This is a genomic window from Flavicella sediminum, from assembly GCF_006381105.1.
Taxonomy (GTDB): Bacteria; Bacteroidota; Bacteroidia; order Flavobacteriales; family Flavobacteriaceae; genus Flavicella; species Flavicella sediminum.
The window spans coordinates 461,372-519,042 of sequence record NZ_VDET01000007.1; the positions used below are offsets into that span (position 1 = coordinate 461,372).

39 protein-coding genes (1 of these 39 cut by a window edge) are annotated in these 57,671 nt (G+C 32.4%); 16 read left to right on the top strand and 23 right to left on the bottom strand.

Annotation, left to right across the window (positions count from 1 at the left end; all coding sequences use genetic code 11):
- Positions 1–89 precede the first annotated feature (89 nt).
- The 12 genes from FGM02_RS09975 to FGM02_RS10025 form a co-directional block, all read right to left on the bottom strand.
- On the bottom strand, positions 90–3,059 hold the full coding sequence (locus FGM02_RS09975; protein ID WP_139958219.1) for a type I restriction endonuclease subunit R: 2,970 nt from the start codon (positions 3,057–3,059) through the stop codon (positions 90–92).
- Positions 3,060–3,161: 102 nt separating this feature from the next.
- Positions 3,162–7,226 (bottom strand): sacsin N-terminal ATP-binding-like domain-containing protein, encoded by a 4,065-nt coding sequence (locus tag FGM02_RS09980; RefSeq protein WP_139958220.1) that lies wholly within the window; start codon positions 7,224–7,226, stop codon positions 3,162–3,164.
- A 300-nt stretch (positions 7,227–7,526) separates the two neighbouring features.
- A complete protein-coding gene (locus tag FGM02_RS09985) occupies positions 7,527–8,429 on the bottom strand; it encodes an HNH endonuclease family protein (RefSeq protein WP_139958221.1) in 903 nt (300 codons plus the stop codon).
- Positions 8,426–10,138 carry an AAA family ATPase gene (locus FGM02_RS09990; RefSeq protein WP_139958222.1) on the bottom strand — a complete coding sequence of 571 codons (1,713 nt, stop codon included), beginning with the start codon at positions 10,136–10,138 and terminating at the stop codon, positions 8,426–8,428. The genes FGM02_RS09985 and FGM02_RS09990 overlap by 4 nt, the downstream gene beginning before the upstream one ends.
- A gap of 21 nt (positions 10,139–10,159) precedes the next feature.
- Positions 10,160–10,522: a hypothetical protein gene (locus FGM02_RS09995; protein WP_139958223.1), complete on the bottom strand. Its 363-nt coding sequence runs from the start codon at positions 10,520–10,522 to the stop codon at positions 10,160–10,162.
- Between the two features lie 9 nt (positions 10,523–10,531).
- A complete protein-coding gene (locus FGM02_RS10000) occupies positions 10,532–11,794 on the bottom strand; it encodes a restriction endonuclease subunit S (protein WP_139958224.1) in 1,263 nt (420 codons plus the stop codon).
- Entirely contained in the window at positions 11,787–13,250 is a 1,464-nt protein-coding gene (locus FGM02_RS10005) for a type I restriction-modification system subunit M (RefSeq protein WP_139958225.1), read from the bottom strand. Before FGM02_RS10005 ends, FGM02_RS10000 begins: the two co-directional genes overlap by 8 nt.
- A complete protein-coding gene (locus tag FGM02_RS10010) occupies positions 13,250–14,731 on the bottom strand; it encodes a type I restriction-modification system subunit M (protein ID WP_166461158.1) in 1,482 nt (493 codons plus the stop codon). The genes FGM02_RS10005 and FGM02_RS10010 overlap by 1 nt, the downstream gene beginning before the upstream one ends.
- A gap of 30 nt (positions 14,732–14,761) precedes the next feature.
- Entirely contained in the window at positions 14,762–14,953 is a 192-nt protein-coding gene (locus FGM02_RS18195; protein ID WP_208021498.1) for a hypothetical protein, read from the bottom strand.
- Between the two features lie 413 nt (positions 14,954–15,366).
- Complete coding sequence (locus FGM02_RS10015) at positions 15,367–16,188, bottom strand: hypothetical protein (protein ID WP_139958226.1); 822 nt, start codon at positions 16,186–16,188, stop codon at positions 15,367–15,369.
- A complete protein-coding gene (locus tag FGM02_RS10020) occupies positions 16,181–19,489 on the bottom strand; it encodes an AAA domain-containing protein (RefSeq protein WP_139958227.1) in 3,309 nt (1,102 codons plus the stop codon). The genes FGM02_RS10015 and FGM02_RS10020 overlap by 8 nt, the downstream gene beginning before the upstream one ends.
- 170 nt (positions 19,490–19,659) lie before the next feature.
- Complete coding sequence (locus FGM02_RS10025) at positions 19,660–19,878, bottom strand: hypothetical protein (protein ID WP_208021499.1); 219 nt, start codon at positions 19,876–19,878, stop codon at positions 19,660–19,662.
- A gap of 603 nt (positions 19,879–20,481) precedes the next feature.
- On the opposite strand from FGM02_RS10025, the gene FGM02_RS10030 reads away from it, so the two are divergent.
- Positions 20,482–21,453, top strand: a complete 972-nt coding sequence (locus FGM02_RS10030) for an HNH endonuclease (protein ID WP_139958229.1) — start codon at positions 20,482–20,484, stop codon at positions 21,451–21,453.
- A 66-nt stretch (positions 21,454–21,519) separates the two neighbouring features.
- On the opposite strand, the gene FGM02_RS10035 is transcribed toward FGM02_RS10030, so the two are convergent.
- Positions 21,520–22,464: a TRM11 family SAM-dependent methyltransferase gene (locus tag FGM02_RS10035; protein WP_139958230.1), complete on the bottom strand. Its 945-nt coding sequence runs from the start codon at positions 22,462–22,464 to the stop codon at positions 21,520–21,522.
- A 331-nt stretch (positions 22,465–22,795) separates the two neighbouring features.
- Here FGM02_RS10035 and FGM02_RS10040 point away from each other — a divergent pair, with 331 nt between their 5' ends.
- The gene (locus FGM02_RS10040; protein WP_139958231.1) at positions 22,796–23,005 is read left to right on the top strand and encodes a CDGSH iron-sulfur domain-containing protein; all 210 of its coding nucleotides are present in this window, start codon (positions 22,796–22,798) and stop codon (positions 23,003–23,005) included.
- A gap of 273 nt (positions 23,006–23,278) precedes the next feature.
- Here FGM02_RS10040 and FGM02_RS10045 read toward each other — a convergent pair whose 3' ends face one another.
- The 4 genes from FGM02_RS10045 to FGM02_RS10060 all read right to left on the bottom strand — a co-directional run bounded on the left by FGM02_RS10045 (position 23,279) and on the right by FGM02_RS10060 (position 35,821).
- Positions 23,279–30,196 (bottom strand): FG-GAP-like repeat-containing protein, encoded by a 6,918-nt coding sequence (locus FGM02_RS10045; RefSeq protein WP_139958232.1) that lies wholly within the window; start codon positions 30,194–30,196, stop codon positions 23,279–23,281.
- 506 nt (positions 30,197–30,702) lie between these two features.
- On the bottom strand, positions 30,703–31,908 hold the full coding sequence (locus FGM02_RS10050; protein WP_139958233.1) for a helix-turn-helix domain-containing protein: 1,206 nt from the start codon (positions 31,906–31,908) through the stop codon (positions 30,703–30,705).
- Positions 31,909–32,333: 425 nt separating this feature from the next.
- Positions 32,334–33,008 (bottom strand): class I SAM-dependent methyltransferase, encoded by a 675-nt coding sequence (locus FGM02_RS10055; protein ID WP_139958234.1) that lies wholly within the window; start codon positions 33,006–33,008, stop codon positions 32,334–32,336.
- Positions 33,009–33,220: 212 nt separating this feature from the next.
- Positions 33,221–35,821, bottom strand: a complete 2,601-nt coding sequence (locus FGM02_RS10060; RefSeq protein WP_139958235.1) for a chondroitinase-B domain-containing protein — start codon at positions 35,819–35,821, stop codon at positions 33,221–33,223.
- A gap of 400 nt (positions 35,822–36,221) precedes the next feature.
- Here FGM02_RS10060 and FGM02_RS10065 point away from each other — a divergent pair, with 400 nt between their 5' ends.
- Together FGM02_RS10065 and FGM02_RS10070 are read left to right on the top strand one after the other, a co-directional pair.
- Entirely contained in the window at positions 36,222–37,322 is a 1,101-nt protein-coding gene (locus FGM02_RS10065; RefSeq protein WP_139958236.1) for a glycoside hydrolase family protein, read from the top strand.
- Between the two features lie 40 nt (positions 37,323–37,362).
- Positions 37,363–38,604: a right-handed parallel beta-helix repeat-containing protein gene (locus tag FGM02_RS10070; RefSeq protein ID WP_139958237.1), complete on the top strand. Its 1,242-nt coding sequence runs from the start codon at positions 37,363–37,365 to the stop codon at positions 38,602–38,604.
- 67 nt (positions 38,605–38,671) lie between these two features.
- Here FGM02_RS10070 and FGM02_RS10075 read toward each other — a convergent pair whose 3' ends face one another.
- On the bottom strand, positions 38,672–40,009 hold the full coding sequence (locus tag FGM02_RS10075; protein ID WP_139958238.1) for an aspartate kinase: 1,338 nt from the start codon (positions 40,007–40,009) through the stop codon (positions 38,672–38,674).
- 107 nt (positions 40,010–40,116) lie between these two features.
- Here FGM02_RS10075 and FGM02_RS10080 point away from each other — a divergent pair, with 107 nt between their 5' ends.
- Genes FGM02_RS10080 through FGM02_RS10095 form a run of 4 tightly spaced genes read left to right on the top strand, consistent with a single transcriptional unit; the run spans position 40,117 to position 42,644 of the window.
- Positions 40,117–40,776: a hypothetical protein gene (locus FGM02_RS10080; RefSeq protein WP_139958239.1), complete on the top strand. Its 660-nt coding sequence runs from the start codon at positions 40,117–40,119 to the stop codon at positions 40,774–40,776.
- Positions 40,777–40,780: 4 nt separating this feature from the next.
- Positions 40,781–41,230, top strand: coding sequence for a DUF1569 domain-containing protein (locus FGM02_RS10085; RefSeq protein WP_139958240.1), 450 nt, complete (start codon positions 40,781–40,783; stop codon positions 41,228–41,230).
- Positions 41,231–41,240: 10 nt separating this feature from the next.
- Positions 41,241–42,149, top strand: coding sequence for a tRNA (adenosine(37)-N6)-dimethylallyltransferase MiaA (gene miaA, locus FGM02_RS10090; RefSeq protein WP_139958241.1), 909 nt, complete (start codon positions 41,241–41,243; stop codon positions 42,147–42,149).
- 3 nt (positions 42,150–42,152) lie between these two features.
- Positions 42,153–42,644 carry an acyl-CoA thioesterase gene (locus FGM02_RS10095; RefSeq protein WP_139958242.1) on the top strand — a complete coding sequence of 164 codons (492 nt, stop codon included), beginning with the start codon at positions 42,153–42,155 and terminating at the stop codon, positions 42,642–42,644.
- A gap of 5 nt (positions 42,645–42,649) precedes the next feature.
- On the opposite strand, the gene FGM02_RS10100 is transcribed toward FGM02_RS10095, so the two are convergent.
- Genes FGM02_RS10100 through FGM02_RS10115 form a run of 4 tightly spaced genes read right to left on the bottom strand, consistent with a single transcriptional unit; the run spans position 42,650 to position 45,865 of the window.
- The gene (locus FGM02_RS10100) at positions 42,650–44,179 is read right to left on the bottom strand and encodes an ATP-binding response regulator (RefSeq protein WP_139958243.1); all 1,530 of its coding nucleotides are present in this window, start codon (positions 44,177–44,179) and stop codon (positions 42,650–42,652) included.
- A 5-nt stretch (positions 44,180–44,184) separates the two neighbouring features.
- A complete protein-coding gene (locus FGM02_RS10105) occupies positions 44,185–44,670 on the bottom strand; it encodes a Rab family GTPase (protein WP_139958244.1) in 486 nt (161 codons plus the stop codon).
- Between the two features lie 19 nt (positions 44,671–44,689).
- The gene (locus FGM02_RS10110) at positions 44,690–45,508 is read right to left on the bottom strand and encodes a cell envelope biogenesis protein OmpA (RefSeq protein ID WP_139958245.1); all 819 of its coding nucleotides are present in this window, start codon (positions 45,506–45,508) and stop codon (positions 44,690–44,692) included.
- On the bottom strand, positions 45,509–45,865 hold the full coding sequence (locus FGM02_RS10115) for a magnesium transporter CorA family protein (protein ID WP_139958246.1): 357 nt from the start codon (positions 45,863–45,865) through the stop codon (positions 45,509–45,511). It abuts the gene before it with no gap.
- Positions 45,866–46,128: 263 nt separating this feature from the next.
- On the opposite strand from FGM02_RS10115, the gene FGM02_RS10120 reads away from it, so the two are divergent.
- From FGM02_RS10120 to FGM02_RS10145, 6 genes are all read left to right on the top strand, one after another.
- A complete protein-coding gene (locus FGM02_RS10120) occupies positions 46,129–47,292 on the top strand; it encodes a tetrahydrodipicolinate N-succinyltransferase N-terminal domain-containing protein (RefSeq protein WP_139958247.1) in 1,164 nt (387 codons plus the stop codon).
- 256 nt (positions 47,293–47,548) lie between these two features.
- Positions 47,549–49,312, top strand: a complete 1,764-nt coding sequence (locus FGM02_RS10125) for a hypothetical protein (protein ID WP_139958248.1) — start codon at positions 47,549–47,551, stop codon at positions 49,310–49,312.
- Between the two features lie 101 nt (positions 49,313–49,413).
- Complete coding sequence (locus FGM02_RS10130; protein ID WP_139958249.1) at positions 49,414–50,046, top strand: hypothetical protein; 633 nt, start codon at positions 49,414–49,416, stop codon at positions 50,044–50,046.
- A 65-nt stretch (positions 50,047–50,111) separates the two neighbouring features.
- Positions 50,112–50,567 (top strand): SsrA-binding protein SmpB, encoded by a 456-nt coding sequence (gene smpB / locus FGM02_RS10135; protein WP_208021500.1) that lies wholly within the window; start codon positions 50,112–50,114, stop codon positions 50,565–50,567.
- Between the two features lie 50 nt (positions 50,568–50,617).
- Positions 50,618–51,463, top strand: coding sequence for a geranylgeranylglycerol-phosphate geranylgeranyltransferase (locus tag FGM02_RS10140; protein WP_262711113.1), 846 nt, complete (start codon positions 50,618–50,620; stop codon positions 51,461–51,463).
- Position 51,464: 1 nt separating this feature from the next.
- Complete coding sequence (locus FGM02_RS10145) at positions 51,465–52,049, top strand: Maf-like protein (RefSeq protein ID WP_139958252.1); 585 nt, start codon at positions 51,465–51,467, stop codon at positions 52,047–52,049.
- Here FGM02_RS10145 and FGM02_RS10150 read toward each other — a convergent pair whose 3' ends face one another.
- Positions 52,050–52,919: a helix-turn-helix domain-containing protein gene (locus tag FGM02_RS10150; RefSeq protein WP_139958253.1), complete on the bottom strand. Its 870-nt coding sequence runs from the start codon at positions 52,917–52,919 to the stop codon at positions 52,050–52,052.
- 152 nt (positions 52,920–53,071) lie between these two features.
- Here FGM02_RS10150 and FGM02_RS10155 point away from each other — a divergent pair, with 152 nt between their 5' ends.
- Together FGM02_RS10155 and FGM02_RS10160 are read left to right on the top strand one after the other, a co-directional pair.
- Entirely contained in the window at positions 53,072–56,317 is a 3,246-nt protein-coding gene (locus FGM02_RS10155; RefSeq protein ID WP_139958254.1) for a DUF1553 domain-containing protein, read from the top strand.
- A 25-nt stretch (positions 56,318–56,342) separates the two neighbouring features.
- Positions 56,343–57,671, top strand: the 5' portion of a protein-coding gene (locus FGM02_RS10160; RefSeq protein ID WP_139958255.1) for a DUF1501 domain-containing protein. 189 nt of this gene lie beyond the right edge of the window; the window shows 1,329 of its 1,518 coding nt (coding positions 1–1,329); the start codon lies at positions 56,343–56,345; its stop codon lies beyond the right edge, outside the window.

Genomic DNA, 57,671 nt, shown 5'->3' on the forward strand with positions numbered 1-57,671 from the left:
GCAACAATATTTACAACTACTTGAACTGCATTTGTAAGTATAAAAATATTCGAGGCAGTTTGTAACAGTTACTGTCTAAACATTACAAATCAATAATACTCTTTTATATAAGCATAGGCCCTTTCAAAAAGCATTTGATCTTTATGAAGCTTGTATTTCAGTAATGCTTTTCTCAATGACTTTTGTACTTCTCTTTCTCCAGTACTTGTTGTTTGCCAACCTGGGAAATTGACTATCCTTACGATACCATCAATATCTGTAACTATTCTTTCTACAACTGCTGGCGTTTCCTCTGTCTTTAATTCTAAAAACAATTCTGTTAAAGCCGCTTTAGGGGATTTTTCTTGAAGAGTTTCTTCAGACTCTTTTTCAGCTTCTACAGTCTCCTTAGCTATCTTACATAATTCTTTTACAAACTCAATGGAAGTTATCAAGCCTAGTTCTGCTTTATTTCTTAAAGCTTCTAAACGTTCACTTAGTTTTTTGAATTTTGGATCTCCAGCGTGCTTTTTAAAACGCTTGACCAACACCTTCTGTAATTCTTTTGCTTTTTTAGGATCAGGGTTGTTGAATATATTTTCTATGACATCTGCATCTAAAACAAATTCATTTAGTTTATGTACTTCTCCAACATGAATATTTTCATGTATCAATTTAGTAGTTTGAGCTCCTAATGTAAACCATAATAATTTCCCTAAATTATTTGATGCTGGTTTAACAGATTCAAAAACCTGTGTCAACCATTTGTAGTCTTCATTGTAGTCATCTAAAATAGCATCCGGAGATAAAGATTCCCATAATTTAGAAACATATTTATAATCTTTTGCAAAAGCATCTTTTGCTGCATCATCTTTAATAGCATTTTGAGCGTTTTCTAACCCTTCAAAACCATCTATTTTTCTATCTACACCTTTAAAATGTGATAACGCCTCAGCCATCGCTTCAGGTAGTTTTGATCTTAAATTCGATAAATTTGTAATCACTTGTTTTACACTTTCTTCATCAAATTGCAAAGCTTTAGCAGCATCATCAAAAACACCGTAATAATCTACAATTCTTCCAAATTTCTTTCCTTTGAACAATCTGTTTGTTCTACAAATGGCCTGTAACAATGTATGGTCTTTGATAGATTTATCTAAGTACATTGTTTGCAATACAGGAGCATCAAAACCAGTTAAGAGTTTCGCTGTTACAATGATGAATTTCACATGACTGGATGGATCACAAAAAGTTTCAACGATCTTTTCTTGTTTGCCTTTATCACAGGCCCATTTTTGTTTAAACTCAGGTTTGTCATTTGCCGTAGTCGAAATCACCACCACGCTTTCATTTTCTGAAAAATATTTATCCAGTTGTTCTTTATATTGAACACAAGCATGTCTGTCTGGAGTAACTATCATCGCTTTAAAACCATGAGGTGCTACTTTTTCTTTAAAGTGAATTGCAATATCTTCTGTAATTTTCGCTACTCTCTCAGGAGACTTTAAAAACGCAGCCATTTTAGCTGACTTTTGATTCAATATATTCAATTCTTCTGAAGACAAATCTACTGAGGCTTTAAACTCCTTCATTTTTTTATCAATATTCTCTATATCCACATGTACATCAACCAAACGAGGTTCGAAGTGCAATGGTAATGTTGCTTCATCACGAATAGAGTCATGGAATGTGTAACGAGACATATACCCTCCTTGATCTTCTTCTGCTCCAAAAGCCCAAAATGTATTTTTATCAGCTTTATTTACTGGAGTACCTGTTAGTCCGAATAAAAATGCATTTGGTAAGGCTGCTCTCATTTGTCTACCTAAATCACCCTCCTGGGTTCTATGCGCTTCATCTACCAGAACGATAATATTATCTCTGGTATTCATGTTTGGTGTTGCATCTCTAAATTTAAAGATGGTAGATATAATAATTTTACGTGTATCTCTAGCCAACATTTCTTGTAACTCTGAAATACTGTCAGTCGTTTCTACATTGGCTATATCTGCTGTATTAAAAGTACTGCTTATCTGTGTGTCTAAATCTGTTCTATCAACTAGAACAAGTACTGTAGGACTTTTTAATTCTTGTGCTTTTCTTAATTTCTGTGCAGCAAACACCATTAGTAAAGATTTACCCGATCCTTGAAAATGCCAAATCAATCCTTTTTTTATCTTTCCTTCTTTAACACGAGCAACTATTTTATTAGCCCCTTCATATTGTTGAAAACGAGGAATAATTTTAATGCGTTGCTTTTTAGTATTACTAGAGAACAAAGAAAAGTTTTGTAAAATATCTAAGATCCTTTCAGGCTTTAACAGATCTGATAATTCTTTTCCAATTTCTGACAATCCCAATTGTTTTGCCAACTGATCATCATTATTTTCTAACCTCCAAGGTGCCCAAAATTCCAAAGGACATCGTACTGCTCCATAAAACAATTCTTTTCCTTCTGTAGCAAAGGATAATATATTAGGCACAAATAATTGTGGAATGCTATTCTCGTAAATATCGTGTACTTCATGAGCACCATCTAACCAACTCACAGCAGGACGTATTGGTGTTTTAGCTTCTCCAACAACTACTGGTATTCCATTTATAAAAAATACCACATCTGGTATTTTGGTTTCTCGTTGCTGAAAACGAAATTGATTGGTTGCTATAAACTCATTTTCTTCAAGGTTTTTAAAGTCAATTAACTTTACAGGAACATGTCTGTTGTTTTCTCCAAAAGGCATTGTTTTTTCACCAGTTAACCATTTAAAAAATTCTTCATTGGCTTTTACCAGACCAACTTGATTGACAGCAACAATAATAGCTCTTAATTTATAGATAACCTCATCTGCATAGTTTGGCTGTTTTGCTATCTCTGGATTTAATTTTATCAAAGCAGTTCTTAGATTTTCATATAGAAAAACATCACTAGTTTCTCTTTTTAAATCTTTTGGAGCAACAAAATTCCATTGTAAACCATAAGTATTACTTGGTTCTTTTACAGAATTCTGATTGTTTAGGTTTACCCCAGTTAATTGTTTTATGATATAATGCTCAACACTATTTAATTCGTTAAATCCCATTACAATTCTTTTTCTAGTTTTTTCAATTTTTCTTGCTCTAAAGATAAGCGTTAATATATCTATAGAAGCTACAATATAAAAAATATACACAAGCTATCTAAATTAGAGCAATTTTGATTTAATTAGCTGTATTAATTGATTATAATCTCCAGTTTCTTTTAAAAGTTCTTCACTAGAAATTTTTACTCTAGGATCTGTAATACATGGTATTTCTAGAGGAATTGTACCTTTTTTACTTTCTTTATAAATTGTATTAAACATATTAATTTTGTCAAAATTATCCTTTTTTACAATACCGCTAAGATTGTTTTGAATTGCCAAGTTTGATTTTAAATACTGAATACTTGTTAAACCTTCTTTTTCTCTTTCTAGAGTGCAAACAATGTAGTTAGAAGAATCATTTCTTGATTCTACAATTTGACTTGGAGCAAAACTAAAATCAAAAGTTGATCCATGTTTGTAAGATTTCACTTCTAATTTAAGAATCTTTGTAGGATCATTTTTTTTGTAAAGCTCTATATCATATGCCCCTGCATAAGATTTATCTGGTATAATATCTATATCCTCACTACCTAATGCTTCTCTCAGTAATTCTTCTATGTTTTGACCAATTTTCAACCTATCTTCAAATAGCTCTTTCTTTTCAATAAATTTATCTACTTTATTCAAAAACTCATCTACTGATCCTTGTCCAAGTTTTTCATGCATTTCTTCAAGCTTGTCAATTGTTTGTTCAATTGTTTGGGCAGAGAGTTCTGATTTATGTATTTTTTTTGCCAAATTAAAAGTCTTTTCATCTTTTATTATATCTACTAATTCTTTTGAAAAAGTAATTTGAGAATATAATTTATCTGCTATAGAATCAAGTGTTTTAAAAAACTCACCTGCTTTATTTTTATTATTATCCCGCCATTGCAATAGTTCTAATAAATCTAATTTATAAACAAGTTTTTCTGTATCTGTATCATTTAAAATACTCTCGCTTATAACCTTAACACAAGCATCAATTTCCTTACCTAAATCCACCCACTTTTTTGCAGGAAGAGAATTTAGCTCTATACCATCGTGTAATAATATTTTTTTCCAATTTTCTTTAGGATTAAAAATTGAAAGATTCTTAATAAGTTGAGGTTCTAAGAAATTGACGGCCTTGCCCTCATTGATTTCATAAGACCTGTACATTTTAATCTGATCCTCTGACTTTCCGTGAGCACAAAATTCACCACATTGATTTGGAATAATATTCGCCCAATGAAGTAGTTTATCAAACTCACTAGTCTTAGCCTGTAAATTAAAAAAACTATTAAGCCAAATTATAGAAGCATCATAATTTTTATCCAACTTTAACGCTAATCCATTTACATTAACCGAAGCCTGTATTTCCTGATTGATTAAACGTATGGCGTGTTTGATTACATTTTCTAAATCGAAATCTTGAAAAAATGGAATTACTTTCTTTTCTATCGGACCAAACACATCTTGGATAAAAGCAAATACTTTCCCCTTATTAGTCTCCAAAGATTCACCTTCTTTTTGATAAGACAGCAGTGTTTGAAGAATTTCAACTGCATTATCTCTGTCGTGTAATAATATGTAATCTCCTTTAGACTTCTCTCTTAATAAGAGTTTATTGATAATCGTACTTACATCATCTTTCAATTTTCTTTTTTCGAAAGAAAAATTACTTTTCACTTCACGATGGACTAAATGAGGACGTAGATCCTTTTCCGGGTCTAACTTGAACAAGATTTCAAGCAGCTCTGGTTCAATTTTTGATTTTGGATCTTCACTATACAACTTGTGAGTATCGTCTTTTCCTTTTCGGAAAGTGCCATTTAAATCCGGAAAAACATTGTTGTTATAAATAAATGAATACTCGTAAGTATCACAAAATTCGTAAAATTTATTTAGCCAAATAAAGGCATCTTTTTCTGTTTTCTCATAACCTAAACTTTCTATAAGTGATTTTAAATTTCCTTTTGATTTAATCTCCTTACTCACTAAAATTGTCATTAACTTAACAGTGGTTGCATATGAAAAATCCTGTGAGAAAAATACCTCTTCCGCTAAAATTTCCTGTTGAAATATAACTTCATTTATCGAATATATTGATATGACCTTTTTATCTATAACTTCTGAATTGGTGTCTCGAAATGAAAGCAAGGTTTGTAATATTTCTTTCGCTTTTACAGAATCGCTAAGAAATGGATATTTATTATCCTTTTTATCACCAATTATTTCATTAATTTTATCTGAAATGTGTATTACGGAAATTTCATGTAGATCAATCCCGGATAAATTAATTCCTCTGTGAAGTAAAAATGATTTCCAGTTCTCTTTAGGATCTAATTCTAGTAAAATTTCGAGAAACTGATTTTCTATCTTGGATTTGGGTTTTTCAGTTTTAAGAGTTCCTATGGTAGAATCACCTCTAACCATGAAATTCCCTTCTTGATTTGGAAGAATAGCAAATTCTTTGTACAAATCAAATTCATTTACATCTTTGATGAAGATTATTAGATCATTTATCCAATCAATAGTTTCTGTCTCACTATTAAAGTTTAATTTAATTTGCAAATTTGAAATTGAGGCAGATTTTGATACTTCTTCTACAATATCTTTTATCTTAAGAATTTTAATTTTTTCACTTTCTTTCCAAAGCACATTGTGCCAAGAAGAAAGATTTCTTTCTAATGGAATTCTTGTTCCATATAATTTTCTACAAAATTTGTAAAAATCAGAATTTAACTTGGATCTTTTTTCGGTTTCTCCATTTTTAATACATGGAAAGAATACTTGTGGTTTACCATCATCACCTATTATTGTTTTTCTTTCAGCTTTATCTTCACTTACATCAATAATAGGCGCTGTTAATACAGTATTTCTAAAATTGTCAATTACATGATCTTTAAACCAATCTTTATCAATCCAAGATTCTGATGCTATTTTATTTAAAGAAGTTATATTAAATATTGATTCACCATCAATAGAAACTAATTGAACAAATTCAGCATACAACTCAGTTGCACTTTCAATTAAAGCTCTATTTACTTTATCTAAATCCTCTTCCTTATCTTTTTCTTTGTTGGTGATTTTTTCTGTTGTTAAAGAAATACCATCCCTTGTCTCATTAGGTGTAAAAGAGTTTGAGTGAATCGTAATTGGAAGTTTAATTGTATCACTTCCAATAAGAGGAAATGTGCAATAGAGAATGGGCATATTATCCTCTAAACTATCTTTATATACAGACTTAGCATCTTTAAGAATTAATTTATCATCTTTAAAATTTTCAATAGGCCAACTTAACGTGACTTTATCATTTGACAAAGTAGCTACAGAGTATTTCTCCACCAGAACGCCTTTATTCAATTTTTGAGTAGTATTAACCACTATTCTTTTATATGAAGATACTTCCCCCTTTTTATATGTGAAATTTTTATCATTAAACTTATCTTCAATGGTAACACTAGAGACCTTATCATTTAGTGCAAATACCGTAGGTAATGATTGTTCAATTTCTAAAAAACCTGTGTTTACACGAAATATTGAATCTGGATCATTTAAAAAATACGTGAATTTTGTTATATCAGTTTCTGAATCTGGAGGAGTTCTGTCTCGTTTCATTTTGTCATATTCCTCAAGACTCGAAATAATCCCTGTTATTCGTTGTTTGGCCGAATCTTCAGATTTACTCATGTAATGAGTTCTATCTAATGTCGTTTTAAGTTGTATACGCTCACCTTCATTAGTCAAAAGAACACCTTCTACTTCAATTTGTAATGACAGATTGTGAGTAGATAAAAAACCCGTACCAAATTTACCTACAGTACTTTCATCACTCACACTTTTACCTGAAACAGGTGAAATTAAATTCTCAAAGTCATCTGCATATAAAAGTTCGTCTTTAGTTTCTTTAAAAGGACCACCATTATGACTAAAATGCATTCTAGCCGTTTGTTCTAACTCACATTTTTCTAGAGAAACCCAAATATCTACTTTTCTATTTGGCTCTGAAGAAATTGAATCAATAGCATTTTGAAGTAACTCCCAAAACCATCGTTTTGGTCCAGACGGACTTCTAACGGCTTTGTCTACTTTTTGTAAAATTTCCTTAGCAGCATTTCTAGCTGCTCTTACATTTCCTGCGGAAGCTGATGAGTTTTTCATATTCTAACACTTTTTCATAAAATAATTATTATCCTATTTTTTAAATTTTATTCGTTGCTCAACTAAAACACTTAATTGTAAAGTTATTGGCCCTTTTATATCTAACAAATTTGCACTAATATAATGTGGACCCGGTCTACCTAAACTAACAACAAAATAATTCATAACAATTCTTTTCTATTTATAATAATCTACTTCAACACATAAATTAAATCAATTCCTGAAAAATACTTAAACCAATATTTTTTATTTCTTCTTGTACATCTAATTCATGACTTACATTATTTACAACTATTTTAATCAAATAGCTTTAAAAGCTGCCAACACAACATTTCTAATTTTTTTATTTAAAAACGGCAAAACAATAGCCGAAAAATTCTGATGAGATTTCATTACAAATTTTCTTAATAATGTATGTGTACTCTCTACACTCCCAGCATTAGTTATTAATTGATTAAGTTGAAATAAAATTTGTTGCTCAAATTGAGCTTGATTAAAACTTCCGTTACCCCACATAACAAAAGAACTTTCGATAGCTTGCTTAAATGGATTAATAACATTCTCAACTCTTTCCAATCTTAATTCTTGGCGATTAAGTCGACATATTTCAATTGTTTTTTTTCCTCTATCGTCATTGTCAATTCCTCTAATTCTTATTCCTTCTCCATTAGGATCTAGGAAAAAATCAAAGAAATCTTCAGGGTTATCAATTTCAGGATGTAACAAATATGGGTTCTCAGTAAGCAATGGGTTATTTTGTGCTTTATTGTCTTCTAAGTTTAAATTATTGTCTGGTAAAAAACTTGGATGTGTTACCCTAGTTCCAATTACAGGGAATTTAAAATGTTTAGCTCCCTCTCTATTACATTTAACACAAGCCGGTAAAAGATTAGTCCATTCATAACAAAGCCAATAATAACCTTCATGCATATTATCTTCAGAAACTTTTTTCTTTGGTCTGTAGTGCTCAATATCTGCCTTAGCCAAACGTTCACAATAAGCACACTTGTTATGATAACTCAAGGATAATTGATCTTCAACCCTAGATTTTTTTTCATCATCAGTACTATATGACTCTCTGTAAATTGTATCTTTTATATCGTCTTTAGCAACATCTCTAGCTATAACCAAAAGTTCACTATAAGTTTGTGCAGAAGTTAATTTTGCTGTTTTATGGTTATCTGGTTTAATTACAAATCTCATTTCCTTTTGTTTTCGAACCTTTTAATTAACTCATTTTCCTTCTCACTTGTAAGAAATTCATTTATTTTCTTATCCAATTGATTGGAAAACTCAACTTCTGAATATGTTTCTTCAGTTCTAACTAAGGTGCCTTTATCTCTGTTCTCATTGGATATATTATCCATTCCAAAAATTGGTGAAGTCAAAATAGTATTTGGCAGTAATTCTTCTAAATATATTTTATCATCAACTCTTTCTACAAAAGTCCCTTTCAACCTATCAATTTTCACAACACAAACAACAGCATTTTGGGGAGCCCCCAGTAAAGGTATTGGACTATGTGTTGAAACAATAAATTGAAGTTTAGGAAATGTATCTGACAATTGATTTATTAACTCTAATTGAAGTTTTGGATGTAGATGGATATCTATTTCATCTATTAACACCACACCCGTATAATCTGCTAAATCTGATATATCTGGCTGCTGCTTATTTAAGCGTATTAGAAGATCCATTATTAAAGAAACAAAACTTCGAGTACCTGAAGGCAATTTCTCAAAAGGCATTCCTTTTTTTAAACCTTCAGTATTATGGGATGATTCAAAAAACAATAATTTACCTTTACGGTCTTCTTCTATATTAAAAATGTTTGGTAAGATCAGTAGTAAATTACTAATTAATACGTCCCTATAAAGCTCTTGATACTTAGCCTTAGTATGAAATGGATAATCACCACTCAAGTCTTTAAGAACTCCTATAGGATTAAAAAGACCAAAAGTAGCTTTATCATGATCATCTAGTGAATCATTAATTATTCCAATATCGCTTGCTCCATCTGTAACAATTCTAATAGGGCCATAGCACGCAAAACCTTTCGTTAATATTTTTTTATCAAAGACCTGAGAATTTGGAGTTACTATAACAGGTGACAAATCATTGTTCTCTGTATGAAGTTGAACCCTAATTTCATATTCACCGTAATCATGTCTACTGGCTATAGGTTCATTCTTATCATTGTTTTGACACAACCCAGTTGCAATTGCTTTTAATACAGATGTTTTTCCAGAACCGTTTTCTCCAGTCAAATAAATCCATTTCGTTTTTAATGGAATATTCAGAATAGCAACATTTTTAATAGGTCCAAAATTTTGAATTTCAATATTTTTTAACGAACCAAAATGTTTTAAATTGTCTTTCCTTCTCTTTTGAAATGTTTTTATTTTTTCTAATTGTTTATTAAAATCACCAGGATATATAAATTCCATAGGTTTAGCATACTCTGAAGCTGTATATTTATTATCTGGAGACTTAATATATTTATCTATTATTGGTTTTTCGTTTTTTAAAAACAATTTCAAAGATTCTATGTAATCTTTAGTCTTAAATTTTCTCGAATACCCATAGTAAGATTCCTTTACTTTCACATCTTCCAATAACCTCACGTCAAAGAAATCATTATGTCCTGAAACATCACTATTTCTGAATTCCAAACTAGAATTACCATGCTTATTTATTTCAAAGAAAATTCTTGGCGTTTTACTCTTCCAATCCGTTCCTCTCCAAAATGACACTGCTAGATAATCATCGCCTCCTAAAAACCAATACCCTTTATCTAATTTCTCAGCCCTATTAATTTGTCTAAAAGCAAATAAAAAATTGTCATCCATTTTATGATGCTCCATCAATAAATCAAAAACATCTTGATGAATTTGTGACATTGTCTTTTTCATGATATACTCTCCTTTAAACAATTAATAAACAACCTCCTTCACTACAAACCCACTAAAATCAAAACCAGTACCACCAGATTTTACGTCTTGTAAATATTTGAAGTTTTTATCTGCTGAGATTTCTAAGTCTACTGCGTTTTTATCTTCTCTAATCTTAAAGTTACTTTGCATACTTCCAACAAAACCTTTAGGTAGTTTTACCCAAAGAGCATGACTCTCTGTATTTAATAACAAATGAACCTCATCTTTAAACTTATCTACCCCAATATTAAACCACCAAACTTCTTTGGACTTATTTATTTTAGAATAGCTAGTACTACTGCTTGTTAAACCAATACCTTCTGTATTGTTGATATACTCAATTATCTCTTTTTTCGTTTTCATAGCAGCATTTTAAAAGATTTGATTGATGATACTTTTTTGAATGTTTTTGGAGCTTTCAATTGAATAATCAATCAATTTCCTGTTTTTCTCAACTTCGGTCAAAACTTCAATAACCCTTTCTTGTTCAATTACAGAATCAGGAATTGCCAGTTTAAAACCTCTTTGTGAAGTTATACCTACATAGGCTCTTGTTGATTGAGAACTTAATCTCAATATTTGATTTTGAAAATAGCTTGAATTAAAAACGTAGTACAAAAACTTATGCTTTAACTTACTTTCATTAGTACGATACAATGTAACTTGAGGCGTCAACATTAAATACGGATAATCAATTTTGTCGGGTACAATCGCGACTTCACCTACGGTTCCCTTATGACTTAACAAGACGTCATTTGGATAGGAAAACCCAATTCGTAGTTTGTCCGTAATCGATCGAGGAAGTTTTTTTGATTTGTTGAAATCAATTTCCCCATCAATAAGAGTATTCGCCATAATGAAAGGAATACCTTCATCTACATAATCTGCAGATTTTGGATGAATTTCACCATGGTTTCCATCTTGGACTTTAATTATTGCTTCGTTCCTTATAAGATCTCCAATAGTTGTGATATTCCATCTTTCGGCAACATCACGCTTTAGGTTTTCAGAAAAATTTACTTGATTATTCAGCCCTTCAAGAACTAAATTGCTTTTTGATACTTCGTATTGAACATTTGCAACATTTTTCAATTCAATCTCCTTCTCAATCACTTCATCCATAGACCACAATAATTCTGCTAATTTAACTTGCTGGTCTTTTGGTGGCAAGAGGAATTCGTATTCTGCTAAATCACGCCATTTTACCCTTTTCGACATTGTACCAGCCGCATTAGAGTTCGCATAGTCCCAAAGTGCATTAGAATTCATTAAAAAAGCTAAAAAACCAGGTTCAACTTTATCATGATTTTCTCTTAACACAAAGGCATCTCCAGAACAACAACCATCAAAATCAACTAAAGAAGCTCTTCTTAAATAAGCATTTCTACGAGCAAAAAGAATATCTCCAGCCTGAAAGGCCTTAGCTGATGATGCTAAACCATCCGTAGAATCCCAAAATTTAATTTTAATATCACCAGAAACAAAACTTCTCAAACTAACAAAACGATCATACTCCGATTTACTTGGATTGTCAACACGTTTTAAAATATCAGTAGCTAGATCACCTAATTTTGTAGGAGTCCAATTTGTTTTGTCTAGGTTTAACACTTTATTATCTACTATAGTATTAATCATTTGATAAAGTTTTAAAAAGTGTATTCATAGATTTTTTTAATGTTTTGGAACTTTTTTTCCAATCTGAAAGTAATACATCAAAATCCTCTTCTATAATTGCATCTTCTTTTACAAATAACTGTACGCTTAAACGTATGTTCTTATCTTTTAGGATTTCTTGTTTATCTACAATAGTAGCAAAGTTTTTCTCACCTTCAAAGTTTAAGTAAGCATTATGGATACGTTCTATATGGTGAGGATCTAAGTAACTAATCGTTTTTTCATTTCTCACTTCATCTACAGCCTGAATAAATAAAACTTTATTTTTCCTTTCAGCTGGTTTATTATTATTCGTAATCAATAGACATGAAGTCATGGAAGAGTTATAAAATAAGTTCGGCCCTAGGCTTATAACACACTCTACAACATCTTCTTCAATCATTTTTTCACGCATTTCTGCTTCTTTATCTCTAAACAACACCCCATGAGGCCAAAGAGAAATAGAACGACCATTATCATCATCCAAACTCTTTTGTATATGTTGCTGAAAAGCATAATCTGCACAACCCTGTGGTGGTACTCCCCATAAATTACGTCCAAACGGATCATTTGCAAAAGATTTTTGGTCCCATACTTTAATCGAGTATGGAGGATTGGCCAATATTACATTGAATTTTTTCAATTCATCATCATGTATAAAAGCAGGATCCGCCAAGGTATCACCACGTACAATACTAAATTCTTCTATACCATGCATAAACATATTCATACGAGCAATGGCAGAAGTTATTAAGTTAATTTCTTGTCCATATAACTTAAGCGTACGGTATTCTTTTCCTTCACTTTTTAAATGCAAAGCACAGTTTAATAGTAAACCTCCAGAACCACAAGTAGGATCGTATACAGATTCTCCTGGCTGTGGGTCCATTATTTTAGTCATTAAGGTTACTACAGTCCGGTTGGTGTAAAACTCCGCTGCTGTATGTCCACTATCGTCTGCAAATTCTTTAATTAAGTATTCATAGGCGTTTCCTAATTTATCATCAGGAATATTACTTAAGCTTAATATATGCTTAGAATAATGTTCTACCAAATTGGTCAACGTTTCATCACTCAAACGGTTTTTATTGGTCCAAGCTGCATCTCCAAAGATACCATACAAGGTTTCAGGATTCGCCTGTTCAATGATACGCATGGCATCTTGCAAGGCCAAACCTACATTTGTAGTTGTTTCTCTAACATCATTCCAATGTGCTCCTTCAGGAACCTGAAAATGGTGGTTTTCTGCAAAGGATGCAAACTCTATATCTCCATCAGATTCTTTTAACGCATTTTGATACTCTTCATCGTATACATCACAAATACGCTTAAAGAATAGCAATGGGAAAATATACTGTTTGTAATCTCCTGCATCTATAGTACCACGCAATTGTACAGCGGCACCCCACAGGTATTTTTCTAATTCTTTTTGTGTCATTATAAAAATGTTTTCAAAATAGCTTTAAACTTCTCTTCTGCTTTTAAACTTTCATCCCATGCTGTTTTTAAATCAGACAAGGCTTCTTCTACAGAAGGTAAATTGTCTTCAATAATTTTTTCAACGTACAAAGGAATGTTTAAATTGTAATCGTTTTCTTCTAAATCTTTATGGGAAGCTACTTTTACAAAATTCTCCACATCTTCAAAATTTTGATACCATTCAAATATTTGATCTACATGATTCGATTCTAAATAGTTTTGAGCCCTTCCCACACGTACCTGATCAGAAGCATCTATGAACAATACCTTGTTTTTCTTTGCAGTAGGTTTATTATGTTTAAACACCATGACACAAGCAGCTAACTGAGTACCATAAAAAATATTAGATCCCAAACCAATTACAGCTTCTAACAAATCTTGTTCTAACAAAGCTTTACGAATTTTACCTTCGGCACCTTTACGGAACAAAGCACCATGAGGTAACACTACAGTCATACGCCCATTTTCCTTCATTGAAGAAATCATATGTTGTACCCAAGCCATGTCTCCATTTCCTTTAGGAGGAACACCAGCAATATTTCTACCAAAAGGATCGTTTGCCCAAACATCTGCTCCCCATTCTTTTAATGAAAAAGGTGGATTCGCTATTACACAGTCAAATTTCTGTAAACCATCTGCCTCAAAAAATGCAGGATCTCTTAGTGTATCCCCTCTTTTAATATCAAAGTCTTCTATACCGTGCAAAAACATGTTCATACGGGCAATAGAACTAGAAGTTAAGTTCTTTTCTTGTCCGTATATTTTAAGTGTCCTATAATCTTGACTGTGTTCTTTTAAGTGATCAACACATTCTAGTAGCATTCCTCCAGTACCACAGGCAGGATCATAAATTGTTTCTCCTTCTTTGGGATCTAAAATCTGCCCTAATAAATGTACTACAGAACGAGGTGTATAAAATTCACCCGCTTTTTTATTGGTTAAATCTGCAAAGTGTTTTATCAAATACTCATATGCATTCCCCAACAAATCAGGATCTACATTGCTGTTTGATAAATTGTATTGAGAAAAATGCTCAATCAAATCAATCAACAATCTATCCGAGAGTTTGTTTTTATTGGACCACTGAGCATCACCGAAAATACCATATAAAAACTGCTGATTTGCTTGTTCTATATTTCTAAGTGAACTCTCTATTGCAAGTCCAACATTAGAAGTTGTTTCTCTAATATTATTCCAATGGCATCCATCTGGCACATCAAAACGATGAAACTCGGGTAAAGAAGCGTATTCTGTATCCCCTTCAGATTCCTCTAAAGCTATTTGGTACTCTTCATCGTATACATCAGAGATACGTTTAAAAAAAAGTAATGGGAATATATATACCTTAAAATCAGATGCATCAACCGGACCTTTTAAAATCCATGCTGCTTTTTCTAAATATTTTTCTAATTGAGATAAAGTTATTTTTTCTTTAATCATATTTTGTTAATTCCTGTTTTAGGATATTTTTTAAGAGATAATTTGATAATTACGACTATCTTTCATTTTCATGACACCTTCGTGTTCAAATAATTTACCCACAGCGTGTACTTTGCAAGGTTTAGCATTAAGCTCGCTAGGAAAACAGTCTTTAAAAACTGCTCTGTTGTAAATATTGTTATTCTCTATAGCAGCGTCCCAATATGGTTTCCAACATTTCAAGTGGAATATTTACAATACTAGCTGTACCCTCTTGAATCCTTCAACATTGCTATAATTCTTACATTTATAGGGTGGTATTTCTCTTACAAATTTTAAATTTTTATCAGGTGTTAATTGTAGCTCCGACTTTATGCTTTTTTTCAATAATTCACTTGCTTGATTCCAATTCATACATCTTCTTTTTTTTTCAAAAACAAAAACAGCTACATAAAAACAAATCCCCCCCTTAGAAAGTATATTAAATAGAGTGATATTAAGGAAAATGTATAAATAAAGTATTGTTTTTCATAACGCAAGCAATATACATTTTTTTCTACTAATTTTTAATTCGATGATTGAAATTTGTATTTGCTAAAACAGAATTTACTGAGTAAACAATCTCCTTGTGCAATCATCTCATCCTACAAGAAATCTTATTTAGTTTGATAATATTTCATTGCGTCTAAGGACAGTTTTTTTTCATACACGTTGCCTTTATACGCAATCACACTTTTTTTAATTTGTCTAATTTCAATTTCAATTTGATTTTCTTCATTCTCATATTCTAATTGCAGAAACATAATTGAACGTTTGTGTAGTTGCATACTATTAGCTTCAAAATCGTAAAAGGTACTAGTTCCTTTTTGTTTGTTAAAAAACACCGCAAAATCAGATTGGTTTATTTTACTTAAAATTGGTCTGTTTTTATGAGGTATTTGTACTACCTCATTATTCATTAATTTATGTGTCTGTGTAATCTGATAACCCGAAAATGATTTATTCTTACGGTTATTGTTATCTATTTGATCTTTAGGATTAAAATACTCTTTTGATAAATCATTATAAAAACACTCAAAATCAACTGTTTCTATTTTTTGAATTTTTGCTTTTTTATCATTTAAAAAAGAGATGCCTTGATGTGTTATTTCATACACTATATTTCCTTCCTCATAATGTTCTTCTATTAATTCCTGTTTAAGTAAATAGTGAATTTGCATTGTGGTAAAGTCACTTTCAGTTATGCCCAAAAAATCACAAATTCCCTTATGCGTCTTTATTTTAGAGTGAATTAACTCTAAAATAATTTTACTAAACCGATCTATTTCAACAAAATTTTCAACTACAATTTTTTGTTTACAATACCAAAAAGGAATAAAAACCTCCGTTATATTTTTAAGTTCAAAACCTTCTGTGCTTCTATGATTTTTAAATTTATTATAAACACTCTGGTAATCTCTTTTTTCCTTTTTAAGCATTTATTGCATCTTTTAATGAGTTAAATATCAATTCTTGTTCCTCCAATTCTTTAACAATATTTTGAAGTTTAAATTCTTTAAATTTATCATCCTTAAACAACATTGCTCTTTTTAAAATATAGTCACTATCACCAACAATAATAAGTAAACGCTTGGCTCTAGAAAAAGCAACATTTATTCTACGATAATCTTGTAAGAACCCTATAGTACTTTTTCCACTATCACTTCTTACAACATCATAAATTATAATATCTCGTTCAGCACCCTGAAATTTATCAACAGTGTTTATTTCAATTAATGATTTGGTTTTATCTTTATCAACTATCGTGAAGTTAGAATACTCTGAATATTTTATTTTTTCCTTTAACAAATCTACTTGTCCTCGGTATCCAGCAATTACCCCAATATCAAAAGGAGTTGCTTTTTTACTATTTTCACTATAACGTTCATTTAACTCTTTAAGCACTTCCTTAATCACATCAACATTGCATTGATTTTTCCTTTCAAACTTATTTCCATTGTCATTGTGATTATGTCTATTTGATGTGGTAACAAATAAAACCGAACTTGGGACTTGAATTTTTGAGTCGCTAAACTTGTCCGTTATTTGAACAAAAGGTTTCTTTAATTTTAGGTGATGAAATTTTTTCTGATCATAATCACTTAAACCTTTCAATCTAATATCAGGGTTTTTTAAATGACCGTTATAAAAATGATTTGAAATAATAGTTCCTAATTGTCTAGGCATTCTATATTGAATATCTAACATCTTTATATATGCCTGTAGACTAGGGTTCGCTTCAAAAGAAGTTATAAGTCCTTCGAATAAACTTTCTCCAAACTCTTTTTCAAAATCTAAACCATTATCATCTAATTCGTTCCTAACCTTATTTTTTATAGCTTCTTCTCGTGTTACAACTGGTGGAAGTTGTTTGTGATCTCCAATTAAAATAACATTTCTTGCCATATTAATCGGTACAAGTGTTTCCGCTGGTGAAGCTTTGCTTGCTTCATCCATAATAACATAATCAAATTTTAAATCAAATTTGCTATACTTTGCACTTGCTATATGAATACACGTTGCTCCAAAAACATTCATAGATAAAGCATAGGCCGATGAAAAATCAATTTCATTACTTCCATTATTCAACATAGATTTCCCTTCAGATGTAGCGTTAGAAATAAAAGCAAACCATTCTTTTTTCAGCTGAATTAATTTTCGATAATCTTCCCCTAATTCTTTATCAAAAATTTTCTGAATATCATTTTTAGAAGAAACTCCTCCAAATTGTTTTTTGATATAATTTGGACGAAACTTTAAACTATTATAAAACTCACCCAATAATTTTTTTTCATTCTTTTTTTGCATCCTGCTATATGCCAAATAAAAGTCGATTAGAATATTGTTTTTAGATTTTGATCCAAATCTTTTTTCAAAATACTTATCTGAATTCTCTTTTGTTTTTTCTATCCAATATTTTAATTTGTTTTCAAACAAATGTGCTTTAACATTTTGATTTATATTCTCATTTTCTACAACCTCTCTACTTGCAAGACGCATAGATAAAATTTCTTCTGGTAATCTTTCTAAAACATTATCAACCGCCAAATTTGACTGAGAAGTAATTAAAATTTTACAACTTGAATTTTTATTAACCAGTTGTTGCACCAGCTCCACAATTACAGTCGTCTTTCCTGTACCAGGGGGTCCTTGAATTAGGAAAACAGGTTTTTTATATAAAGCTTCTAACACAGCTTCTTTTTGACTCGCATCATTTTTTAAATACCCTGAAATAATTTCATTTTCAAATGCTTCAAAATCTAAATCAACACGATTAAAAGGAGGTGTTTTTTCTGGAGTGGCAAGAATCCCTGCAATATCAGGATTTGTAATATCCCTTTTTGAAAACTGCTTACAAGCTTCAACTTGCTTTTTAAACTGACTCGTTTCTTGTCTCACATCTTGAACTAACTCTCCTGTTTTTGGAATCTCCTCAAGACTTAAGTTTGAATCTTTTATTATCAAAAAATTACCTGAAGGATTAAAATCTAGAATTTCACCAATTTCAGCATCATCAATACATAAAACAGTTTTCTGACCTTTAAGTTCCTTTACGCCTCCCCAATCTTTAAAATCTTCATTGAGGCTAAATCTAATATTTTGATTATTACTTTTACTTTCTTCTCTTTTTAAATAAGTAGCTTTAAATGCTTTTTCTTCAATAAATTCTTTTTCTTTTTCAGGAAGTGCTTGCCATTTCTTTAAAATGCTTGTTTGCTTCTTATACAAAGAGTCAAGTTTGTTGTTTTTCTCAAATTCTGTTTCAAAAAACGCTACACAATTATATACTGAATTTTCAAAAGAGAAATTAAAAGGAGCTATTGTCCCCTTATTTTTAACCCTATCATTGGCTCCAGTATGATTAGGAAATGGAATAAACATTTGGTTTTGATTCCCTACAAAATAACGGCCTGAGAAATTCTCTGTCGAAAATTGACCTGTAATTTCATTCTTTTGTTCTGATTTTTTGCTCTCAATTGTCCAATAACAAGAAGTATTCATTTCTTGAAGTATTTCTAAAAAATCATTATCTGATACATTTGAAACTACCTTAATGATCTCCTTGGAATGTTTTGAACCTGTTTCTAATTTTTCAATATCAAAAAGTAATTCTGAATATTTTTTATAGCGACCTACTCTATCCTTCGTTAAACACCTATCAAGTATCTCTAAATTGTTTGATAAAAATTCTGAGTATAAAATACCGATCGCAAATACATCATCTTGAAGCCTTGGTTTTTTGTTCTCTAGTAATTGTGGCGATAGAAAATCTTTATCTAATGCTTCATAAAGTTTAAAAATCTCAAACAAACCGATAAACTTAATTAGAATATCATTTTCCCCGTTCTGTATGATTCCCCCCTTATTCAGAATAAAACCATATCTATTATTATTTTTTAACTCATTTAATGTTTCAACTAAGCTTAAGAAGTTTTTTTTATCGAATTCCTTAATAGGATAAAATTGCTCTTGGGTGTTTTCGTAAACAATAAAATGAAAATTATTTTTTTTATCAAATCCCGTTTCTACAATTTGTTGAATACCTTTTATTTCTGATTTAACAAATGGATAAACTTCATTTTTAAGAATTCTATTTATTTGATTTTCGAACTCTTTTTTTGAAACGATTGTTAATGCTTCAAGCTCGACGCCTGAAACATCTTCAACTAGCCACAATGTTAAATTTTCTCCATAAGATTCTATTTCTTCTATAATTTCATAATTCGCAATTTTCTCCATTATAATTATTTCATAGTTTTATTTTTTTCATCAATTGCTCCACAATACTAAAAGCGTTTATTTTGCAAGAATGACAATTAAACGTATAAATAATAGTTTTAGTTTATTTTCCAATTTATTCTAAATATACAAACTCTTTTGACTTAGAAAAACATCAACTAAACAAAATATTAAGACAGCTCAATTAATTCTAAGAACAAGTCTGCTGGCTCCAAATCTTTAGTTATATGCGCTAGCTTAGCTTCTAGTCTATCTATATGCTTAACTACCGCAACACAACTTATTTTTAACTGATTAAGTTGCTGTAAGTGAAATTCAATTGCAACAATATTAAAATACCTACTATGTTGATCTGAATTTAAATGAGGAACCCCTTTTTCAATTTTCATTTTTTTGAAGTGCTGCGTATATTTCATGTTACAAAATTAACACCAAAAACAATGATGTCTTGCCAACTGTTGTAGCAAAACAAATTACTTTTATCTGAGTTTTGTCCCCCTAAATTCAAACAGACAATTCAATAAACTATTTTCATACTAAACCTAACGAATATAATTTTCTTTTTTAAGGTAAATTTACACCCAACAAGATCTACTTTTTTAAGTAAAAATTTTAAGTTATCGAATTTCACCCTGAATAAAAGCATTCAAATTCTTTCATTACAAAATATATTTTACGCCATAATTGATCTTTTGACAAAGAAAAAAGAGTATTAATTGACAAAAAAAGAAGGAAAATTTAGCTGTATTTGGCTAAATAAATCCTTAATTTGGCTAAATAACCGGTGAGCTAACTTAAGTTGTTAACATTCAAAAATCGTTTGCAAATTTCTGTGGAGTTTCCGTTTGGGCTTGTACCTATTTTGTACCTCAAATCTCCTAAGCCTAATAAAATAAGGATTTTCAATTTATGTATTGGTAAGTAAATCAAATAAGGTTTTCTATATAAGAAATAAGTAAAATATTACCTAGCCTATTAATTAATATTTAAATATGGATACTCTTTTATCGAATTACATTCAAAATTTCTCAAAATTAAGAAGAGCATCTCCTAAAAATTTAGGTAAAGCGCCTCATAAACCAATTTTGCTATTATCCATAATTCAGCTAATCAAATCTGGTCGTATAAATTCAAACAGAATATTTATCATACATGAGTTAGTATTAGCCTTTAAATCTAATTGGAAGCTCTTAGTAGAAACAAATCATACAGCTAACTTTGCTCTTCCCTTTTTTCACATGAGAAGTGAACCTTTCTGGAATTTAGTTTGCAAACCAGGAATGCAGCTTTCTATAACAAAATCAAAAAGTATAAAAAGTTTTAAAACTTTAAAAGATGCTATTGCTTTTGCGGAAATTGACAAAGCTTTATTTGAATTATTAAATGACCCTAAATGCAACTTTATACTAGAAGAAATCTTAATAAAAAATTATTTCAATAACTCAAATTTCCAGTTAACAGAAATACCTCAACTTCAATTAGAAATTGAATATCAAATTTTAAATGATGATCGTGAGACTTATTCCTCTAAAATTAAAGATTTACAAGAAAATTTAGATGAATCAAGTTTTCAGGAAGAAATATTTGTAAGAGGTGGTGTCTTTAAAAAAACCATTCCAGAAATATACAATCACCAATGTTGTATCTCTGAAATGAAAATTCAGTCTTCAATTAATGCCCAAATGATTGATGCTTGTCATATCGTTCCTTTTAGCATCTCTCACAATGACACCGTTCAAAATGGCATTAGTTTGTCTCCCAACCTACATAGAGCTTATGACAGAGGTTTAATTACCATAAATAAAGATTATATTGTTAGAGTTTCCCCAACAGTAACTGATAATGATTCTGTGTATTCAATTTCTCAATTTGATGGCAAACAAATAGCTTTACCTAATGACCTAAAAAATTATCCCTCTCCGGAATCCTTAGTATGGCATACAAAAGAAGTTTTTCAATTATAAGTAAACCCTAGCTCAATTAAAGAAGCATTATACATATCAAAGTAATCCTTCTTTAAATTACATGAATTAATTCTTTTCACAAACCCATATTTTTCTAGCAAAATTACCTTTTCCCTTTTTGCTTACGCTGCAAGTATCCAAAATACGGAAACCTATGTTGTTTATCAAGTTGGTAATATCTGTAGTAGATACAATAACAAGTCGATCTGTTATTTTTGCTGTTGATTGAATTATATGTACAATATCAGAATCGGTTGCAGAGGTAAATAAATTATAGGGAAGGTCAATTATTGCAGCCTCATACCTTTTGCAAATGTCTTTTATATCGGAATGGTATATTTTTGCTGTATAGTTGAAATGAGAAATGTTTGCTTGTGCAGACTTACAAATTTTACGGTTAATCTCGCAACCCTCAATCGTATTACCTGCAAAACAAGCTTCTAGTAGTATGGTGCCAACGCCGCAACAGGCATCTAACAATTTTATTTCTTTGCTGCCTTTTGTTGCTATATTAATAAGCGATTTGGCAATATTTACACTTATTGAATTGCTAAATGAATAAGGTTTTTGCTTGTGCTTGTGCCAGTCTAGATTGTTTTTTATCAAAACTCCAAAATACCACACATCTTCATAATAGCTCAGCGCAAATGTTGTTTTGGGTTGGTAATAATCATGAATCCCTTCTATACTGTAACCGATCTCTCTTAATTTTTCAAGCCTATCTGTATATCCAATTGTATCTCCCTTAAAAACTAGGTATTCAACTTTGAATCCTTCAATCTGAATCTTTTTATTTTTAATATCGGTAATTAAAGTCTCATAATTATTGGATGCAGCAAGAATGTCAAGTCTATTTTTTAAAAAGGCACTGCAGGAGGGTGCCACTTTTATGTCCGAAAAAAGCAGTTTATTCTTTTCTTCGGCATTAAAAAGATATCTCGATTCAAGTTTCGACAGCTCTCTTTCATTATTGTCATAATTAATGGAATATATGTATTTGTTTATTTGCATTTTTATTTCCCTAAAAAAGAACTTCGTCCCTATTACACTCAAATATGATCGCTATACAACCTGTTTTATTATTTTTTAAAGATAGGTACTTTCAATAGCGATCAATACTTCCTTTCAAAATAAGTTTTCATTCAATATTTTTCTACATATGAATTCAATAAATACTTATAAAAACCTATTTTTTTAAACTTATACTGTTTTCATTCCGTTACGCTTACTTAGAAAAGACAACACTGAAATTCATAAAAAAGAAAAACCAATCACATTTTTATGCTTTAAATCGTTAGCTAATTTTATTTTTCTATATTTAGCTCGAACTAAAAAATATTTTATGCCTGTAGTAAAATTAGAAGAAGGAAAAAACTATTCGTATTGTACGTGCGGAAATTCTGAAAACAAACCCTTTTGTGATGGTGCTCATAAAGCAAAAGGAGGTGGAACTCCCCTGCGCTTTAAAGGAGAAACTTCTGGAGATGTTGCGTTATGTGGCTGCGGAAAAAGCCAGAACAAACCTTACTGTGACGGATCACACAACGGATAATATAAAAAGCACCTTATAGGTGCTTTTTTTGAAAGAAATCAACCTGTTTTAAAATTGTTTAAGAAGAATCCTTCTTTAAACTAGCACAATTTATTTTTCCTATTCATACAAAAAAACGAAAAGTAAATACATAAATCCGAATTAATTAAAAACAGAGCAAACTTAGACTCGTTTAATACACAAGCACAACGCTACTAATAACTTTTAGAAAGGCAATCACCTTCATTGTCCTTATATCTTTCTAATTTTAATGGGGCTCTATTCATCTAAAAACTATTCAACAATAATTTTAGTTTTTTTCATAACCGTACTTGACATTATTTTCACAAAATAAACACCTGTTTTTAAACCTGGTAAAACTATTGAGTAGCTGCTAGAGCCACTTACTTCTTTTGTAAAAACTTGCTTTCCTAAAACATCAAATATCCGAACATCCAATAGCTCATCAGAAACTTCTCTAATATATAAGTTTTGTTTAAGAGCATATACTTTAAGGAAAGAAAGAAGACTCTCATTTACACTTAAAACACTTTCTTGACTCCTGTAATTTGATTTCCCACCTGTGCTTGAAAAATTGTCGGTTTGTGTAGCATCAAAAATACCGTTTGTATCCGCATAATTATCTGAAACTTCTAAAGTATCGTCTAAACCATTCACCCCAACGACACCATCTGTTTGACCATCAGTGTTTGCATCTGTTAATTCAGAACCCGATTCTGCAATATCATAAAAGCCATCATTATCTGAATCTAAGTCTATATAATCTGGATTGACTATACCATCTGTATTTTCTGGAGTTACACCTCCTAAATAAGCTGAGTTTACACCATTATTTGTTAAATAAAGTGCTGGACTATCTGCATTTGGAGCTATGTAACCAGCAGTGGTTTGTGCCTCTATATTATCTGGAATACCATCGTTGTCTGAATCTAAATCCAACCTGTTTATAATGCCATCTTTGTCATTGTCCATAACGCATACTGATATATCACTTAAAGTATATGGGTTTCCTAAGTCAGATTTAAAGTAAGTATCAATATAGTAATCGGCTGCCGAAGCAGCAATAGCACTGGTATAAAAAACGACATCATTTTTTAAGTATGTTATAACAGTTCCTGTTTTTTGAATACTATAAACTGCACCTGCAGTTTGTTGACCAATGAAATCACCAATAAGGCTATTGTTTTCAGTAATCCTAACAGTAGTTGAAGAAAGAAAAATAGCATAATCTATATCCGAAAAATTAGCTGAAGTATTGTCACCACTTTGGTTTACACCTATATACACAGTCTTACTAGTAGCTTGATCTAAGGTGAAATTAAATTTAAAATCGGCTGTAATACCTACTGTAGATAAATCTGTAGAGTACATAGATTCAACGGTACGTCGTCCTGTCGTACCATTTACCGAAATGGAATTCTCAGAAACAGAGGCTGTCGAACCTGTATTTCTGGCATCTATAATCCAATTGGTTATTGGTACGCAATCATTTTCTAGAGCATCTAAAATACCATCGTTATCATCATCTAAATCAATCACATCTAAAACACCATCATTATCTGTATCAAAAAGTGTTGTAAAATTGGCAACTACAGACCAATCACTTTTTTCGCTACCACTACAGTTTGTTCTTACATAAGCGTTATACTTTGTACCAGGGGGTAATCCAGAAAGTGTAGTTGCAAGAACTCCTGTGCCTACTGTACCTGCAGTTTTAGCTGTTGTGGCATCTGGGACATCCCCCTCAGCCATAACAACCCATTCGTAACCATTGGCTGCTGTGATTGAACTATCCCAAGAAAGAGTAGCCATAGTCTCTAAAATGTTAGTAACAGATACATTTACTGGCTTCACACAAGTAACTTCTTCTACTTTTATATTATCGATGCTTAAATCATCAATTGATCGGTTTCCGCCTTTTCTATCAAACCTCAATTTAAAGTCGGCACTCAATCCCGAAGTAATAATATATTCTTTGTTCGTAGTCCAATTCTGAGGAATAAAAATAGGGTTTAAGTCTTCAAGATTTTGCCAAGCAGTCCCATTCCAATAATCAATACCCAGCAGTTCACCATCTTCAGAAATATCATTACACCCATTTGAAATATCAAAACTCACTGCTAAGAAGTTAACACCACTTGCATCAATAACATTAGTTACTACCGAATGAGAACTACCACTGATCTGTAAGAAGTTGGTCAAATTAGTACCACAATTTGATTGTATATTGGCCTCTTGATAAGAACTTTTAATCCAACATCCATCTATTTTATTACCGCTTTCAAAATCTTCAAGGTATGGAAGGCTTTCAGGGCTACAAGGTGTTGTAAAACTTTTTACAGTAGACCACAGACCTTTTCCATCTCCATCAAAATCTGTTCTCATATAAACGTCATAGATTGAATTATCTGGCAAGCTAGAAACCGTCTTTGTAACCACACCTGTTGCTACAGTACCTGTAGCTATAGCTGTTGTGGTATCTGGTTTAACACCCGTAGGCATTATGACCCATTCATAACCATTGTTTACCGCAGTCTCAGCATCCCAAGAAAGAACGACCGATGTAGCTAAAACGTTATCTATTATTACATTAGTTACAGGTTGTAGCCCACACAGTACACTTGCCTCCCAACCGCGTTTATTGTGACTATCACTACCATCCTGTATAAATACAACCGCCAATGCACCTTCTGGATGTGTTGATACAACTCTTCCTGGGGAAATGTATTTAAAAGTACCTATTAAAGGTGCATTCTGATCTGGGCCATCATAAATCTTAAAGATATCATCTGGTTTTAAGTCAAAAACTGAAAAATTAAGTTCAACTGCCTCACCTGAATTATTTGGAGTGATTACAGTTATTTCGTCAAAAGTAGAAAGATACGTATAAGGGTTATCTGGTCCTCCATTGTCATAAAAATTAGCTCCACATAGATTGACACTTGTGTAAAAAAATGAAGTTTCGCCATAAGGCTCCCCATAACTAATCCCTAAAGCATTGATAGCATAGGTATTAATATGATATTTAGTACCTTCTATTAAACCGGTTATAGATGCTGTAAAAACTCCTGTTCCAGTTCCGTTTGCTTCTTTGGTAGCTCCTTCTGCAATGGTTGGTGATATGTCTGATGTAGAATAAACAAATCCTCTTTCTGTAACCGTTAGCCCACCATCATCAGTTACATTTCCTCCCAATGTTGCAGAAAATCTTGTTATAGAGCTTGCAGCAGTTGTAGTAACAGTTGGTGCTGTATGAACCTTACTTTTAACAGTAAAACTATAGGCTGCTTCGATGCAATCATCATTATTAATGGTTATTTTAGCTTCTTTTTCCCCGCCTGAGGCCGATTCAAATGTAAGTGTAAAAGTACTGTTTGCACCTGCTGCAATGCTGGCTGGTAAAGTAATACCACCTACAACAAAATCTGTAGCATTGGTACCACTACTAACAATACTATTTACGCTAAGTGGTGATGTACCTGTATTTTGAATGGTATAGGTTTTAATGATAGCTGTGTTTATCGTTGCGTTACCAAAATCTGTAGCATTGGTTGTGCTTGTTGTAGTGGCACCTGCAACTATAGCTGCTGAGTTACCTTGCAAGTTAATTGCTGCCCGAATTCCAAATTGAATAAAACCAGCTGTTATAAGATCTTGCAAACCATCTTGATTAAAATCGCCAACAGTAATGGTTTGTGGATTGTTACCCACTGCTAACTCTGTACTTCCTGAAAAACCACCTAGTCCGTCACCTAAACGAACAGAAACGTTATTTGTAGTCCTATTCGCAGCTGCAATATCTTGGTTCCCATCTCCATTAAAATCGGCTATGGTTACATCCCAAGGACCTGTTCCAACAGTTACAGAAGTTGCTGCTGAAAAGGTTCCGTTTCCATTCCCTAAAACAATGGAAACTGTATTTTCAGTATAATTTGAGCTTGCAAAATCTTGTCTATTATCATTATTAAAATCGCTAATAGCAATACCTACAGGATTTGTACCTACTGCTATATCTGTCTTCAACCCAAAGGTAGCATCTCCATTTCCTAAATTAATAGAAACTGTATTGTCATTAGGATTTGTTGTTGCCAAATCTTGATGAGCATCACCATTAAAATCGCCTATAACCACATCTTTACTATTTAAACCAACAATAACGGGTGTACCAACCGTAAAGGCTCCTAAACCATCTCCTATGAGTATAGAAACAGAGCCTCCATTACCATAATTTTGATTTGCTACGGCAATATCTTGTTTGCCATCTTCGTTAAAATCGCCTATGGAAATAGATTGTGGTCCAGTACCTACAGAAATACTTTGTTGTCCATTGGTAAAAGTTCCATCTCCAATCCCTAAAAAAATGGCTACTTTACGAGTAGCATAATGTGTTGTTGCAACATCTTGATTACCATCTCCATTAAAATCTCCAATAGTAAGATCAGAAATACTTGTTCTTGTTGTTGTTGTGTTGATAGCTCCACCAAATCCGCCAACTCCGTTACCGAAGTTTACGGAGAACTGATCTGTAGCCGTACCACTGACGATATCTTGATATCCATCATTATTAATATCTCCAACAACGGGATCACCACCTATTGTTGAACCTGCAGCTGCATCTACCATAAAATTACCTTGACTGCAATGGGCATTTCCTACCGTTAAAATAAAAGGAGGTCGTGTACCTACCGTTACGGAATAGGTACCAGCTGGATGTGCATTGGTAATATGTACCACACCCGTAACTTGATTTACAGAAAATTCACCCTTAAAATGGGTATCTGTATAAGCCATAATTCCTGTACTACCTGAAGGCGCTTCATATGGCGTAACAACGCTACTACCACCTGCAAAAGGAATTGTTACATTTGGATATGGATTGGCTGTTGTAAAATTTAAACTTGTTGCATTAGATATTCCTGCAAAACTATTTCCAGCGGTATCATCAATAGCCGTTGCTGCTATTTGAATTGCATATACATTTGCGCTTGACAAAGACAAAGTTGGATTGATGTATAATTTACCTTCCAAAATACCCAAAGCTCCTGAAGCTGGTGAACTTGTTGCAGTAGCTGTAGAACTATCAAACACTTCAAAATTTGCATTTCCTGTAACGTCTCTAAGGACAATAGTTCCAGTTCCTGCTACAATGTTTTCATCAAAACCGATAATAATAGCTGTGCTAATGGCTATTCCTGTCGAATTATCAGCTGGAGTAGCACTGGTAAATGTTGGATTTATATCATCTTTGGTTGAAAAATTAAACCTTGTTTCGTCAATAATTCCTGCAAAACTATTATTTGATATATCCCGAATTGCGGTAGTAGCTATTTGTACTGCATATGCATTATTTATTGCCAATATATTTGTTGGGTTGATATAAAGTTTGTCGTTTAAAATACCCAAAGCTCCTGCAGACGGTGAACTTGTTGCGGTAGCAGTAGCGCTATCAAATACTTCAAAGTCTGAAGCAGCTGTAACATCTCGAAGAATAATAGTTCCTGATCCTGCAACAATGTTTTCATCAAAATCCACTACAATAGTAGTAGCAGTTGCTATTTCTGTAGCGTTATCAATTGGAGTAGACCCAATACTATTAAATGTTGGAGGAATATTATCTGTTGTTCTAAAATTGAATGTTGTTTCATCAGTAATTCCTGCAAAACTATTATTCGAAGTATCATCTATTGCTGTAGCCGCTATTTGTACTGCATATATAGTTCCCCCTACTGCCAAGCTATTTGTTGGATTGATATATAATTTATCATTTAAGATCCCCAAAGTTCCTGCAAGGGGTGAACTTGTTGCCGTGGCTGTTGCCATGTCAAATACTTCAAAATTTGAAGCTGCTAATACATTTCTCAGAATGATACTACCTGTTCCTTTTTTAATGTTTTCATCAAAATCCACAATAATATTTGCTGTTGCTGCAACTTCTATTTCATTATCCTTCGGAATAGAACCAACACTCCTAAATAGTGGATCTAAATCGTCTGTTGTTGTAAAATTAAACGTTGTAGTGTTCGTGATTCCTGCAAAACTATTATTTGAAGTATCGTCAATTGCCGTAGCAGCTATTTTTACAGCGTATACATTCGTTGCTGAAAGTACATTTGTTGGGTTGATGTATAATTTATCATTTAAGATACCCAAAGCTCCTGCAAGGGGTGAACTTGTTGCCGTGGCGGTACTTACATCAAATACTTGAAAGTTTTTAGCACCCGTAACATCTCTAAGAATAATAGTACCTGTTCCTTTTTTTATGTTTTCGTTAAAACCGATACTAATAGTAGCCGCGGTTGCGATTCCTGTCGCATTATCAATTGGTGTGGACCCTACATTATTAAAGGTTGGAGGAATATTATCTAGTGTTGAAAAAGTAGTAACGGCACTATAACCTACACCTGCTGAACTAATAGCATAAGCCTTAAATGCGTATTTAGTATCAGACATCAAACCGGTCAGAGCGCTATTAAAAGAACCTATTCCTGAACCTTTCATTGCTTTTAAAACTCCTGTACCGGCAATCAAAGGATTTGAGTTTGTCGTTTTAATAGCATATACAAAGCCTCTTTCTGTTATCGCAGCGCCATAGTCTGCTTCGGCTTCCCCAAAAACACTTGCATCTGTAAAATCAATTAAGTAAGCACCTTGTGACTTTACTAAGGGTGCAGCTATAAGAGTAATATCTTTAAATTCAATATTATTTGTTGTATTGCTAAAACCATCTAAATCTACAGTTATAAGCATCTCCGTTACCCCTGTAACAGGACTAGATTCTCCAAAAATAGTTTTTGCAGTAGTATCTCCATCTAAAGCAGCTGCTGAAAGTGTCCAAGTAACATCTGGCAACGCACCTCTTTTAAAAACAATTTGGGTACCTGCTGCTAATACTCGAGCTGTCTCCCTATAATTCCTCCAAGTCATGTCGTAAAAAGTGAATGAGCTTGCATAAGTAGGGTTTGTTTTTATGGTAAATGTAAAAGCGTCTTCAGTTATCGCTGTTTGATAAAACACATGATCAACAAAATCAAGGGTATTAGATATCAAAATTTCAGGTCCTGAAGGACTCATTCCAATGGATCTAAATCCACCGCTATTGCCACTTAGATGATTAAAACTATATTTAGTTTGACTATTTCCAATTCCAAAAGCGAGTACAACAAATAGTATAAAGAGTAATTTTGTTTTCATAGCGTTCACAGTTTTTAATGATTTTAAAGCTTTTCAATTCTCTATTATTCTAAAACCCTGTTTTCTTAGATGTGAAATTTTATAAAACAAAAATGCTATCACTACAACAGTATTTATAGCTCGTTTCTCTAAAATTTCTATACAAAGTATTAAACCACAAAAAACACCTATTTACGCTACAGTAAGGGCCTTAATACCTTCAAATGTTTTCCATTTTTAAAAATGTAAAACATTTTTGTTTTTTTAATCAATAGTAAAAAGGTCAAAAACAAACACCTACATAACTTATTTTAAACCAATTAAGACTTATAACAAAAACAACAAACTCTGTTTTCAATTCTTCTACCTAAAAAGAGTACAATGAGAATACGGATGACAGCAAGCATCTTTTAAAACACTTAAAAAGCTTCTTTTTTCAAAAAAAACAGGTCGGTTATTGTAATAAGTTTGTATTCTTGGCTAGTTGATGAAGTACAAAAAAATACTTACCATTTTCCTAAGAAAATTTAAGAAAGTGATTTTAAATATTTACTAGGCGTGGTTCCTGTGGCTTTTTTAAAAGCTCTTATAAAGGTGTTTTGTGAAGCGAAACCACAATTTAAAGAAATGGTATGCAAGGTTATTTTATCTGTTACTCCTTGATCGAACAGAACTTTTGCATGTTCTACTCGTAAGTTATTACGCCAATCTATAAAAGATATTTTTTTGATCTCATTAAAAAAGTACGTTAAATGATGTGCTGGAATACCTGATTCCGTTGCAACTTGGACAAGCTTAAAATTAGCATTCAAAAATGCTTTTCTATCCTTAAAAATCCCTAATGCAATTTTAATGGTATCTAAATATTCAGGAGTAAATAGCTGAAGTTCGTTTTTTGAATCAGACTCTTTTACAAGGGTAGATTTTTCTGATAAATCTTTCTCCTCTGCTATCGGCCCCAGTTTTAAATCCGCTGAAAATCCATACATAATTTGTGGAAAAAATAGAATAATCATATTCATTCCAACATAAACCAAAGAAGCAAAAAGCAAAGCTCCACTAGTTCTATTTAAAAAAATAGATTTATCATCATAGATCCATAAATTCACCATTGCTATGGTAAAATTAATAGTAATAATCGTAATGATTGCTGCAAAAACAATCAGCCAATTCTTAATTGTTTTATAAGGTTTTGAATAAACAATCGACTTGTTCTTCGGTTTTTTATAAAACCACAACAAATACCAAAGACTCACAGAATAGATATAGGTATTCAATACACTTAAAACTTGATCAATTTTATGAGGCAATAATATATTGGTACGAAATTGAGATAAATCCCAGTTTTCGCCAAGCGTATTTTGGGCGATTATCAATTTATAATCCCAACTTGTAAAAAAATAAGGTATATACCCAATAAAAGAAATTACAAAAGGAGCAAAATGTAAATAATCCATTTTACTCAGCTTACTATTATCCCTCAAAATACTTCTCATATAGAAAAAAGCAAATGGACTCATCAAATAAAAGAAAGCATGTGTATTGGTGAAAAGTGCAATTTTAGACAAAGATTCACCATAAAAAAAGTAAAAATTCTCTAATAAATACAAGCTTGCAAAAAACAAAAAACTTGCCAAATAACGATTGGCAACTAATCGACCTCTACTAAAATATAAAAGAATTAGCGGTAAAAACAACCCCAGTAAACACGTATAAGCAATTGTAGAATTCAATGTATGAGATTTGTTTAGCAGCGAAAATAGTCTTATTTATTTCAAAAATTTACTAATTCTGATAATTATATTGTTATCAATACTTTATTAATTTGGAAGTTTTGGTAGAAAACATCCCAACAAATCAGCAAAACTAAACTTCAATAGCTTAAACCTACAAACCAAAATAGAGCGCTACTTAAAATAGATCATGTCCTGTTTATTTCTACATACGAGTAGATTTAAGCTAGTCCTTTTTATTCATTTTATAAATCAAGTACGCAAAGCCTGCTGCAAAATGCAGTAGTATAATGGCGGCGACAACATAAAGGGTGGTGTTTGAATTATTCATAAGGCAATAGTATGAATTTCTACACAAATTTTATGTAACCTAAGTTACAGCCATTTTTTTGGTGTTTTTGTTTTATCTAAAAAAGCTATTCTTTCTAAAAAACAGTATATAAATTTGTTGTGATCCTTCCTTTATTATTTTCTAATTCAACCGAGACTAATTCTCTTTTTTCTTTTACTTTAAAATAAAACGGAGCAGCTTGTAAATCGAGACCACTTTGTTTTTTTAAACGAATTCCCTGTCCTGAAATAATGCCTTTATTGGGAATAAATTCTCCTTTTGGAAGGTGTTCCGTAAGGATTACATATTGAAAATTTGCTAATTTTTTCACCACATTTTGTACTTCTGCATTGGACAAATGTTGCAATACTTGACGAACAATTGCACAATCGCCTTCAGGTAAATTTGCTACGGCTATATCCAAACAATGAAATTCTAAATTTTCTACTTCGAAATTTTCTTTGTTGTATTCAATAAGATTTGCGACAATATCTACAGCCTTGTATTTTTGGGTATAGGGAACCAATTCTTTTCCTACATTAAAATCGCCACAACCCAAGTCGCAAACCACTAGTGGACTTTTAAACGATTTTAAAAATGCAATTACAGCCGCTTTGTAAGGAGCAACAATTTCCAATTCATGCGAACCTCCTCCTGAATAAAATTGAGTGTTACCACTTCCCCATAGTTTTAATTCATATACCTGTTCCATAGCAGCTTTTGTAGGCCATGGTGTTTTTGCTTTTTTTACTTCGCTTTTTTTATTCATGTTTTACAATATCTTCAATAACTCGTGCTAAGAGATGGCTAATTTCGGAAGATCAATGGAATTATACCGTATCCAAACTTCTTTTTCTTTTTGAAAAAAAACTGTGCTAAAAATAGTAGGCGTACTAAAATCTATTGGACCATCGAAATTAGAGCAAAACAAAAAACATCCATATTTCTATGGATGTTTTGTCTAAAAAAAAGAAGAAGTTTTTAATTAGTTCCTATTAAAACAAGTTTGGATTGTTGTGCATTGCCGCCATTAAGTTGAACGACATAAATTCCTTTTACCAAGTTCGCCACATCTATAATAGCTTCTGATTTTGAATTCACAGCATTGCTTACAATTTTTCTCCCTTCCACACTATACAATGTAATTGTATTCACATTGCTAAGGTTTTCTAAATGCAGACTTGCATCTGAAGAGGAATAATAAATCAATGTTTTATTCAACTTAATATCATCAACTGACAAGTCGCTATTCTTTTTATAAAACTCAATTTCTTTAATGGTGTTCCAATTACTTGGTCTGGCTGGTTGACCGTAACCAATAACTTTAACATATTTAACACCAACTATTACTTCAGAAAGCAGGTAACTTTCAAATTCTCCTTTAGAATTACTGACCAAATTTCCTGATCCATTTAACTGATCGGTAAAGGCTTTTACAAAATCTCCAGAAGCTGTTCCCGTTGTAGAAACCCAAATTTGAAATTCATAGGTTTTTCCTTTCGTTGTTGCAAAATCAATTAAAGTCAAATCAAAAGCACCACCTAAATCGTATACAATTTCACCAGGAACTCCTTCCCCAGACCATTGGGTATTCGTATCCTTGTCCAAACTATGAATAGCCACATTGTTTTTTGTACTGGTTACCTCCTCATTAAAAACAGACGCTACACTTACCTGATCATTTTCAGATGCATCATTAATTAATGTAAAATTAGACCTAACATCTGCCGCTTCTTGAGAAATTGTTAAGGTTTTTACAATATCGTCTCCGCCTGCAACTTCAGAAAAAGTAACCGAACCTGTTCTGCTTGTAAAAGCACTATTCTTTGTAACTGATACGGATACGGTTCCATTCGCTGTTCCTGATGCTGGATTGATTGTAATCCAATCATCATTAGATACGGCTGTCCAGCTTACATTGGCAGCAACCGCAACATCACTATTTCCTGCTGCCGCAGAAAAAGTAGGCAAACTTCCGATAGTTAAATAATTTCCTGGTTCTGGAATAACAATGATACACTCTCCATCGGTAATATTTGCTCCTGTATAATCCACAAAACAAGCACCAATTCCGTATCCAACATTAGCATCCGTTGTAGGTGCATAACTCCCCATGTTAGCGCCTTTACCAGCAGCTCCCGAAAAAGTAAATATTTCACCAATTGCTGTTGCTGTAATTCCTGTAGCTTCTGAAAACCCAGAATTTGTTACACCTAAATTCGTTCCTTTAAAACTATTATTTGTGTACGTTAATGCAGTTCCAAGTGAAGCGTATTCGCCAGAAATAACATCAGATAGATTGGCATCACCACTTTCAAAATAAATTAAATTGTTGCTAATTGTTCCTTTTGGATCCGTTGATCCTTTATCGGTATTATAAAACAAAGGTGCATTGGTATTGATAATTGTATTATTAGAAACTTCAATGTTCTCTGTTTTTTGATAACCATTTGAAACATCTGTAGAAGTACATGCAACAGCAGCATTTGCTGACCCACCAATAAAGGTAATTCCGTTATTCCACTTGGCTTGGTTGGTTACTGCTATACAATCTTGTATGTAATTATTTCTAATGGTGTGATCGCTGTCTGTAATTCGAATTCCTCCCGTTCCATCAACATCTTCCCCTAAAAAATAATTTTGTTCTACCGTTGCATTCGATCCATGACGTAACACCAAAGAACCTCTACATCTTCTAAAGGTATTGTTATAGTAGGTATTGTTTTTACTTTTATTGGTAATGATTTCATTTTCTCCATCCGACTGCACAAAATAATTATTGCTAACCGTTGCTCCAGAATTGACCATTTGATACTCACTAGTACCAATACGAATAGTTTCACTATCGCCAGAATTACTTAAAGTAGGATCCATTTTTTCAAAATTATAGAAGTAGTTATTGCTGATAGTATGCCCCACCAATTCACAACTATTATTTATTTCTGGTTGTCCATCTGGTACATTTGGAAATGCATTGTAAGAATATTCTGCTAACACAATGGCACCCGCACTTGTTTTGTTCATAAAGGAACAATTAATTACGGTATTATAAGTTCCATACAGTACGATCCATCTGTGTTTTGTAATGGCATTATCGGCTAAATCTTCGGCCAATTCGCTAGGTTCTACCCCTAGCCCATCAATGACACAATTTTGAATGGTACTATGATCGGCATAGTCGTAGCCATTTCTAAATTCAATAAAATTACTTGCCCCATAACCGCCTTTCCAATGAAAACCATCAACCACCAAATAATCTCCTGTTGCTATCACAGTTCCATCATCTTCAGATTCACCTCCGATAGTTAATCTAGGCCCTCCTGTAAAAACAACACCTCCTGGTGTTTCTGCCCGAAAAGTAACTGGATTTTCAGCAGTTCCTGAACCTAAAAATCGAATTCGTTCGTCTGTGGTATAAGTACCATTTTTTAAAATAATTTCATCTCCTGGTTGGTAAAATACGTTGCGTAAATCTTCCGGATCATCAATCTCATAGGTTTTATTTTGTGCCGTCACATTAAAGGACACAAATAGCAGGCAAATTAAAAAAGATGCAATTTGAAATAAGTAATTTTTTTTCATTGGTTTATTTTTTTTGGTTACCCAATCTGGTTTACTAGATTGGAAAACCAAATATAGCAAAAAATATATTCCAAACAAATGTTAACGAAAAACATTTTACATTTTATGAACTATTGATAATCAATACTCTTAAGCTGTAAAAAAACTCAGATTTATTCGTTACTTCGCTTAGTCTTTCCTATTGTTTCTAATTTTTACAAAATCCTTTTCACCACTATTTTGGCATCAACAAATTAACACGTCCTACTCCCATTCTATTTGAACAATTTACTACTTGTCTAGGTAAAACTGAACATTTTAACCATATGTGGCAAGCTAAAAAACAATAGTATCCATTGCTTGCAGTGCGCTTAACTAATTTTGCTTTGAGGATTCATCTCAATTTTAATTTATAATAATCATGAAATTTTATCCACTTTTAGTATTCTTCTTATCCCTTTCGTTTATAAGTCGCGCCCAACAAGAGCAAAACAACGAAACAGATTATGCCAATTTAACTTTTAGTCCGTTAACACCTGAAACGGTAAAAAGCTTTCAATCTAACACAAAGACCAAACAAATTTTGGTTGAACCTGGCTATTATGTTTGGGGATTAAGTGTTGTAAAATGGAATGGAAAATACCATGCCTATTATTCTAGATGGGACAAAAAACAAGAGCACAAAGGTTGGATGACGCATTGTGAAATTGCGCATGGCATATCTGACAACCCTGCAGGACCTTTTACTTTTGTAAATGTTGTTTTAAAAGCTGAAAAAATGGGGGGTTGGGATATCAATAATTCACACAATCCTTATGCTTTGGTTGCGGAAGGTAAAATTGTATTGTATTATATCGCCAACGATATCAAACCGCTTTTAGACAAAAAAGACAGCTACCCAACAAACGAGTGGTTTGAAGAAAACAGAGTTTTAATAAGAGAAAGTCAATGTATAGGAGTTGCCACGGCCAATAACCCAAGTGGTCCTTTTAAAAGAGCTGAAAAAGTGGTGGTAAAACCTGACAATAAAAAATTCAGAAAAATTGCCGTTAACCCTGCTACTATTTATCATAATGGAACTTATTTGATGATTATGAAAGGAGATGACCTAATTCATAAAGATCCATTTAGAATTCAATTGGTAGGAAACTCAGAAAATCCAGAAGGTCCTTTCGATTTTTACGAAAAACCTGTATACAAACAGGCACAAACGGAAGATGCTTGCTTGTGGTTTGATCAAGTGATTGGAAAATATTTTATGGTTTGTCATGTCATGGGAAAAAGTGAATTGGCCATGTTTAGTTCCAAAAATGGTTTTGACTGGCAACCTGCTAAAAGAAACATTTTTATGAAAAAAGAATTTATCCTTTCTGACGGAACTCTTTGGAAGCCAAAAAGAGTAGAAAGACCTTTTGTGTTGACCAACGATAAAGGGCAGCCTATTGTATTATATGTTGCGGTGTACGACCAAGATGTGAACGGCAATATTGCCATTCCTATAAATTATACGGAAAATAACTAGTTTTAAAAGTGCCCTATTCTTCCTCTCTAAAAAAAATAAAATGACCCGCCTACACTATCTTCTAACAAGCGTGCTCCTATTCTTAAGTTTTACCATAAACGCAAAAGAAATTTCGGTAAAAAAAACAAAAGGATCAACCAGTTATCTTCAATTTAGCAAAGCCATCTCCAAAGCAAAGAATGGCGATGTTATTTTGGTTGATATCGATGTATTTTTCGAAAGTAATGATCTGATGTTAGTTGTTACAAAAGCCATCAAAATATTTGGTAAAAAAGGAAAAAGAAAATACAAGCTTGTCAGAAAAAACAAATACCAGAAAAATAAAAAAGAAGCCATCCTTAGAATTTTAGGAGATAATATTCAACTAGAAAATCTTGAAATAGTGGTTGCAAAAGGCCAAGGATACAAAGCCATAGAAGTTGGAGATGCCTACACCAACAAAACGCTATACAGCAATTTGACTTTTAAAAATTGTGATTTCTTACAAACAGATGTGCATTATAGTGCACGAGGCTTGTTTTTTCAAGGAAAATTTAAAAACGTTTTGGTTGAAAATTGCAAATTTAATTATTGGTTTAGTCTAGTAGCACGTGATTGCCCTGTGTTAGATGGCTTTTTAATTACCGGCTGTGAATTTAGTTATGGCAGTCACCAAATATCTTTTGATGGTGCTATTTTAGATGAAGACGATGCAACACATGGATTGGGTATTCATTTGGAAAAACATGAAAATATTGTCATAGAAAAATGCAAATTCAATATTTCTGAATCTTTTAATATTGCTTTGGCCTATACCAAAAACGTTATTATTAGAGACAATATATTAGCGGGTGGATCTCGTGTCAAATATTCTCAACCCATTCATATTGAAGACAGAAGTAGCAATATTTTGATTGAAAACAACAAAATGAAAAGCAAGCAAACGGGTATTCTGTTATTTTCAACAGGCAAAGTTGGGCATGGACAAGGAAGAAAATTCTCTCCAGCAGAAAAAAGTGCCAAAGGATCTGGAAATACTACAATCATAAATAATCGTATTGAAACCGATGGCGATGGAATTTCTGCTACCTATTTAAATGGCTATTTAAAAATAAAAGGGAATAAAATTATCAGTACTCAAAAAAGAGCTTTGAATGTTCTCAATTCATATAAAAAAAACAGCACTCCCTCTTTAGAAATTGAGGATGATGTATTTATGCAAGGAAAACAATTTAAAGAAATAAAATTACTGAGCAAAGAGGCTCAAAAAATATATTTCAGTTCCGATATTCCGGTACAATAACTTTCACTCCAAAACAAAAAAATAAGGCTGTCTTTTCAGACAGCCTTATTTACAATTATTATTATTATTAAGAGACTACATTATCAAAAACGCCTTCATTTAAAGCTCTAAGTGCAGGAATTTTATCATCTGTACTTACCACCAATGAAACATTGTAATTACTTCCACCGTAAGAAATCATACGAATAGGAATATTAGTTAGACTATTAAAAATAGCAGCACTTGCTCCTTTTTGTTTCGAAGAAAAATCTCCAGCCAAACAGATAATACTTAAATTATCATCAACTTCAACGCTTCCTATATCTTCTAATTCTTTCGTTATTTCAGCTAAATGACTTGCATCATCAATTGTTAAAGAAACGGCAACTTCAGAAGTTGTAACCATATCAATTGAAGTTTTGTATTTTTCAAAAACTTCAAATATATTTTTTAAGAAACCATACGCCATTAGCATTCGGTACGACTTAATTTTTATAGCTGTAATTCCATCTTTGGCAGCAATAGCGCGTACTCTATTCGGTACCTCACAATTTTTAATAATTGTTCCAGGCGACTCAGGGTTAAAAGTATCTTTTAATAAAACAGGTACATTTTTTTCTTTGGCAGGAATAACACTTTGTGGATGCAAGATTTTAGCTCCAAAATAAGCCAACTCCGCAGCTTCGTCGAATGAAATTTCTTTTAATGAAAACGTATTGTCTACATAACGAGGATCATTGTTATGCATTCCATCAATATCTGTCCAAATTTGAATTTCTTCTGCAACAATTCCCGCTCCAATTAAAGATGCCGAATAATCACTTCCTCCACGTTTTAAATTATCGATATCACCTACGTGATTCAAACAAATATAACCTTGAGTTACAAAAATATCTGTCTGAGGATTCGCTTCCGTAATGGCTCCTAAACTTTCCGTAATAAAAGCAGAATCAGGCTCCCCTGCTTCGTCAATACGCATAAAATCAAACGCTGATAAAAGACTAGCATTTTGCTTGATTTCTTCCAAATACATGGCAAACATATTGGTAGACAGAATTTCTCCTTGTGCTACAATAATTTTTTCTATTCCTTCAATAACAGCAACAGAACCTTCATGTGCATATGATTTTATAAAATCAAAACGCTCTTCAATAAAAGCACTTGCTTGCTTTCTGTAAGCATCACTACTATACAATTCAGTAATAACGTCCTTGTATTTTGCACACAATTCATCAATGGTGTTTTCAGCTTCAACAAATTTTGAAGTCGCTATAAAATCTGTAATTTTATGCAACACATTTGTTGTTTGAGACATTGCCGATAAAACAACAATTTTACGTCCCTCAATATTCGCTACAATTTTCGCTACTTCTTTGATGCTTTTTGCGCTACCAACAGAAGTTCCTCCAAATTTTAAAACTTTCATTATTTTATATAATTTTATGCTGCAAAAATCCTCCAATTGTTGATGTAGCGCAAAAAATTATAATATATTTACACTTTACTACAAATTGTTTAATTTTAAACATATCCATGAAAACAATACAAGAATCTGTAGAGAGTATCATCCGAAAAACGCCCTTTTATGAAGAGGCCTTGAATGATAAATTAATCAACGTTTCTTCGTTGGCAAGGGCTATTCAGGAGGATGTAGAAAAGGATTTAGGGAAAGAAGTAAAACCTGGTGCCATTATGATGGCCATTAACAGACTATCACCTTCTAATTTACTAAGAATTAGAAAAAACATTAAAAAATTCACCTTTTCATTAGGCGATTTTATTGTTCGATCTGACCTTTGTAATTTCACCTATAAAAATACGACTAGCCTATTAAAATCAATCACCTCTTTGCTAACCGAAATTGGAGATGATAAAGATTATTTTTTCACAATTTCACAAGGAATTTTTGAAACAAATATAGTAACAAGTAAAAATTTAGAAATCAAAGTAAAAGAATTATTTGCCAAAGAAATATTGATTTATTCACATGTAGACTTGGCTTCAATTACCATTAAACTTCCAAAAACAAACGTAGAACAATCTGGAGTTTATTATTTTATTTTAAAGCAATTGGCTTGGGCAGGTATTTCTGTTCAAGAAATAATTTCAACCACACACGAAATGACCATAGTTGTAAAGGAAGAAGACGTAAACAGCACCTTTTCAATTTTAATAGATATGAAGAAAAAGTAAACACATGGAAAGTATATTTGACAACAACGTAGCCCATAAACTAATTGACAGAATTAATAGTTTGTCTCATGACTGTATGCCTATTTGGGGTAAAATGAATGTAGCACAAATGTTAGCACATAGTTCAGTAATGTTTGATTTGGCTTATAACGAACATGAAAAACCTAATAAGGTCAAACAATTTTTATTAAAACAATTTGTAAAACCAATTGTGGTAGGTAAAAAACCTTACAAAACAAATTCTAGAACAGCACCTGAATTTATTATTTCAGAGGAAAGAGTTTTTGAAGTTGAAAAAGAAATACTCATTGATTATATCAAAAAAACACAGCAACTAGGCGCTGATTATTTTGAAGGAAAAGAATCTAACTCCTTTGGAAAATTAACCGCCAATGAATGGGATATCTCTTTTTACAAACATTTAGATCACCATTTACGACAATTCGCTGTTTAATTCATAAAAAATGTCAAAGACTCTCATTAGCATTGTAGGTCCAACTGCAATTGGAAAAACAGCTTTAAGTATTGCCTTGGCAAAACAGTTCCAGGCGCCTATTATTTCTTGTGACTCACGTCAGTTTTACAAAGAAACAACTATTGGCACAGCTGTTCCTACACAGAAAGAATTGGCACAAGCCGATCATTATTTTATTCAAAATAGATCTATTTTTGAAGACTATAATGTTGGACAATTTGAAAGAGATGCACTCCTAAAACTTGACGAATTGTTTCAAGAAAACAATGTTGTGATTATGGTGGGTGGAAGTGGTTTGTATGTAGATGCTGTTTTAAATGGATTGGATTATTTTCCTGATGTTGATCCAAAAATTAGAGAACAATTAAACGCTAATTTAGAAAGCAAAGGGCTGACCTACTTGCAAGCTCAATTAGAAAATTTAGATCCGGAAACCTATGCTACTATTGCTATTGACAATCCGCATAGAGTTATTAGGGCCTTAGAAGTTTGCATCGGTTCAGGAGAAACCTATTCTTCTTTTAAAAACAAACCCAAAGCACCAAGAAACTTCATGTCTATCAAAGTCGGTTTAACAGCAGACCGTGCTATTATGTACGATAGAATAAACCAACGCGTGGATATAATGCTAAATGAAGGCTTGTTAGAAGAAGCAAAACAAGTATATCCTAACAAACATTTAAACGCCTTGCAAACGGTCGGTTATCGAGAATTATTTTCATACTTCGATGGAACTATTTCTTTAGAATTTGCCATAGAAGAAATTAAAAAAAACACCAGAAGATTTGCCAAACGACAAGTAACCTGGTTTAAAAAAGACAGCACAACTTTATGGTTTGATTATTTAGCAGCTAAGAAAACCATTTACGAAGAATTAGAAAAAAAAATAAACCCCTAAGTCATGGCACTAGCAAAAATATTAGAAAGTTCAAAAAAAATACGTTTCCAAGATTGTGATCCTTTCAATCATTTAAACAACGGTCGTTATGTAGATTATTACTTAAATTCTAGGGAAGACCAATTGTTTGACAATTACAATATTGATGTTTTTCAAATAGTACAAAATGAAGGTTTGGGCTGGGTTATTTGCAACAACCAAGTAGCATATATACGCCCTGTTTTTACCATGGAAGAAATTGTCTTTGAATCGCAATTAATTTCTTATGCTCCCAAACATTTACTTGTAGAAATGCGTATGTGGAATAAAGATAAAACGATTCTTAAATCGGTAGCTTGGTTTGGCTACGTTCCTTTTAATTTAAAAAAGAATCGCGTTGTTCGACATGATGAAAAGTACATGGAATTATTTAAAGAAGTGCTATTGCCCATAGAGGAAAAAACCTTTGAAGAAAGAGAATTATTTTTCAGACAAAAATCCCGAAAAAATGGCTAATAAATTTAAGCTTTGTAAATAGCTTTCTTAAGCGTATCAATTAGTTTAACAAAGGTATAAGGTTTTGATAAAACATTGAAAAAGCCTAGTACCACGTACCTGTCTTGATCGGTTTTGCCTGTATTTCCTGTTAAGGCTATAAAAGGCGTCTCTTTATTATATTCCGTAAACAAGTCATTTTTTCGCATCAATTCTTCACCCGTCATTCTTGGCATATTGATGTCTAAAATAACTGCGTCAAAACGTTTTGTTTTCAACAACTCAAGAGCATCTTGACCATCGCCCACTAAAGTTAAAGCACAACCTTCTTTACTCAATACATGATCCATGATCGTAAGATTCAAACGATCATCATCTACCAATAAAATTTCTTTCCCAATTAAATCAATAGTAACTAGCTCTTCAGATTTCACATATTCAACACTGTCCAAATGTGTTCTTCTAAAAGGAATATCTACACTAAATTTTGTTCCAACATTAACCGTACTTTCTACAGTCACCAATCCTTTCATGGCTTCTGTAAGACGCTTTACAATAGACAAGCCCAAACCTGCTCCCCCTTTGTTATGTTGGTCTCTTGCTTGAGTTTGTTCGTACTCTCTAAATATAGTTTTGATCTGATCTTGAGTCATTCCTCTACCCGTATCATTTACATAAAAGCGAATGGTACTTATGGATTCATCTTCTGAAATAACGGCTATACCTATAGAAATAATTCCTTTTTGAGTAAATTTGATGGCATTATTTATCAGGTTTGATAAAATTTGCGTGATTCGAACAGCATCACCGTCAATAAATTTAGGCAAGGTGTTTTCTTCAATTAATTGAATGGCCAAATCGCCACCTTTTAATTGAAACCTAAAATCATTTACACAATTTTCAATAACTTCTTTGATGGAAATAGATTCTTCAATCAGCTCTAATCTTCCCGCTTCTATTCTTGATAGATCTAGAATATCGTCTACAATTACACGTAGATTTTTACCGGCTCTGGTTAAAAAATTCGCATATCTAATAATGCTCAATTCTTCTGCTTCCGTAGCAATCATTTCAGAATAGCCTAAAATAGAGTTCAAAGGGTTTCTTATTTCATGACTCATTACCGCCAAAAATCGCGATTTCTCCTCGTTCGCCTTTTCTGCAATAATTTTTAAGTTCTCTAACTCGGTATTTTTCAGATCCAATTCTCTTTTCAGCAAAATTAAATCATTCCTATTTTGATTCAATTGTGATACGTGCTTGTACACACTAGATCGGTCGTGAATTAGTATAGAAACATCATGAATAGCCCTGATAAGTTCTAAATCTACATTGTATTCTATGGTATCAACAACAATTAACATTGTGTTTAAATGATACACTTCATGCAAAGGTAAGTCTTCTAAGGAAGCTTCCAAAAACGGACAAAGTTCATAAATAGAATTCTTCGGAACCAATTGATCAGCAACAAATTTCCCCGCTTCTATTTCAAGGATTGTTCCTGAAAAATCAGTTTTTAACTGAATAAATAAATCTTCAATTTTAGTAGGTACCAATAGTTTTATTTTATAGATTCTTTTGCCAACATTACAAATGCCTCCTCCACATTGTCATCTTCTTTTGCACTTGTTACCAAGTCTACTTTGACATTTATTTTATCGATTACCTTTTCTAATTCATCCGTGGTTAATAAATCTTTTTTATTTCCAACAATGGTAACCTCCTTTAATTTTGATAATTCTTTGATCGTTTGTACATAGTCTTCTAAATGCAAATAAGTTTCGACACGACTAACATCAAAAACCAACATGGCAGAACTAGCGCCTAAAAAATAGGCTTTTGGCACTTTTTCATTTCCTGTAGTCCCTGCAACATCCCAAATAATTAATTTTACTTGTTGGTTTTCAAATTCAACTATTTTTTTACTTACCCGTACGCCAATAGTACTAATATAGTCTTCGGAAAATTCGTTCAACACGAATCTTCGAATTAATGAAGTTTTTCCAACTCCAAAATTACCTACCAACAATACTTTTTTAGAAACCATTTCTTTAAAAAATTAACAACTATTCTGATTCTTTTTCAATCAAATGCTTTAGAAGCAAAGCATTCATTTTAGGCTCATCGTTTAGATAAGACCTGTCTTTTAAAATAATTTCTGCAATATCAATAATTTTATCTGATAATTCACTTTTAAAATCCATATTTAAAACCCCTGAAGTTGCCACAGCGATATAGATGGTTTTAAAATTTTGAATCGACAGTTGAAAAGTTTCAAATCTAATATCTTCTAAATCTTGCGCTTCTTTTGAAAAAGCATCTTCAGCAAAGGATTTAATAGCGGTTAACATTCCAGAAACCATGTCTTTATCGGCAATATTCCCTTTGGAATAGCTTCCTGCCAAAAGACCTGAATCTCGTTCAATAACAAAAACTTCTTCTATTATTGGGTGAAAAACTTCTTGTAAAACAACATCTGCATTGTTTTTTTTATTCTTAAAAAATCGCTTGATAATTTCTTTAACAGAAAATTTCTCTTTGATGGTTTTATTGATACTTTCGGTTAATTTCTCTATTTCACTAATAATAAATTTTTTAACCAACTTACCCAAAATAGGGTAAAGCGCCTCAATCACCTCATCTTGTGAGTCTCTAATTTGAATTTTTATCGTTTCTGTAATCGTATCTCCAAAGTATTCTGGAAATTTTTCTCGAAGAATTTCAATTTTTTCATCTACAAGAGGAGCCACACGCTCAGAAAATTTCTCATGTACTAAGACCTCCTCTTTTAAAGATTCTAATTCTTTTCTATCCTCTTCTAACAGTAGTTCTCTGAGCAACTCAAAACGCTTATCTTTTTGGGTATCTTCAGGTGACTTTTTCATCTATCCTTGTAACATGACCGCTATTTTTTCTAATGCTTTCCCCAATTGTCTTCTATCCGCCTTGTCGTCATTTAATTTGGCAAGTCTTTTATCAAGGTCATCGTATAAAGCATCAAACTTTTGCTCCATCAAACTTTCCAAATCAGCCAAACGCTGTTCCAAATTGGCAGTGGTTTCAAAAAGATTTTTCTCAGTATCTTCTCTAAGTTCGTTAATTTTATTGTTGACATCATCAAACTGAGCATCGTACTGCTCCATGTTTTCAGAAAAGATTAAGTCTCTTACGGCTGCAATTCTGCTATCTACAGTATTTTTTACAGGAGTTTCATTTTGTTGGTCAGGATTATTTTCTTCCATTATAGCTAATTTGGTGGTTATATGGTGAGTTGTAAAGACAAAACAAGAAAACAATTAGCTTTTTCTTGCTTTTATCAAAGACAAATATACATTAAAAAAAAACGAAAACGAAAACTAGAATGATTATCGCCATAGCACACGACACTTAACGAACAAAAAACAGCCATTTTTTTAAAATTTGAAAACAAAATGCCAAAGTATAAAACTTACATATATTAATCATTTATAATATATTTGCAGCCAATAAATCAAAGATTTCAAAAATGAATACTATAGACAACTTTAAGGAATACGTTCAAAACATAACTTCTAAATCAGGATATGCAAAACCTTTGGCTTTTGGATTGGGAATTAGAAAATCAAAAGGAGACAAAACATTAGATGTAAATTTTCCTGCGATAAATTGGGATTCTGCCTTTGGAACAGCTGCGCTTTTGCAAGATGTAACGGGATATGCTTCTGATAAAAATGGATTTGTAACGGTGTCAAAAGAACAATTGCAAAAAGCCTTTGATAATTTTGCTGCTTTTCATAATGAAATTGAAAAACACCCAAACATTGTTTTAATTCAACAATTATTAGAAAACTACAACCAACCTAAAGGATACCAAACGGTAGATGTAGTTGCTTATTTCTTATTTGATAAAGATAGCGCTGTTCAAGATGCTGTTGAAGGATATTTTAAATTACAATGTTTATCACAATTGCATGTAAAACCTCATGGTTTATCTTTAGAAGGTGTTTTTGGTCAGTTAAACAATATTGCTTGGACCAACCAAGGACCTATTTTGCCGGAAGACTTAAGTGCTGAAAGAATAAAAGCAACTTTTGCAGGTGCTACCTTAAATGTTACTCATGTTGACAAATTCCCTTATATGGTAAATTACCATGTACCAAACGGTGTACGTATTGCTTCGGGATCTCAAGTAAGATTAGGAGCACATTGTGCTGTAGGAACTACAGTAATGCCAGCTGGATACATCAACTTTAACGCAGGTACTTTAGGAAACGCCATGATTGAAGGTCGTGTTTCTGCCGGTGTTGTTGTTGGTCATGATTCTGACTTGGGAGGTGGAGTTTCAATTATGGGAACACTTTCTGGAGGAAATAAAAATGTAATTTCTATTGGAGATAAATGTTTGTTAGGAGCTAATTCTGGAACAGGAATTTCTCTTGGATTTGGATGTACTATTGCTGCTGGAGTTTATGTTACCGCTGCGGCCAAAGTTTGGTTGTACAACGAAAACAAGCAACCTATAGATATTAATGGAACTGTTGTTGAAGAAGGTGCCAATATTGTAAAAGGTGCAGAATTGAATGGAAAAGACAAATTGTTGTTTTTATTAGACAGCACAAATGGTCATTTAACGTGTAGACCGAATCCTAAAACAATTGAATTAAATGCAAGCTTGCATGTAAAAAACTAAGCATAAAATTTTAGAGATTTATAGCAAAAACCTTTCAGTAATTCTGAAAGGTTTTTTTTGTAATAAATTGTAATATTTTACGACGAAACACATACCTTTTTGATAATTTAAGGGAAATTAGTTTTTTTTCAGAATCCTCAACGAACTTAAAATCGTTGAGGATTCTTTCCTTTTAAAGCCACTATAAACATGATTAATATCATTGTTTCTACAACTAGTTCTAGCCAATTTTGTTGTCTAATTTTATATCAAAAATATGACTACAAAAACAACAGCACATACTTTCCATATCCCTGTTATGGGATTGGCATTTACGGTAGACAGCCCGATAAAAGTAGCGCAATATGGAATCTCTTCTGTAGTATCTATAGTGGATGATGTTCTTATTGAAAAAATGAATGAGTTTTACAGCAAAAAATACCAACTTCCTTTTCAAGCATACCCTACAAAAGAATTAGATTCTAGAGCCAAAAGAATTACTTCTTATTTGAATAATATGGATATTATCGTCAAAAATAAATTCCAAGAATTCAAAGAATCTCTACTTGAAAAGAAAGAAGTTTTGACAGATTATTTAGAAATGTTGCCCGACTTTTCTGAAGTAAAAACAAATTTAATTTCGCTACTTGAAAACAACGCTAGCAAAGCAACAATTCAAAAATGGATTCAAGAAAATTTGACAACTGGTGAAATAGATGTCAATATTATGACCAAGTTGGATAACGAAAATTACCATAAAAAAGAATTGTTAGGAACAGAACACAATGATGCACATGCCGCCTTAAGAGGCTTTGCTAAAAGTAATTTAAGTTCTTCTATCGTTCTTTCTGCAGGAATGAACCCTCGATTATACAGCTATTTTGAAGAGTTTGAAGATTTTTATCCTACACAAGAAAATTATCTTAAAAAGAAAATTATTCTAAAGGTAAGCGATTATAGATCGGCGATGATTCAAGGACAATTTTTTGCTAAAAAAGGTTTATGGGTTTCGGAATACAGAATTGAATCTGGATTGAATTGTGGTGGACATGCATTTGCGACCGATGGTTTGTTATTGGGTCCCATTTTAGACACCTTCAAGCAAAACAAAGAAAGTCTGATTGAAAAAACTTTTGAGACCTATAAAAAAGCTTTAGACTTAAAAGGAAAACACTGTCCTGAACAAGCCCTAAATTTAGAAATTACCGTACAAGGTGGTGTGGGTACTTCTGCCGAGCATCAATTTTTATTAGACAAATACAAAGTAAGCTCTGTTGGTTGGGGATCTCCTTTTTTATTGGTTCCAGAAGCAACAACAGTAGATGAAGAAACGCAAACTTTACTTCAAAAAGCAAAAGAAGAAGATTTGTACTTGAGTAATATTTCTCCTTTAGGTGTTCCTTTTAATAGTGTGCGAGGTGCTTCAAATGAAGTTTACAAACAAAACAGAATTCAAAACGATAAAATTGGAAGTTCTTGTCCGAAGAAATTCTTGGCTTCCAATAGACAATACACAGAAACATCCATTTGTACGGCTTCACAAAAATTTCAAAAAATTGAAATTGAAAACCTGAAAACTCAGGATTTAACAGAAGCGCAATACCAACATAAATTTGATAAAATAACCGAAAAATCTTGTTTATGCATTGGTTTGGCAAATGCTGGTTTGATTGATAAAAACATTGAAGCAAAAGAAACCAAACAAGGCGTATTGGTATGCCCTGGCCCTAACCTAGCTTATTTCGATAAAAAGGTATCTTTAAAAACAATGGTGCAGCATATTTATGGAAAAGCAAATATTATGAATGTTGCCGAAAGACCACATATGTTTGTCAAAGAATTAGAAATGTATGTCCGCTATTTCAATAAAAAACTGGAAGATTTTTTAATTACGCCCGATAAAAAACAAGAAAAATATTTGATCAAATTCAAAAACAATTTAATTGAAGGAATTTCCTATTATAAAGAATTATTTGAGGAAACAAACGACAAATTGATCTGGCGAATGAATGTCTTAAAAACACAAATCCATACCTTGTAAAACAAACCTAGTTCACACATTGTTCATAACTTAAAACATCAATATTTTTATTGATGTTTTTTTTTATTAACTTTGGTTTACCCCTAAAGTGAATTAGATTTATGAAATTATTTACCCCTATAAAGAAAGAGCAATCTTTCTTTTCAATGCTTTTTAACACGAAAAAAAGCACCAGACCCTCCCAAAATCAACTTGAAAGTATTGCCGCCAACTACACGCAATCTTTGTTCGAAAACATGAATTTCGATTTTCCATTAGCCAAACAATACGCTAAAGAAATGCGTTTCAATAGAATTATTGAGTTTAACTCTCCTGGAAACATCTTGAAAAAAATGTACGGACAGGCCAACCATAAAAGTACGGCTACCGATCAGGAAGATTTACAAATTTTTATGTACAACACCCGAATTCGCGGTGTAAAATCTATCAGTACCTTGTGTTATTTCCAAGACAAACTGATCCATTTTAATTATCAATTTGAAAACCTATCCAAACAAGAATCTATTCGAATACAAGATTATTTGTTTTATAAATACAAATTGGAATCCAAAAATACAGAAGAAATCATCTTCGATAAAAACAAAAACTTCCTTAAAATCAATAAGAAAGAAAATGCTTTCGAGTTAAATTTTTATCATTCAGAACTTCATCAGCCATCTTTCTTTAAAAAGGAAATACATAATGACAGCTATGAAATGCAGACTGCCAACTTAAATTTAAATGCTTCTTATTAAAAATTAAGTCAAATAGTGCAACTTGGTATACACATCTTGCGTATATTAATTACATTTGCACCATTATGCAAAAGAAAATCAACATACAAAATAAGAAAGCTCGTTTTGAATACGAAATTTTAGATACCTACACCGCAGGAATTCAACTTACGGGTACAGAAATAAAATCGATTAGAGAGAGCAAAGCCCGCATCACAGAAAGTTTTTGTGAATTTAATGAGCGTGGTGAATTGTTTGTGGTCAATATGTATATTGAAGAATACCTGTTTGGACATGCTTACAACCATAAACCTACCGGTGCACGTAGATTGTTATTAAACAAACGTGAATTGAAAAGGTTAGAAAAGGAAGTTAAAAATGTTGGTTTAACCATTGTACCTTTAAAACTTTTTTTAACCGATAAAGGATGGGCTAAATTATCTATTGCACTTTGTAAGGGTAAAAAATTACACGACAAAAGAAATACATTAAAGGACAGAGATAACAAAAGAGATTTGGCAAGGATTAAAAAGAATTTTTAATGCACTTTTTTTCGGCCGTTATAAAACTCATTAGATGGAAGAATCTTTTGATGTTGTTTATATCTCAATTTTTTCTGAAATATTTTTTATTTACCGAGTTTCCAATTCAGGGTCGACTTAATACTTTTCAATTTTCTTTGCTTACACTAGCCACTATTTTTATTGCCAGTGGTGGTTATATCATCAATGATATTTTTGATATTGAATGTGATCGTATTAACAAACCTCAACAGAGGTTTATTCCTAAGTTTGTTTCAAAAAAAGCGGCTTACCGCTTCTATGCTTTGTTTTCATTCCTCGGTATTTGTTGCGGTTCCGCCCTGTCCTATTTCGTAAACAAACCCTATTATTCATTTATTTTTGTAGGTATTAGTCTGCTACTTTATTTGTATTCTGCTTATTTTCAAAAAAAAATACTCATAGGAAATTTTATTATTTCCATTTTAGTCGCTGCCAATTTACTGCTCTTGGTCTTTTTTGAAACAGAAAATTATTTTCAATCCTTACAAGGCTTACGCTACGCTTACAGTCTAGCTTTATTTACCTTTCTACTTAATTTCATGAGAGAAATGGTAAAAGATATTGAAGACATTAATGGTGATTACAATGCGGGAATGAAAACGCTCCCTATACTACTAGGAACCAAAAGAACCTTAAAAATAATCGGTTTTCTAGGAGCAGTAAGCCTGTATTTTTTTATCCGATTTGTTATTGAAATTGACACGAGTGTCCTTTGGAAAAAATGTGTCTTTGTTTGTCTCATCGTACTCCCTTTTCTCTATTTTTTATTCCGTATTTCACTCAGTAAAAAAAAGGAAGAATTTCACAAACTTAGCACTTTGCTAAAAATCATATTAGGCTTAGGCCTTTTTTACATACTACTAATTTCATTTTGATATGCTTTCCAATTTAACAGATACCTACCAAATTATTTTAGCTTCTGGTTCTCCTAGAAGACAACAATTTTTAAAAGATTTAGGCCTTCCCTTTCGCATTCAATTATTTGATGTTGAAGAAATATATCCTGAAGATCTGTTTAAAAACGAAATCACAGAATATTTATCAGAATTAAAATCGAAACCTTTTGATGAAACTCTAAAAGACAACGAATTAGTCATTACCTCGGACACCATTGTTTGGTTTGACAACAAAGCTTTAGAAAAACCTAAAAATGAACAAGAAGCTTTTCAAATGCTCAAAGCCTTGTCGGGTCAAATGCATGAAGTAATTACTTCGGTTTGTATAAAAACAAAACAACATACGGAAACTATTACAGACACCACAAAGGTTTATTTTTCAGAAGTGAGTGATGAAGAAATTCAATATTACATAAGTAATTTTAAACCTTTCGATAAAGCAGGAAGCTATGGTATTCAAGAATGGATTGGCTTTATAGCCGTTGAAAAAATTGAAGGAAGCTATTTCAATGTCATGGGCTTACCCATCCATAAATTATACAAGTATTTAAAAACATTGGCCTAATTAACTACGTCCATTTTTCCGATAAGCTCCTGGAGTTATTCCTGAAACGGCTTTAAATATTTTCGAAAAGTTTGACAAATTCTCTAAGCCTACTTTATAAGCGATTTGTTTAATCGTATAATCGGTTGTTAGCAGTAACAATTGCGCACGTTCTATCCGTTTGGATTGAATATATTTTACGGGTCGCATTTTGTGCTTTTTATAAAATACTCTTGAAAAATGATCGGGACTTAAATTACTAAAACTCGACAGTTTCTTTATTGAAATATCTTGATGCAAATTTTCATTTATATACTTTAACACCTCTCTAAAACCTATAAGTCTTTCTTCTTCTGAGACTTGTTTTTTTACTTCCGATTTAATAAACCTTGAAAACAAAATGGTCAGTATTCCTTTTGTTTCTAAATATTCTGAGCTCGTCAACAATTCATTTTGCTCCTTAAAAGCCAACAAGCTAGCTCTATTGTCATACACCTCAGGATCATCATTGATCAACGCCCTATTCGGATTTAATTTCAACAATCTTTCAAAATAAAATTTATCTATTTCTGTAGCTTTAATTTCATATTTAAATTTTCTCAATTCATAAACCGAAGTATTGGTATTCATTTCCTCTATAAAACTCACATGATATTGTTTTTGAAAATCCTCACATCTATATTTACTATAGGTATAACTCGGAATCAAATACATATACCCTGGCTTCAACTCAAAATCCCTGTTGTTGTGTGTAACTACTCCTGTTCCTTCTAAAACATAATACAACCTTGAAAACGGACTGATTACATTGTCAAAATTCCATGAAGTATCTAAATCAGCAAAACCTGTATTTAATAAGGCTAGTTTTAAAGACTGTAAGGTTCTATTCATTTTCAGCTATTTTATAAATAATTAAATTCCAATTTCCTATGACAAAAGTCACCTAACAAACATAAATATCGGAAACACATATTTAGAAATCGGAAAACAACACCAAATATAAGGATGTAAATGATAATTTTACACACCAATCATTTTTATTTATGCGTTATTACAATATTTTAATTTTAGCCTTTTGTTCCTTAGGAATTTATTCTTGCAAACCAAGTTTGCCAGAGTCGGTGGAAATAGCCTATAAAAAATTACCTAAAAAATTAGATTTTAATCAACATGTAAAGCCCATTTTATCTGACAAATGTTTTTTATGTCATGGGCCCGATAAAGGAAAAATTTCTGCTGGTTTGCAATTACACCTAGCAGAAACTGCGTATGCAGAATTACCTGAAACTCCTGGTAAATTTGCAATTACTCCAAAAGACTTAAAAAACTCAGAAATCTTTCACAGAATTTTAAGTGACGATCCTAAACAAATAATGCCAACGCCAGAATCGCACTTGACTTTAAGTGCTTATGAAAAATCTGTTTTAATTAAATGGATTGAACAAGGTGCTGAATACAAAGATCACTGGGCTTTTTCCGAAGTTAGCAATCCTAAAGTTCCTAAAATTAAAAATACCGAATTGGCCAATAATCCAATTGACCATTTCGTTTTTACCAAATTAGCACAAAACAATTTAAGCCCTGCTAAAAGAGCTGATAAAGAAACTTTATTAAGAAGAGCTTCCTTTGATTTAATTGGCTTACCACCTACCGAAGCCGAGTTAGACGCTTTTGTTAACGACAACTCAGACAATGCTTTTGAAAAACAACTAGACCGTTTATTAGCATCGCCACATTACGGAGAACAAAGAACCTTAGACTGGATGGATGTTGCACGTTATGCAGATACCCATGGTTATAGTAACGACCGCTACAGAGATACTTCTCCTTGGAGAGATTGGGTTATCAAAGCTTTTAATGAAAACATGCCTTATGATCAATTTCTTACTTGGCAGCTGGCTGGAGATTTATTGCCAAACGCCACTCGCGAGCAAAAATTAGCAACTACTTACAACCGTCTGCATCCTCAAAATATTGAAGGAGGAATTATTGATGAAGAATTTAGAGTTGAATATGTTGCCGATAGAACCGCAACTGTAAGTCAAGGAATGTTAGGTTTATCTTATGCTTGTGCTAAATGCCATGATCATAAATACGATCCAATTTCTCAAAAAGATTATTACGAATTGTTCGCCTTTTTTAACAATGTAGATGAAACCGGATTGATTCCTTGGGATTTAGCCACTCCAGTTCCTGCTATGTTATTGCCTACAAAACAGCAAGAAGATGTATTGGCTTATTTAGAAGGAATTACAAAAGAAACCGAAGAAAAAGTTAAAAACACCGCTTCCATAGAGTCTGAAAAAGCTCACAAATGGATTGCTAACAATCGTTACAAAACTATTCCCAACACCCCTAGCTCAAAAGGCTTGGTGGCTCAATTCGACTTTAATAACGGGAAACTTACAAATAAAATTAGAACGAAGAAGAAAAATAAAATCCAAATGAGACAGCAGTTTGTTCAAAACGAACCTGTTGTATTTAAAAAAGGAAAAACGGGTAAAGGTTTGGCCATGGATGGTGATACTTGGATGGACTTAGACAGTATTGGAGTTTTTAAAAGAAACCAACCTTTTAGTATTGGAATCGAAATTTTTGTTCCCGCTAAACTTGAAGAAGGAGTGATTTTCCATAAAATGAATAGTCCTGAATTGCATAGTTTTAGAGGATATCATTTAAAAATAAAAGACAACAAACTGGAAGCTTTATTAGCTCATGTATACCCAGACAATGCAATTGTTGTAGAGTCGTTAAAAGAAATTCCTAAAGAAAAATGGGTACATGTAACGATGACATACAACGGTTCTAGTAAGGCCGATGGCGTATCTATTTTTATGGATGGAGAAAAACTACAAACCAAAACCGTTTTCGATAATTTATACAAAGACATTATTTTTCATGGCTTAAGACTTTATGGTAAAGGACCTAGATTAGAGCCGGGACTTCGTATTGGAGCCGTATGGAGAGGTAAAGGAATTGGAGGAGCTACGGTTGATGATTTAGCCGTTTATGACAGAGAATTAAGCGAAATTGAAGTCATGCAACTAGCCAAATCTGAAAATTTGACTAAACTTAAGAAAACTAGTTTCGAAAATTTATCCGACACAGAAAAAAATAGCTTACGTAAGTACTATTTGGCAACAAATTCTAAAGCTTACAGCAATGTTTTACATAAATTAGAATTAGACAGATTGGCGTATGTAGATAGCATCGACAAAGTAAAACAAATAATGGTGCTTAAAGAAAGTAAGCTAAACAGACAAGCTTACATTTTAGACCGAGGAAATTATGATTCTCCTACAGATTCTGTATTCCCTAATGTGCCGGAAAGAATTTTCCCTATGGATGAAAGTCTACCTAAAAACAGGTTAGGTTTGGCCAAATGGATTACAGACAAAGACAATCCATTAACACCACGTGTTACTGTAAACAGATACTGGCAAAATTTATTTGGAAGAGGAATCGTAAATACCTCAGAAGATTTTGGGAATCAAGGAGAATTGCCAAGTCACCCAGAACTTTTAGATTGGTTGGCAACTACTTTTGTAGCCTCTGGTTGGGATGTAAAAAAACTACATAAAGAAATTATGATGTCTCATACCTACCAACAAAGCTCTATTGTTAGTGAAGATTTATTAAAAAATGACAGAGACAATAAACTACTTGCTAGGGGCCCTGCTGTTCGATTGACAGGAGAAATGTTAAGAGACAATGCTTTGTTCGCTTCTGGTTTGTTAAACACAACAATTGGTGGAGAAAGTGTAAAACCTTATCAACCTAAAGGTTTGTGGAAAGTAAATGGAGGACATTACGAGCAAGATGGTGAAGAAGGATTGTACAGAAGAAGTATGTATACAATTTGGAAACGTTCAGTTCCAAATCCTACCTTAGCTACTTTTGATACGCCTAATAGAGATCTTTGTAATTCTCGTAGACAAAAAACAAATACACCTCTACAAGCACTGGTTATTTTAAATGACCCAACCTATGTAGAAGCTTCAAGAGTTTTAGGAAAACAAATGACTTTGGCAGATAGCCTTAGCGAAGGAATTCAACAAACCTTCAGAAAATTAACAGGGAGACATATTACAGACAAAGAATTGGAGGTCTTAACAGAACTGCAAAAATCTGAATATGAAAAATTCAAAAAGCATCCTGAAAAAACAAAAGGTTGGTTAAATACTGGAGCTTTTAAAATTGACGCAACAGACGACAAAGCTTTGATTACCGCCAATGCTATTGTAGCCAGTACCATTATGAATACAGATGCTAGCATCACCAAAAGATAAATTGTTAACCTACAAATAAAAAATTATGTGTAACAATCACGAACATAAAAAGTTAACATCTAACAATAGAGATTTACAAGAAATTGAAAAGCAATTAGATAGAAGGCATTTTTTAAAGAAAACCTCTTTAGGTTTAGGTGCTATTGCTTTAGGTAGTCTTTTAGGAACTGAAAAATTATGGGCCGCAGGAAGTCAGGAACAAACTACTGAGAAAATTCTAGCTGCTTACAATAAAAACAGACTAGGATTGCCTCACCATTTACCAAAAGCCAAAAGAATAATTTATTTATTCCAAAGTGGTGGGCCTTCACAAATGGATTTGTTTGATTACAAACCCAAATTAACAGACATGTTTGGTAAGGAATTACCTGATTCAATTATAGGCGGACAAAGACTAACAGGAATGAGTGGCGCACAAAGTACCTTGCCTATTGCTCCTTCTACTTTTAAATTCAAGCAATATGGTAAATCCAGAGCTTGGGTTAGTGAAGTTATGCCACATTTATCTGAAGTAGTAGACGATCTTTGTTTTATCAAAGGAATGCAAACCGATCAAATTAACCATACACCGGCCATTACTTTTATGCAAACCGGACATCAATTACCGGGTAGACCTGCAATTGGATCTTGGCTAAGTTATGGTTTGGGTTCTGACAATGAAAACTTACCTACTTTTATTACCTTAGTTTCTAAAAATGGAAAAGGGCAACCCCTAAAAGCTAGTTTATGGGGAAATGGTTTTTTACCTACAGAACACCAAGGAGTTCAGTTTAGATCGGGTAAAGATCCTGTACTCTATTTAACAGACCCTGAAAACTATGACGGTCACGATCGTAGACATATGCTAGATTACCTAAGCCATTTAAATGATCTTCAAACAGATACTTACGGAGATCCTGAAATTCAAGCAAGAATGGCACAGTATGAAATGGCATTTAAAATGCAAACTTCTGTACCTGAAGTAACCGATATTAAAGACGAGCCTGAACATATTTTTGATATGTACGGAAAAGATAGTAGAGACCCAGGAACCTATGCTGCGAACTGTTTAATGGCCAGAAAACTCTTAGAAAAAGGAGTGAAATTTGTGCAATTATACCACCAAGGATGGGACCAACACAACTACTGCCCAGGCGGAGTAAAAAGTCAATCTAAAAAAACAGACCAAGCAACGGCTGCCCTAATTAAAGATTTAAAACAACGTGGAATGTTAGAAGACACTTTGGTTGTTTGGGGTGGAGAATTTGGTAGAACTGTTTATTCTCAAGGACAATTAACAGCTAACAATTATGGTAGAGATCATCATCCAAAAGCCTTTACTATGTGGATGGCTGGTGCTGGTGTAAAACCTGGT

Bases quoted from the DNA above. Each gene is read 5' to 3' on its own strand.
- FGM02_RS09975 (WP_139958219.1), bottom strand. From the start codon at position 3,059: ATGGGATTTAACGAATTAAATAGTGTTGAGCATTATATCATAAAACAA.
- FGM02_RS09980 (WP_139958220.1), bottom strand. From the start codon at position 7,226: ATGAAAAACTCATCAGCTTCCGCAGGAAATGTAAGAGCAGCTAGAAAT.
- FGM02_RS09985 (WP_139958221.1), bottom strand. From the start codon at position 8,429: ATGAGATTTGTAATTAAACCAGATAACCATAAAACAGCAAAATTAACT.
- FGM02_RS09990 (WP_139958222.1), bottom strand. From the start codon at position 10,138: ATGAAAAAGACAATGTCACAAATTCATCAAGATGTTTTTGATTTATTG.
- FGM02_RS09995 (WP_139958223.1), bottom strand. From the start codon at position 10,522: ATGAAAACGAAAAAAGAGATAATTGAGTATATCAACAATACAGAAGGT.
- FGM02_RS10000 (WP_139958224.1), bottom strand. From the start codon at position 11,794: ATGATTAATACTATAGTAGATAATAAAGTGTTAAACCTAGACAAAACA.
- FGM02_RS10005 (WP_139958225.1), bottom strand. From the start codon at position 13,250: ATGACACAAAAAGAATTAGAAAAATACCTGTGGGGTGCCGCTGTACAA.
- FGM02_RS10010 (WP_166461158.1), bottom strand. From the start codon at position 14,731: ATGATTAAAGAAAAAATAACTTTATCTCAATTAGAAAAATATTTAGAA.
- FGM02_RS10015 (WP_139958226.1), bottom strand. From the start codon at position 16,188: ATGCTTAAAAAGGAAAAAAGAGATTACCAGAGTGTTTATAATAAATTT.
- FGM02_RS10020 (WP_139958227.1), bottom strand. From the start codon at position 19,489: ATGGAGAAAATTGCGAATTATGAAATTATAGAAGAAATAGAATCTTAT.
- FGM02_RS10025 (WP_208021499.1), bottom strand. From the start codon at position 19,878: ATGAAAATTGAAAAAGGGGTTCCTCATTTAAATTCAGATCAACATAGT.
- FGM02_RS10030 (WP_139958229.1), top strand. From the start codon at position 20,482: ATGGATACTCTTTTATCGAATTACATTCAAAATTTCTCAAAATTAAGA.
- FGM02_RS10035 (WP_139958230.1), bottom strand. From the start codon at position 22,464: ATGCAAATAAACAAATACATATATTCCATTAATTATGACAATAATGAA.
- FGM02_RS10040 (WP_139958231.1), top strand. From the start codon at position 22,796: ATGCCTGTAGTAAAATTAGAAGAAGGAAAAAACTATTCGTATTGTACG.
- FGM02_RS10045 (WP_139958232.1), bottom strand. From the start codon at position 30,196: ATGAAAACAAAATTACTCTTTATACTATTTGTTGTACTCGCTTTTGGA.
- FGM02_RS10055 (WP_139958234.1), bottom strand. From the start codon at position 33,008: ATGAATAAAAAAAGCGAAGTAAAAAAAGCAAAAACACCATGGCCTACA.
- FGM02_RS10060 (WP_139958235.1), bottom strand. From the start codon at position 35,821: ATGAAAAAAAATTACTTATTTCAAATTGCATCTTTTTTAATTTGCCTG.
- FGM02_RS10065 (WP_139958236.1), top strand. From the start codon at position 36,222: ATGAAATTTTATCCACTTTTAGTATTCTTCTTATCCCTTTCGTTTATA.
- FGM02_RS10070 (WP_139958237.1), top strand. From the start codon at position 37,363: ATGACCCGCCTACACTATCTTCTAACAAGCGTGCTCCTATTCTTAAGT.
- FGM02_RS10075 (WP_139958238.1), bottom strand. From the start codon at position 40,009: ATGAAAGTTTTAAAATTTGGAGGAACTTCTGTTGGTAGCGCAAAAAGC.
- FGM02_RS10080 (WP_139958239.1), top strand. From the start codon at position 40,117: ATGAAAACAATACAAGAATCTGTAGAGAGTATCATCCGAAAAACGCCC.
- FGM02_RS10085 (WP_139958240.1), top strand. From the start codon at position 40,781: ATGGAAAGTATATTTGACAACAACGTAGCCCATAAACTAATTGACAGA.
- miaA (WP_139958241.1), top strand. From the start codon at position 41,241: ATGTCAAAGACTCTCATTAGCATTGTAGGTCCAACTGCAATTGGAAAA.
- FGM02_RS10095 (WP_139958242.1), top strand. From the start codon at position 42,153: ATGGCACTAGCAAAAATATTAGAAAGTTCAAAAAAAATACGTTTCCAA.
- FGM02_RS10105 (WP_139958244.1), bottom strand. From the start codon at position 44,670: ATGGTTTCTAAAAAAGTATTGTTGGTAGGTAATTTTGGAGTTGGAAAA.
- FGM02_RS10110 (WP_139958245.1), bottom strand. From the start codon at position 45,508: ATGAAAAAGTCACCTGAAGATACCCAAAAAGATAAGCGTTTTGAGTTG.
- FGM02_RS10115 (WP_139958246.1), bottom strand. From the start codon at position 45,865: ATGGAAGAAAATAATCCTGACCAACAAAATGAAACTCCTGTAAAAAAT.
- FGM02_RS10120 (WP_139958247.1), top strand. From the start codon at position 46,129: ATGAATACTATAGACAACTTTAAGGAATACGTTCAAAACATAACTTCT.
- FGM02_RS10125 (WP_139958248.1), top strand. From the start codon at position 47,549: ATGACTACAAAAACAACAGCACATACTTTCCATATCCCTGTTATGGGA.
- FGM02_RS10130 (WP_139958249.1), top strand. From the start codon at position 49,414: ATGAAATTATTTACCCCTATAAAGAAAGAGCAATCTTTCTTTTCAATG.
- smpB (WP_208021500.1), top strand. From the start codon at position 50,112: ATGCAAAAGAAAATCAACATACAAAATAAGAAAGCTCGTTTTGAATAC.
- FGM02_RS10140 (WP_262711113.1), top strand. From the start codon at position 50,618: ATGTTGTTTATATCTCAATTTTTTCTGAAATATTTTTTATTTACCGAG.
- FGM02_RS10145 (WP_139958252.1), top strand. From the start codon at position 51,465: ATGCTTTCCAATTTAACAGATACCTACCAAATTATTTTAGCTTCTGGT.
- FGM02_RS10150 (WP_139958253.1), bottom strand. From the start codon at position 52,919: ATGAATAGAACCTTACAGTCTTTAAAACTAGCCTTATTAAATACAGGT.
- FGM02_RS10155 (WP_139958254.1), top strand. From the start codon at position 53,072: ATGCGTTATTACAATATTTTAATTTTAGCCTTTTGTTCCTTAGGAATT.